Here is a 54,411-nt window from a genome sequence, read left to right as displayed (position 1 = left end):
GAACGAGACCCTGCCATGAGTGAAGAGATCCTGATCAACATCACGCCGATGGAGTCGCGCGTGGCGGTGGTCGAAAACGGTGTCCTGCAAGAGGTCCATGTCGAGCGTACGCAAAAGCGCGGGATCGTCGGCAACATCTATAAAGGCAAAGTCGTGCGGGTATTGCCGGGAATGCAGGCGGCCTTCGTCGATATCGGCCTGGACCGTGCCGCGTTCATTCATGCATCGGAAATTTCCCTGCGCGAAGGCCCGGCGGTCGAGAGCATCAGTGCGCTGGTGCACGAAGGCCAGAGTCTGGTGGTGCAAGTGACCAAGGACCCGATCGGTTCCAAAGGCGCACGCCTGACCACCCAGCTGTCGATCCCTTCGCGTTACCTGGTGTACATGCCGCGCACCGCTCACGTCGGCATTTCCCTGAAGATCGAAGACGAAGCCGAGCGCGAACGCCTCAAGCAAGTGGTCACCGATTGCGTGGCCAAGGAAGGGATCAAGGAGGCCGGCGGTTTCATCCTGCGCACGGCGGCCGAAGGTGCTGGCGCCGATGAAATCCTCATGGACATCCGCTACCTGCGCCGGCTCTGGGATCAGATCAGCGCCCAGATCAAAACCATCAGCGCGCCCAGCGTGATCTACGAAGACCTCGGTTTGGCGCTGCGCACCCTGCGTGACCTGGTGAGCCCGAAAATCGAGAAGATCCGCATCGACTCCCGGGAAACCTTCCAGAAAACCACGCAATTCGTCGCCGAACTGATGCCCGAGATTGCCGACCGCCTGGAGCATTACCCGGGCGAGCGACCGATTTTCGACCTGTATGGCGTCGAGGACGAAATCCAGAAGGCTCTCGAGCGCAAGGTCCCGCTCAAGTCCGGCGGTTATCTGGTGGTCGACCCGGCGGAAGCCATGAGCACCATTGACGTCAACACCGGGGCGTTCGTCGGTCATCGCAACCTCGAAGAAACCATCTTCAAGACCAACCTCGAGGCCGCGACGGCCATCGCCCGCCAATTGCGCCTGCGCAACCTCGGCGGAATCATCATCATCGACTTCATCGACATGGAAGATGAAGAACACCAGCGCCAGGTGTTGCGCACGCTCGAAAAGCAACTGGAGCGCGATCACGCCAAGACCAACATCATCGGTATCACCGAGTTGGGCCTGGTGCAGATGACCCGCAAGCGCACCCGCGAAAGCCTTGAACAAGTGTTGTGCGAGCCATGCAACGCCTGTCAGGGACGCGGCAAGCTCAAGACCCCGGAAACCGTTTGCTACGAAATCTTCCGCGAAATCCTGCGTGAGGCTCGCGCCTATCAGGCGGAAGGCTATCGTGTATTGGCGAACCAGAAAGTTGTCGACCGTCTGCTGGACGAAGAGTCGGGCAACGTTGCCGAACTGGAAGGGTTTATCGGGCGCACCATCCGGTTCCAGGTAGAAACCATGTATTCCCAGGAACAATACGACGTGGTGTTGCTCTGAGTCGCTGCGTTTTAACTTTTCCTGAACGGCTGGCCTCAGCTTTTTGCAAAACTTTTGCCATGGGGGCCACCTGACATGGACCGTCTTACACGCATTTTGGCCGCACTGACCCGCTGGGGTCTGGGCCTGTGCGCGTTGGTTTTGGTGTTGATGGCGCTCTACGTCAGCCTGGGCCGGGAGCTCACGCCGTTAGTCGCCGAGTACCGTGCCGACATCGAAACCAAAGCCAGCGATGCCTTGGGCATGCCGTTGCAGATCGGCGAGCTGGAAGGCAACTGGAGTGGTTTCGCGCCGATATTGATGGCCCGCGATGTGACCGTCGGCGAGGGTGCCAACGCCTTGCATCTGGATCAGGTGCGTGCGGTGCCGGACCTTTGGGGCAGTCTTCTGGCGCGACAGGTACGCATCGCTCATCTGGAACTCAGCGGCCTGAAGATCAACCTCAAGCAAGGTGAGGACGGTCAGTGGGCGCTGGAAGGTTTGCCGGTGCGCCAGGACCAGCCCACCGATCCGGAGCAACTGCTCAATCGGATGCAGATGCTTCAGCAACTGTCGGTGCTCGACAGCCAAGTGACCTTGCAGCCGTTTGGCGAGTCGCCGCTGACCCTGACTTATGTCGGCCTTAATCTGAAAACCGGGATGTCGCGGCAGCGGCTCGACGCACGGCTGACCCTGCCTGACGGGCAGCCGGTGGCCATGAGTCTGCGTACCCGCATTCGTGCCAGCCAATGGCAGGACGGTGAAGCCGAGGTCTACCTGAGCCTGCCGCAAAGCGACTGGTCGAAATGGTTGCCTGAACGTCTGACCCAACAGTGGAATTTTTCCGAGATCAAGGCCGGTGGCGAGCTGTGGGTGACCTGGGGCAAAGGCACCTTGCAAAGCGCTGCGGTGCGCTTGAACGCACCACAAGTCAAGGGTGCCTACGCCGAGCGCAAGCCGATCCAGATCAATAACCTGGCGCTCAATGGATACTTCCAGCGCAATGCCGAAGGCGCGTCAGTGACTCTCGATTCCCTGGCGATGAACCTTGGCGAGACCCGCTGGGAAACGCATTTGCAGCTCAAGCAAAGCGCCGCCACTGACAAGACCGAAGAACTGTGGCATCTGCAAGCCGACCGCGTCGACCTGACCCCGCTCACGCCGCTGCTCAATGCCCTTGCGCCGTTGCCAGAAGGTTTTGCAACGGTCGTCGAGCGGCTCAAAGTCACGGGTGGCCTGCGTAACGTGCTGGTCGACTTCCGCCCGAATGCCACCGACGACAGCAAGTTCGGCTTTGCCGCCAACCTCGACCAGGTAGGCTTCGATGCCTATCACGGTGCGCCGGCGGCGCGAAATGTCAGCGGCAGCATCAGTGGTGACCTGGGGCACGGCGAACTGCGTATGGACAGCAAGGATTTCATGCTGCACCTGGACCCGATTTTCGCCAAGCCATGGCAGTACATTCAGGCCAATGCACGGCTGACCTGGAAGCTCGATAAAGAAAGTTTCACCCTGATCGCGCCGTACCTGAAAGTGCTGGGCGAGGAAGGCAAGATCGCCGGCGACTTCCTGATTCGCCTGCATTTCGATCCCACCCAGGAAGACTACATGGACCTGCGGGTCGGCATGGTGGACGGTGACGGTCGCTACACCGCCAAGTACCTGCCGGCAGTCCTCAGCCCGGCGCTGGATGAATGGCTGCGCACGGCGATTCTCAAGGGCGCGGTGGACCAAGGGTTCTTCCAGTATCAAGGGTCGCTCAGTCACGGTGCCGCGGATGTGGATCGCAGCATCAGCCTGTACTTCAAGGTTCACGATGCCGAACTGGCCTTCCAGCCGGGCTGGCCCCACGTCAGCAAGGTCAGCGGTGATGTGTTTGTCGAAGACAGTGGTGTGCGGATTCTGGCCAGCAAGGGCCAGTTGCTCGACACGCAGGTCAGCGATATCTACGTCAACATTCCCCATGTACCGGCGGGGCAAAACGTTCATTTGTTCCTCGATGGCGGATTTGCCGGCGGTTTGGGCGATGGCCTGAAAATCCTCCAGGAAGCGCCGATAGGCACCGGGGCAACCTTTGCCGGCTGGGAAGGCGAGGGAGACCTGCAAGGCAAACTGAAGCTGGATATTCCGTTGGCAAAAGGCGAGGAGCCGAAGATCCTCGTCGACTTCAAGACGGCCAAGGCACGCTTGAAACTGGCCGAACCTGTGCTGGAACTGAACCAGCTCAAAGGTGATTTCCGTTTTGACAGCGCCAAAGGCCTGAGCGGGCACAACATCAGCGCACGGGCGTTCGACAAGCCGGTCACTGCACAGATTTTTGCCGATGGCAGCCCGGGCAGGCTCAATACCCGGGTGGCCGCATCAGGGCAAGTTGAGGTCAAGAAACTGACCGACTGGCTGAAGGTGACCCAGCCTCTGCCGGTGAGCGGTGTGATTCCGTATCAACTGCAACTGGCCCTGGACGGCGCAGACAGCCAATTGATGGTCAATTCCAACCTCAAGGGCGCGACCGTCGATTTGCCTGCACCGTTCGGCATGACCGCCGATGCCGGGCGCGACACGACGTTCCGCATGACCTTGCAGGGCGACGAGCGGCGCTATTGGGCCAACTACGGAGACCTGGCGAGTTTCACGTTTGTGGCCCCGGCCAGCAATTTCGCCGACGGTCGCGGGGACTTGTCCCTCGGTGGCGGCGAGGCCGTGTTGCCTGGCACCAAAGGCCTGCGGATAAGGGGCGTGCTGTCGGAGCTGGACGTTGGCCCGTGGAAGGATCTGGTGGATAAATACGCCGGGCAGGACCCCGGCGGCAGCGCCAAGCAATTGCTCAGCGGCGCGGATTTCAAGGTGGGTAAGCTCAGTGGTATCGGTACCACGCTCGATCAGGCGTCGATCCAGTTGGCGCGCAAGCCTTCCGCCTGGGCGCTGCAGCTCGACAGCCAGCAGATCAAGGGCAGTGCCAGCCTTCCCGATTCGAAGGCCACGCCAATCACGGTCATTCTGCAAGCCGTGCGCCTGCCTGCACCGGACCCGACCGTGCTGGCCGATGAAAACTCGCCGGATCCACTGGCGTCGGTGGACCCGACGAAAATCCCCGCGATGGACATCATCATCAATCAGCTATTCCAGGGCCAGGATCTCGTGGGGGGCTGGTCGCTGAAGATTCGTCCTACGCCCAAGGGCATCGTGTTCAACTCCCTGGACCTGGGCCTCAAGGGCATGCTGTTGGTGGGCAGCGGAGGTTGGGAAGGCGTGCCGGGTGCCAGCAACAGCTGGTACAAGGGCCGTATCAGCGGCAAGAACCTCGCCGATGTGCTCAAGGGCTGGGGTTTTGCGCCGAGCGTCACCAGCCAGGACTTCTATATGGATGTCGATGGCCGCTGGCCCGGCTCTCCAGCCTGGGTGGCGACCAAACGCTTCTCCGGCTCGCTCGATGCGACGCTCAATCAGGGCCAGTTCGTCGAAGTCGAAGGCAGTGCCCAGGCGTTGCGGGTATTTGGTTTGCTCAACTTCAACTCCATCGGCCGGCGCCTGCGCCTGGACTTCTCCGACCTGTTCGGCAAAGGTCTGAGTTATGACCGAGTCAAGGGGCTGCTGGTTGGGACCAATGGCGTGTATGTCACCCGTGAGCCGATCCGGTTGACCGGGCCTTCGAGCACCATCGAACTCGACGGCACCCTGAACATGGTGGCCGATCAGATCGATGCGAAACTGCTGGTGACCTTGCCAGTGACCAATAACTTGCCGATCGCCGCACTGATCGTCGGTGCACCCGCGGTCGGCGGGGCGCTATTCCTGATCGATAAGCTGATCGGTGACCGCGTTTCCCGTTTCGCCAGTGTGAAGTACAGCGTCCAGGGGTCGTGGAAAGAACCGAAAATCACCTTCGACAAGGCTTTTTGAGATCCTTTTGAAAAGGCGCTCGGCAAGCCTATGGAGTAGCATGGCCGCATACGATTCCAGGAGTGCGCCATGTCTGTAGCGGTGATTCAAATGGTCAGCCAGAGCGATGTGCTGGCCAATCTGGCCCAGGCCCGTCGCCTGCTCGAACAGGCGGCCACCGGCGGCGCGAAGCTCGCGGTATTGCCGGAAAACTTCGCCGCCATGGGCCGGCGCGACATTGCCGACATCGGGCGCGCCGAAGCACTGGGCGAAGGCCCGATCCTGCCCTGGTTGAAACAGACCGCACGCGACCTCAAGTTATGGATTGTGGCCGGCACATTGCCGTTGCCGCCGGTGGATCAGCCGACGGCCAAAGTGCATGCCTGTTCGTTGCTGGTCGATGACCAGGGCGAAACGGTGGCGCGCTACGACAAGCTGCACCTGTTCGATGTGGACGTGGCGGACAATCGTGGCCGTTATCGTGAATCCGATGACTATGCTTATGGCAGCGGGGTGGTCGTGGCAGACACGCCCGTCGGCCGGGTTGGCCTGACGGTCTGCTATGACCTGCGCTTTCCCGAGCTGTACAGCGAACTGCGCGCGGCCGGCGCGGAACTGATTACCGCCCCCTCGGCCTTCACGGCGGTGACCGGCGCGGCGCATTGGGATGTGCTGATTCGTGCGCGAGCCATAGAAACGCAATGTTACGTGCTCGCGGCTGCCCAGGGCGGGACGCACCCGGGACCGCGGGAAACCTTTGGACATGCCGCCATCGTCGACCCGTGGGGGCGTGTGCTGGCGCAACAGGATCAAGGCGAGGCCGTGCTGCTGGCCGAACGCGACAGCAGCGAACAGGCGTCCATCCGGGCGCGGATGCCGGTGTCCAGTCACCGGCGCTTTTTCTCGCAGGGCGCCCAGCGACCTGCATCAGAACGACGAATTTAAGGCGTAAAGCATATGAGCGAGTTGTTGTCCTCAGTCAGTGAACACCTCCTGGCGCCCGGTGGCGTCACGATCGAGAGCCTGCAAGGTGTGCTCGGCGATCTGGCCGGGCCGGGCATCGATGCGGCCGACCTGTATTTCCAGGGGCAGATCTCCGAGTCCTGGGCGCTGGAAGACGGCATCGTCAAGGAAGGCAGCTTCAACCTTGACCAAGGTGTGGGCGTGCGCGCGCAATCGGGCGAAAAAACCGGTTTTGCCTACAGCAATGCCATCACCCTGGAAGCACTGGGCGCGGCGGCGCGGGCCGCCCGTTCGATTTCCCGGGCCGGGCAGCACGGCACCGTACAGGCATTCACCAGCCAGGATGTCGCGCAGTTGTATGCGCCGGACAATCCCCTGGAAGTGCTGACCCGTGCCGAGAAAGTCGATTTGCTCAAGCGAATCGATGCCGCGACCCGCGCCCTCGACCCTCGCATCCAGCAAGTCACCGTGAGCATGGCCGGTGTCTGGGAACGGATTCTGGTGGCTTCCACCGACGGCGGTCTGGCGGCGGATGTGCGGCCGCTGGTGCGTTTCAACGTCAGCGTGATCGTCGAGCAGAACGGTCGCCGCGAGCGCGGCGGTCATGGCGGTGGCGGTCGGACCGATTACCGCTATTTCCTCGCCGAAGACCGCGCCATGGGCTATGCCCGTGAAGCGTTGCGCCAGGCGCTGGTCAACCTTGAAGCCATTCCGGCACCGGCCGGTACTTTGCCGGTGGTGCTCGGTTCCGGCTGGTCGGGCGTGCTGTTGCACGAAGCGGTCGGTCATGGTCTGGAAGGCGACTTCAACCGCAAGGGCAGTTCGGCCTACAGCGGGCGCATGGGCGAGATGGTTGCGTCGAAGCTTTGTACCATTGTCGATGACGGCACCCTGGCTGGTCGCCGTGGCTCGTTAAGCGTCGACGACGAAGGCACGCCGACCGAGTGCACCACGCTGATCGAAAACGGCGTACTCAAGGGCTACATGCAGGACAAGCTCAACGCGCGCCTGATGGGCGTGGCCCGCACCGGTAACGGTCGTCGCGAATCCTACGCGCACCTGCCGATGCCGCGCATGACCAACACCTACATGCTTGCCGGCGAAAGCGACCCGGCGGAAATCATCGCCTCGGTGAAGCGCGGCATCTACTGCGCCAACCTGGGTGGCGGTCAGGTGGACATCACCAGTGGCAAGTTCGTGTTCTCCACCAGCGAGGCCTACTTGATCGAGGACGGCAAGATCACCGCTCCGGTCAAGGGTGCGACCCTGATCGGCAACGGGCCGGAAGCCATGAGCAAGGTGTCGATGGTCGGTAATGATCTGTCGCTGGACAGCGGCGTGGGCACGTGCGGCAAGGATGGGCAGTCGGTGCCGGTGGGTGTCGGCCAGCCAACGCTGAAGATTGATGCGATCACCGTGGGTGGCACGGGTTCGTAAGAAGTGAGGCTGCGGGTGAGCTGCGAGGCAGCTCACCCGATTCGAGAGTTAACGCAGACCGCGTTGAGTCTCGTCCAGCTCACGGATGTACTTGAAGATTTTACGGCTGGAGGCAGGAGGCTTGTTTTGCGCAACCTCATGCTGGGCCTGACGGATCAGGGAGCGCAATTGCTGGCGGTCCGCGTCCGGGTAGTCGACGACGAATTTTTCCAGAACGGCATCGTCGCCGGCGATCAGACGATCGCGCCAGCGCTCCAGGTTATGGAAGCGTTCGTTGTATTGGCGAGTGGAGGCATCGAGTTGATCGAGCAGAACCAGAATGGCGGTAGTGTCCTGATCGCGCATCAGTTTGCCGATGAATTGAAGGTGCCGTTTACGCGCGATATTCGCGGTGTGCTTGGGCGCATCGGCCAGAGCCCGACGCATTCCGTCGGTCAAAGGCAGTTTTGCCAGCAAGTCGGGCTTGAGTGTTGTAAGGCGCTCGCCAAGGTCAACCAGAGCATGCAGCTCGCGTTTAACCTGGGATTTGCTTTTTTCTCCCGTATCGAGGGAGTCGTCGTAAGAATCAACCATGGTGGCCGTCCGCAAAGAAACGCCGCCATGATAACCAGTCGGGGGCCGCTTGTCCGGCCCGGTCGCTCGATGACCGTTACCGAAAGCAGAATTTGAGTGGAGAACAGCATGAGTGCAGTTGAAAGCGTCGGCCCACAAGCGTTGCCGGCACTGCAGGAGCAAGTCGAGCAGATCATCGCTGAAGCCAAACGCCAGGGCGCCAGTGCCTGTGAAGTGGCGGTGTCACTGGAGCAGGGTTTGTCGACCACGGTGCGCCAGCGTGAAGTCGAAACCGTTGAATTCAACCGTGATCAGGGTTTCGGCATCACCTTGTACGTCGGCCAGCGCAAAGGCTCGGCCAGCACCTCGGCCAGCGGTCCGGAAGCGATCCGCGAGACAGTTGCCGCAGCACTGGCCATCGCCAAGCACACCTCTGAAGACGAAGCCTCGGGCCTGGCGGATGCCGCGCTGATGGCGCGGGATATTCAGGATTTCGACCTGTTCCATCAATGGGACATTACTCCGGAACAAGCCATCGAACAGGCCCTGGCTTGCGAAGCCGCGGCGTTTGCCGCCGACAGCCGGATCAAGAACGCCGACGGTACCACCCTCAGCACCCATCAGGGCTGCCGCGTTTATGGCAACAGCCATGGGTTTATCGGCGGTTACGCATCGACTCGCCATAGCCTGAGCTGCGTGATGATCGCCGAAGCGGACGGCCAGATGCAGCGTGATTACTGGTACGACGTGAACCGCCAGGGCAATCTGCTGGCCGACCCGGTCAGCATCGGCCAGCGCGCTGCGCAACGGGCGGCGAGTCGTCTGGGCGCGCGTCCGGTGCCGACTTGCGAGGTGCCGGTGCTGTTTTCCGCCGAGTTGGCTGGAGGGCTGTTCGGCAGTTTCCTGTCGGCGATTTCCGGCGGCAGCCTGTATCGCAAGTCGTCGTTCCTTGAAGGCACTCTCGGTCAGAAGCTGTTTCCGGAGTGGCTGACCATCGACGAGCGTCCGCATCTGATGCGGGCATTGGGCAGCGCAGCGTTCGATGGTGATGGTTTGGCAACCTATGCCAAACCGTTCGTCGAAAAAGGTGAGTTGGTGTCGTACATCCTCGGCACCTACTCCGGTCGCAAGCTCGGCATGCCGAGCACCGCGAATGCGGGCGGCGTGCACAACCTGTTCGTCACCCATGGCGATGAAGACCAGGCCGCCTTGCTGCGCCGCATGGGTCGCGGTTTGCTGGTGACCGAGTTGATGGGCCAGGGCCTGAACATGGTGACCGGTGATTATTCCCGGGGCGCGGCGGGTTACTGGGTCGAGAACGGCGAAATCCAGTTCGCGGTGCAGGAAGTGACCATTGCCGGCAACATGCGCGACATGTTCAAGCAGATCGTTGCCGTGGGTAATGATCTTGAGTTGCGCAGCAACATTCGCACCGGTTCGGTGCTGATCGAGCGGATGACGGTGGCGGGTAGCTAAGCCTCGACCGCTTCACCAAAAGGCGCGCCACCCATTGGGTGGCGCGCCTTTTTTATTGGCTACAACTCAGATCCCCTGTGGGAGGTAACTTGCCCTTACAGCCTTGTTTTGTTTCTCATTATCATTTAATAATAAATCTCATTATCGAATGAGCCCCGGATCATGAGTTCTGCCTTGCACGAGCAGCCGTACCTCGAAAGCTGGCGCTGGATGAGTCGCCAGATCCGTTGTGCGATGAACCCCGACGAGCCTCGGCTGATCGACCACTACCTGGCCGAAGGCCGGTATCTGGCGTGTTGCACGGCAACCTCACCCTGGACCGTCGCCGAAACCTCCTTCCGTTTGTTGCTCGATACCGCTGCCGATGTCGCGCTGCCGTGGCACTGGCGCACTTACTGTCTCGACCAGGCCTGGCGCCCGCTGCGCGAACTGGAACGTCTTTCGTTGTGCAAATGTCGCCTCAAGCGCTGGCAGAGCTACACCTGGCAACTCGCGACCTGTGAGTTGCAGCCGTCGATTCCTTTAAATGAACTGGTGCAAGGATTTACAGATGACCAAGACACGTATTGAGCGCGACAGCATGGGCGAGCTTCAGGTCCCGGAAGACGCCCTCTACGGCGCACAGACCCAGCGTGCGGTGGATAACTTCCCGATCAGCGGCAAACCGATGCCGGTGCAGTTCATCCGCGCGTTGATCCTGGCCAAAGCGGCGGCGGCACGCGCCAACGTCGAGCTCAAGCAGATCAGCGAAGCCCAGGGCAAAGCCATCGTCGACGCGGCCCAAGGGCTGCTCGAAGGCGATTTCATGCAGCATTTTCCCGTGGATATCTTCCAGACCGGTTCCGGTACCAGCTCCAACATGAACGCCAACGAAGTGATCGCCACGCTGGCCAGTCGCTTGCTCGGCGAGGCGGTGAACCCCAACGATCACGTCAACTGCGGGCAAAGCAGCAACGACATCATCCCGACCACGATTCACGTCAGTGCCGCGCTGGCGTTGCATGAGCAGTTGCTGCCGGCGCTGACGCATCTGGTGCAGGTCATCGAGCACAAGGCCGGGAAAGTTCATCACCACGTCAAGACCGGGCGCACACACCTGATGGACGCCATGCCAGTGCGCATGAGTCAGGTGCTCAACGGTTGGGCGCAGCAGCTCAAGGCCAACATCCGCCATCTGCAGGACTTGCTGCCAAGCCTGCAATCCCTGGCCCAGGGCGGCACAGCGGTGGGTACGGGTGTCAACGCTCACCCCGAGTTCGCGGCGCGTTTCAGCCAGCAGCTAAGCAAATTGACCCAGGTTCAGTTCCAGCCAGGCAAGGACCTGTTCGCGCTGATCGGTTCCCAGGACACCGCCGTTGTCGTCTCCGGGCAGCTAAAAGCCACCGCCGTATCGCTTATGAAAATCGCCAACGACCTGCGCTGGATGAACTCCGGCCCGCTGGCCGGCCTTGGCGAGATCGAGCTGCAAGCCTTGCAGCCGGGTTCTTCGATCATGCCGGGCAAGGTCAACCCGGTCATTCCCGAGGCCACCGCGATGGTCGCGGCTCAGGTCATCGGCAACGACAGCGTGATCACCATCGCCGGTCAATCGGGCAACTTTGAATTGAACGTGATGCTGCCGATCATCGCCCAGAACCTGCTGAGCAGCATTGAGTTGCTGGCCAACTCCAGCCGCCTGCTGGCGGACAAGGCGATCGCCAGCTTCAAGGTCAACGAAGGCCGGATCAAGGAGGCGCTGTCACGCAACCCGATTCTGGTTACCGCGCTCAACCCGATCATCGGTTACCAGAAGGCTGCCGAGATCGCCAAGAAGGCCTATCAGCAAGGTCGGCCGGTGATTGACGTTGCGCTGGAACATACCGAGCTGTCGCGCAGCCAGCTGGAAGAATTGCTCAACCCGGAAAAACTCACCGCGGGCGGCGTGTAAGCCCCGTTACCGCTTTGGAGGCGCACCATGGAGCACTGGAAACGCACGATCGAAAGAGCCAATCGCTTTTTCATGCTGGGCGAATTGGTCGATGCCCGCGAGGCGTACCTGCAGGCATTGGCCCTGGCCCAGGTGCTGTTCGAGCGCTGGGCGGATGCCGACGAAGCGGTGGCGGCCTGCGTGATTTCCCATCACAACCTGGCGGATCTGCACTTGCGTCTGAACCAGCCGGAGGAGAGCGCCGAATACTTGTGTGCCATCCACCAACGGCTGTTGCAGACCATGCAGGACCCGCGGCTACCACAAGCATTGCGAGAAGCCGCGTTGCGCCAGAGCAGCAAGACCTACGTTGAGCTGCTGAATTTCATCAGTGAGCACGGTGAGTACCCGCGTACCCATCGACTGCTGCACATCGATGTCGCTTCGCCTGCGCCTCATCATCATGGAGTCCATTGAACATGGCTTTTACCTTGCCTGCCTTGCCGTACGCCTACGACGCCCTGGAACCGCACATCGATGCGCAGACCATGGAGATTCACTACACCAGGCATCACCAGACGTACATCAACAACCTCAACGCGGCCGTTGAAGGCACCGAGTATGCCGAGTGGCCCGTGGAGAAGCTGGTGTCTGCCGTCCAGCAACTGCCGGAAAACCTGCGGGTGGCGGTGATCAACCAGGGGGGCGGCCACGCCAATCATTCGTTGTTCTGGGAAGTCATGGCGCCCGGCGGTGGTGGCAAGCCCGAAGGCGCGCTGGCCAAGGCCATCGATGAACAACTGGGCGGTCTCGACAGCTTCAAGGAAGTCTTTACCAAGGCCGCGTTGACCCGTTTCGGCAGTGGCTGGGCCTGGCTGAGCGTAACTCCGCAAAAGACCCTGGTGGTGGAAAGCAGCGGCAACCAGGACAGCCCGTTGATGAACGGCAATACCCCGATTCTGGGCCTCGACGTCTGGGAGCACGCCTATTACCTGCGTTATCAGAACCGTCGTCCGGAATACATCAGCGCGTTCTACAACGTGATCAATTGGCCGCAAGTCGCTGCGCGCTATCAGGCCGCACTGGTTTAAGTCTTTTATAAAAACAATCCAAGGCAGGGCTATGGGCACTGAAACACTGGCGATCGGAAGTGGGCGGATATTCCGTTACGCATTTGGATCGTTATTACTGCTGGCGGGTATGAGCCTATTGGTTGCCCATGGGCTGGCATGGCTTGATCTTGAGCCGAAGTTGCTACGTGCACTGCAGGGCGGTGCGATCTGCGCCTTGGGTACCGCGCTGGGCGCGGTGCCGGTGTTGGTGATTCGGCGGATGCCGCAGATGCTCAGCGACACTTTGCTTGGCTTTGGCGCTGGCGTGATGCTCGCGGCGACGGCATTTTCGCTGATCGTTCCGGGCATCTCTGCCGCCGAAGGGCTTGGATTGTCACCCTGGGCTTCCAGTGGGTTGATCAGCTTCGGCATTATGCTCGGCGCGTTCGGGTTGTTCCTGGTGGATCGGAAGGTCTCCGGGGCCAGCCCGGACATGCTGGTCGGCACGCTGGAGCGACCGGTCATTGCTCCGCGGATCTGGTTGTTTGTGTTTGCGATCATCGCCCACAACATCCCGGAAGGCATGGCGGTCGGCGTTTCTGTCGGTGGCGGAATGCCTGGCGCCGACAGTCTCGCCATGGGCATAGCCTTGCAGGATGTGCCGGAGGGGTTGGTCATCGCTTTGGTCTTGGCCGGGGCAGGGATGTCCAGGGTCAAGGCGTTCCTGATCGGTGCTGCATCAGGGTTGGTAGAACCGGTGTTCGCGCTGTTGTGCGCCTGGCTGGTGAGCCTGGCCGAGCTGCTGTTGCCTTTGGGATTGGCACTGGCGGCGGGGGCGATGTTGCTGGTGGTGACCCACGAAGTCATTCCCGAGTCGCGCCGCAATGGTCATGACAAGCTTGCCAGCCTTGGGCTGCTGATGGGGTTTTGTTTGATGATGGTGATGGATACGGCGCTGGCTTGATTTGTGGCAAAGAGCCCTCGCCACAAAAGCTCACCCGTCGGAGTGTTATTCGCCTTCGTCGAAGAAGTTGTTGATCAACGCCACCAGCGCGTTCAGCGCTTCCTGTTCCTGCTCGCCTTCGGTGCTCAAGTGAATCGTGGTGCCTTTGCCGGCGGCCAGCATCATCATCGCCATGATGCTTTTGCCATCGACCATGGACTCTGGTGTACGACCGGCCCGGATCTGGCACGGGAACTGACCCGCCACCCCAACGAATTTTGCAGAAGCGCGAGCATGCAGGCCCAGCTTGTTGATGATTTCGATTTCCAGAGCAGGCATCGCGGTGTGAATCCTTTAGCTGAGGTCGCGGTGGCGAACCTGGACGTTCTTCAGTGATTTTTGCAGCGCCTGCCCCAGACGCTCGGTCAGGTAGACGGAACGGTGATGTCCGCCAGTGCAGCCAATGGCAATGGTGACATAGGCGCGGTTGCTGGCGGCAAAACGCGGCAGCCACTTTAGCAGGTATGTGGAAATGTCCTGGAACATCTCTTCGACATCCGGTTGTGCCGCCAGATAGTCGGCAACCGGTTGATCGAGCCCGGACTGCTCGCGCAATTCCGGTTTCCAGTAAGGGTTGGGCAGGCAGCGCACATCGAACACCAGGTCGGCGTCCACCGGCATGCCACGCTTGAAGCCGAAGGACTCCACCAGGAACGCTGTGCCCGGCTCGGGCTGATTCAGCAGTCGCAGTTTGATGGCGTCGCGCAGCTGGTACAGGTTCAGGCTGGTGGTGTTGATCTTGAGATCGGCGAGGTCGGCAATCGGCCCGAGCAGGTCGCTCTCGACGCTGATGGCTTCGGCCAGCGAGCGGTTGGCGTTGGTCAGGGGGTGACGTCGGCGGGTTTCCGAGAAGCGCTTGAGCAGGGTTTCTTCGTCGGCGTCCAGGTACAGCACATCGCACTGGATGTGGCGGGCACGGACTTCCTCGAGCAGGTCGGGGAAGCGTGACAGGTGGCTGGGCAGGTTGCGGGCGTCAATGGAAACGGCGACCAGCGGCTGTAACAGCTCGGTATGAACCAAGGCGCGTTCGGCCAGCTCCGGCAGCAGGCCGGCAGGCAGGTTGTCGATACAGTAGTAGCCGTTGTCCTCAAGAACGTTGAGGGCGGTACTTTTACCTGAGCCGGAACGGCCACTGACGATGATCAAGCGCATGATTACTGACCGTTTTGCTCGTCCAGGACAACCTGATACAGGGCTTCGTTGCTTGCAGCACTACGCAGCTTTTCGCGAACTTCCTTGCGGTCGAGCATGCTGGCGATCTGTCGCAGCAGCTCAAGGTGCGCATCGGTGGCGGCTTCCGGGACCAGCAGCACGAACAGCAGGTCAACCGGCGCACCATCGATGGCGTCGAAATCGATAGGGGCGTCCAGGTGCATCAATGCACTGATGGGCGAAACACAGCCCTTGAGACGGCAATGTGGAATGGCGATGCCATTGCCAAACCCGGTGGAGCCGAGTTTTTCACGGGCAATCAGTGCCTCGAAGACATCTTGCATCTCCAGGGCCGGCACTTCGCGGGCGATCAGATTGGCAATTTGTTCGAGGGCTTTCTTTTTACTGCCTCCCGGCACGTTCACCAGGGAACGGCCGGGGGTCAGGATACTTTCAAGTCGGATCATGGGTAGGGAGTGTTAACGACCGGTTGCGCCCTGGAGGAGGCTCTGGGTCTTTTCCTTATGCTTTTTGAGTTGTTTATCCAGCTTGTCGGTGAGTGCGTCGATCGCGGCGTACATATCGGTATGTTCCGCGTTTGCGACCACTTCATTCCCGGGAATATGCAGCGTGGCTTCGATTTTCTGCTTCAGTTTTTCGACGGTCATCGTGACCTGCACATTAGTGATCTTGTCGAAATGTCGCTCCAATCGTTCGAGTTTTTCGCCGATGTAGGTGCGAAGAGGTTCGGTCACTTCCAGTTGGTGTCCACTGATGTTGACTTGCATACAGCTTCTCCTTCGTTGCCAGTGCATAAAGCGGTAGATCAGATGATCTACCACTGGAACGCTGTGGCGTGGCTCTACATCAACCGCTTGCGTTCGCTCGAAGGCGCGATCCCGAGGGATTCGCGGTACTTGGCGACGGTGCGGCGAGCCACCTGAATGCCTTGTGCCTCCAGTAAACCAGCGATCTTGCTGTCACTCAACGGCTTTTTCTGATTTTCCGCGGCAACCAGTTTTTTGATGATCGCCCGGATCGCCGTGGACGAGCATTCGCCGCCTTCGGAGGTGCTTACGTGACTGGAGAAAAAGTACTTCAGTTCATAAATGCCCCGGGGGGTGTGCATGAACTTCTGGGTGGTCACCCGTGAAATCGTCGATTCATGCATGCCGACCGCTTCGGCGATGTCATGCAGGACCAGCGGCTTCATGGCTTCGTCGCCGTACTCCAGAAAGCCGCGTTGATGCTCGACGATCTGGGTGGCAACCTTCATCAGGGTTTCATTGCGGCTTTGCAGGCTCTTGATGAACCAGCGGGCCTCCTGCAACTGGTTGCGCATGAAAGTGTTGTCGGCGCTGGTGTCGGCGCGGCGGACGAAACCGGCGTACTGGGCGTTGACCCGCAGACGTGGCACCGACTCCTGATTGAGCTCCACCAGCCAGCGCTCGTTGTCCTTGCGCACGATAACGTCAGGAACGACGTACTCGGCTTCGGCGGACTCGATCTGCGAGCCCGGGCGTGGGTTGAGGCTCTGGACCAGTTCGATGACCTGGCGCAGTTCATCTTCCTTGAGCTTCATGCGGCGCATCAACTGGCTGTAGTCGCGGCTGCCAAGCAGATCGATGTAATCGGTGACCAGGCGCTTGGCCTCGGTCAGCCAAGGTGTCTTGGCAGGCAACTGACGCAATTGCAGCAACAGGCATTCACCCAGGTTGCGGGCGCCGATGCCGGCGGGCTCGAACTGCTGGATGCGGTGCAGGACGGCTTCGATTTCGTCCAGTTCGATGTCCAGTTCCGGGTCGAAGGCTTCGAGGATTTCCTCGAGGGTTTCGTCCAGGTAACCCTGATTGTTGATGCAGTCGATCAGGGTCACGGCAATCAGGCGATCGGTGTCGGACATCGGGGCCAGGTTCAGTTGCCATAGCAAGTGGCTCTGCAGGCTTTCGCCGGCCGAGGTGCGGGTGGTGAAGTCCCACTCGTCGTCGTCATTGCTGGGCAGGCTGCTGGCGCTGGTCTGGTAAACGTCCTCCCACGCGGTGTCGACGGGGAGTTCGTTAGGGATGCGCTCGTTCCAGTCGCCTTCATCGAGGTTATCAACCGTCGGGGCGCTTTCCTGGTAGGAGGGTTCCTGGGTGTCAGTGTTGGGCTTTTGTTCGGCGTTGTCGGCCAAGGGGTCGGAATTATCGAAGTCGTCGCCTTCTTCCTGGCGTTCGAGCATCGGATTGGACTCCAGGGCCTCCTGGATTTCCTGTTGCAGGTCCAGGGTCGACAATTGGAGCAGGCGGATGGCCTGTTGCAGCTGCGGTGTCATCGTCAGCTGCTGGCCCATTCTCAAGACTAGCGATGGTTTCATGGCAGGGGCTTAACACCTTATTCGCCGGCGCACATGCGCCATCCACTACAGGGCGCCGGGGCGCCAAACATAAGCAAATTATATGCCTGAAACTGAAGGGTTTGCCTAGAGCGCTGTAACAATAAAAGCTGCAAAGTTTTGTTGACAGGTTGCTCCGGCTGGCTCCTGAACATCTTTGAAGCGTCGGGTTTGCCTGGAGCGCTGTAACAATAAAAAAGAGTTGATTTTTTATCGAGACAAGCGCTCGTCGACTGCTCTGGCATCTCGGTGTCTTACAGGCGGAATTCGTGGCCCAGGTACACTTCCTTCACCAGGTCGTTGGCCAGGATGGTTTCAGCGTCGCCTTCAGCGATCAGTTGACCGTCATTGACGATATAGGCGGTTTCACAGATATCCAGGGTTTCACGAACGTTGTGGTCCGTGATCAGCACGCCAATGCCTTTGGCCTTGAGGTGGTGAATGATCTGCTTGATGTCGCCGACCGAAATCGGGTCCACGCCGGCGAAGGGTTCGTCGAGGAGGATGAATTTCGGGTTGGTGGCCAGGGCGCGGGCGATCTCCACACGACGGCGCTCACCACCGGACAGGCTCATGCCGAGGTTGTCGCGGATGTGGCTGATGTGAAATTCCTGCAGCAGGCTTTCCAGCTCTTTGCGACGACCGGCCTTGTCGAGTTCCTTGCGGGTCTCGAGGATGGCCATGATGTTGTCGGCCACCGACAGTTTGCGAAAGATCGATGCTTCCTGCGGCAAGTAGCCGATACCGGCCTTTGCGCGGCCATGCATCGGCTGGTGGCTGACGTCCAGGTCATCGATCAGGACGCGGCCCTGGTCGGCCTGTACCAGGCCGACAATCATGTAGAAGCAGGTGGTCTTGCCGGCGCCGTTCGGGCCAAGCAGGCCGACAATCTGACCGCTGTCGATGGACAGGCTGACGTCGCGCACGACCTGGCGGCTCTTGTAGCTCTTGGCCAGATGCTGAGCTTTCAGAGTTGCCATTACTGGGCCTTTTTCTCGTCGGTTTTCTTCTTCGGCTGGATCACCATGTCGATACGCGGGCGCGCCTCGGTGACCTTGCTGCCTGTGGCGCGACCGGCGCTGGCGAGCTTCTTGTCCGTGTCGTAGACAATTTTCTCGCCTTGGGTGACGTTGTTGTCCTTGTCGACAACTTTGGCCTTGTCGATCAGTACGACGCGATTTTGCGCGGCGTGATACTGGATCGTCACGCCCCAGCCCTGAACAGGCTTGGTATCGCCAGCTGTTTGCAATTGCTCGAAGTACGCCAGGTTGCCCACCGAGGTCACTACGTCGATGTCGCCAGCCGGGGTGCGGGTAATGGTAACGGTGTTGCCTGTCACCTTCATCGAGCCTTGAGTGATGATCACGTCACCCTTATAGGTAGCAATACCTTGCTTGTCGTCCAGTTGGGCATCGTCGGCCTGAATGCGGATAGGCTGCTGTTGATCTTCCGGCAGAGCCCAGGCGCTCACGCTTCCCAGTGCTGCGCCCAGACTGAGCAAAATCGGGAGGGTTTTAACGAGCCTCATACTGTCCTCTTACGTTCGATAGCAGGTGTATCCTGCTTTCTTTCAAATACGCCTTCATTCCCTTGCCAGTCGATACACCGCCAGCGCCGTCGATTCTAACGTCTTGCTCGGTCTGCGCATATTGCTGCTGCGGGAACACGGTCATGCGGGTGCTGGTGATCAGGGTTTTACGGTTTTTCTCGTCAAAGCGCGTGATGCGCACGTCATCGATCAGTTCGACCTGTGTGCCATCAGGGTTGACCTCGCCGCGCAGGCTCTGGACGTGCCACGGGAATTCAGTGCCGCGGAACACATTCAGGTCGGGGTTGGTCAGCAATGTCACCTCGGTCGCTTTCAGGTGCTCGACCTTGTCGGACACCAGATCATATTGCAGCTTGCCGTCCGGCAGGTACTGCACGCTGTGGGCGTTGATGGCGTAATAGTCGATCGCGCTTTCATCGACCTGCGTTACCGGCTTGTCGAGGAAGCGTTCCGGGCTGATGTTCCAGTAGCCAACCGCGGCGAATATCGCCGCGATGCAACTGAACATCAGGGTGTTGCGAAACTTTTTGCTCAGCATAGTGGGCTCACAGGTACGCTGCATTGGCCGCGTCGAGGCGGTCCTGGGCGCGCAGGATCAATTCGCAGAATTCGCGAGCGGCACCTTCGCCGCCACGGGCGAGGGTGATGCCGTGAGCGTGTTCACGCACGAAGCTGGCGGCATTGGCCACCGCCATGCCCAGGCCGACGCGGCGAATCACCGGCAGGTCCGGCAGGTCATCGCCGAGGTAGGCCACCTGTTCATAGCTCAGGTTGAGTTGGGCCAGTAGCTCATCGAGTACCACCAGTTTGTCTTCGCGTCCCTGATACAGATGCGGGATTCCGAGGTTCCTGGCTCGCCGTTCGACCACCGGGGTCTTGCGGCCACTGATGATGGCCGTCTGCACGCCGGCGGCCATCAGCATCTTGATGCCTTGGCCGTCGAGTGTGTTGAACGTCTTGAATTCGCTGCCGTCTTCGAGGAAGTACAGGCGCCCGTCGGTCAGCACGCCATCGACATCGAACACTGCCAGTTTGATCTGTTTGCCGCGTTGCAACAGGTCCGCACTCATTACATTACTCCTGCACGCAGCAAGTCGTGCATGTTCAAGGCACCGACCGGGCGGTCTTCGCTGTCGACCACGACCAGCGCGTTGATTTTATGGTCTTCCATGATTTTCAGCGCTTCGGCGGCGAGCATCTCGGCACGCGCGGTCTTGCCGTGTGCAGTCATGACCTGGTCGATGGTAGCGCTGTGGATGTCGATGCTACGGTCCAGCGTGCGGCGCAAGTCACCGTCGGTAAAGATCCCGGCCAGCTTTCCATCGGCTTCCAGGATCACGGTCATGCCCAGGCCTTTGCGGGTCATTTCCATTAGCGCGTCCTTGAGCAGGGTGCCACGCTGTACTTGCGGCAACTCTTGCCCGGCGTGCATGACATTTTCCACTTTCAGCAGCAGGCGTCGGCCCAGGGCGCCGCCGGGATGGGAAAAGGCGAAGTCTTCGGCGGTAAAGCCACGGGCTTCCAGCAGCGCGACGGCCAGGGCGTCGCCCATGACCAGGGCGGCGGTGGTCGACGAGGTGGGTGCCAGGTTCAACGGGCAGGCTTCGTGTTCGACGTGAACATTCAGGTTGACCTCGGCGGCCTTGGCCAGTGCGGAGTCAGGATTGCCGGTCACACTGATCAACTGAATGCCCAGGCGTTTGATCAGTGGCAGCAGGGTCACGATTTCATTGGTAGAGCCGGAGTTCGAGAGCGCCAGAATGATGTCGTCGCGGGTAATCATGCCCATGTCACCGTGGCTGGCTTCAGCCGGGTGCACAAAAAATGCCGTGGTGCCGGTGCTGGCCAGGGTCGCGGCAATCTTGTTGCCGATGTGCCCCGACTTGCCCATGCCGACCACGACCACGCGGCCTTTGCTGGCCAGAATCATCTCGCAAGCGCGTACGAAATCTGCGTCGATATGGGGTAGCAGGCCTTGCACGGCTTCTACCTCGAGGCGGATGGTGCGTTGTGCTGATTGAATCAGGTCGCTGGATTGGCTCATGTCAGAAATCGTATAGCCTGATGAAAAGGCGGCGATTATAGCGGTTATGATCGAATCCCTCACGCTAGTTCGTCGCGCATTGTCATCCTTGTTGCCGGAAACCTTCTAAACAGGGCTTTCAACCTGTCATACAGTTGAACATGTCCTGGCTTTGGCCTTGGGGACGCAGCCTTTGCAGTGATATAGTTCGCCGCCAGTTCGGCCTGCCCGGGAGGTATGTGCTTTCGTGAGAAAGTCAGGCGTCCGAGTGAGAGGCTGCATCGCAAGGAGTTTAGATGAGTGCCGATAACGCCTACGCGGTCGAGCTGAAGGGACTGTCCTTCAAGCGCGGTGCGCGCAGCATTTTCAACAATGTCGATATCCGTATCCCTCGCGGCAAGGTCACCGGCATCATGGGGCCTTCCGGGTGTGGCAAGACCACGCTTTTGCGTCTGATGGGCGCCCAGTTGCGGCCCACCAAGGGCGAAGTCTGGGTCAACGGTCAGAACTTGCCAAAACTGTCGCGCAGCGATCTGTTCGATGCGCGCAAGCATATGGGCGTACTGTTTCAGAGCGGTGCACTGTTTACCGACCTCGATGTCTTCGAGAACGTCGCTTTTCCGCTGCGGGTTCACACGCAACTGCCGGACGAAATGATCCGCGACATCGTCCTGCTCAAGCTGCAGGCCGTGGGCTTGCGGGGTGCCATCGAACTGATGCCCGACGAGCTTTCCGGCGGCATGAAGCGCCGTGTCGCGCTGGCCCGGGCGATCGCGCTCGATCCACAGATCCTCATGTACGACGAGCCCTTTGTCGGCCAGGACCCCATCGCAATGGGCGTTCTGGTGCGCCTGATTCGTTTGCTCAACGATGCGCTGGGCATCACCAGCATCGTGGTATCCCACGACCTGGCCGAGACCGCGAGCATTGCCGATTATATTTATGTGGTGGGCGATGGTCAGGTATTGGGGCAGGGCACGCCGGACGAGTTGATGAACTCGGATGAGCCGCGCATTCGTCAGTTCATGACTGGTGAACCCGACGGCCCGGTTCCGTACCACTTTCCAGCGACGGATTACCGCGCAGATCTTCTGGGGAAGCGCTGATGCGCAGAATTTCATTGGTAGAACGCGTTCGCCGCTTCGGCCAGGCCGGCATCGATGTGTTGGCGGTGTTCGGGCGTTCGAGCCTGTTCCTGTTCCATTCCTTGCTTGGCCGGGGCGGAATCGGTGGCGGTTTCGGGCTGCTGGTCAAGCAGTTGCATTCGGTGGGCGTGATGTCCCTGGTGATCATCGTGGTCTCCGGGGTATTCATCGGCATGGTGCTGGCGCTGCAAGGCTTCAACATTCTTTCCAGCTATGGTTCAGAACAGGCCGTCGGGCAGATGGTGGCGCTGACGCTGCTGCGTGAACTGGGGCCGGTGGTGACCGCCTTGCTGTTCGCCGGGCGCGCAGGTTCGGCGTTGACCGCCGAAATCGGCAACATGAAGTCCACCGAGCAGTTGTCCAGCCTGGAAATGATCGGGGTCGACCCGCTCAAGTACATCATCGCGCCACGCTTGTGGGCCGGTTTCATTTCCCTGCCGGTGCTGGCGATGATTTTCAGCGTGGTGGGTATCTGGGGCGGCTCGTGGGTGGCGGTCGACTGGCTGGGGGTCTATGAAGGCTCCTACTGGTCGAACATGCAGAACAGCGTGACCTTCGCGGACGATGTGCTCAACGGGATCATCAAAAGCATCGTCTTTGCCTTTGTCGTGACCTGGATCGCCGTATTCCAAGGCTATGACTGCGAACCCACTTCCGAGGGGATCAGTCGTGCCACTACCAAGACCGTTGTGTATGCCTCGTTGGCAGTACTCGGCCTGGACTTTATTCTGACCGCCTTGATGTTTGGAGATTTCTGATGCAAAACCGCACCCTGGAAATCGGTGTCGGCCTTTTCTTGCTGGCTGGCATCCTGGCTTTGCTCTTGTTGGCGTTGCGGGTCAGTGGCCTGTCCCCGACTCCGAGCACCGACACGTATAAACTTTACGCCTACTTCGACAATATCGCCGGTTTGACGGTCAGAGCAAAGGTGACCATGGCCGGTGTGACCATCGGCAAGGTCACGGCCATCGATCTGGATCGCGACAGTTTCACCGGTCGGGTGACCATGCAGCTGGAAAAACGCATCGATAATCTGCCGGCGGACTCTACTGCATCTATCCTGACCGCTGGCCTGTTGGGCGAGAAGTACATCGGTCTCAGCGTGGGCGGGGAAGACACCCTGCTCAAGGATGGTGGAACCATCCATGACACGCAGTCATCGTTGGTGCTCGAAGACCTGATCGGTAAATTCCTGCTCAATACCGTTAGCAAAGAAGCTAAATGAGGAACTGTTAAATGATCTCTACCTTGCGACGTGGCCTTTTGGTACTGCTCGCGGCGCTGCCGCTGGTAGCCAACGCCGTGGCGGCGCCTTCGGCGCACGATCTGGTACAGGACACCACTAATCGGATGCTGGCCGATCTGGCGGCCAATAAAGAAAAGTACAAGCAGGATCCGCAAGACTTTTATGCGGCGCTGAACACCATCGTCGGGCCGGTTGTGGATGCCGAGGGTATTTCCAAGAGCATCATGACGGTCAAATACTCGAAGAAAGCTACGCCTGCGCAGATGAAGACCTTCGAAGAAAACTTCAAGAAGGGTCTGTTCCAGTTCTATGGCAATGCCTTGCTGGAGTACAACAACCAGGGCATCACCGTTGATCCGGCCAAAGACGAATCGGGCGACCGTACCAGCGTTGGCATGACCGTCAAGGGCAGCAGCGGCGCGATCTATCCAGTGTCCTACACGCTGGAAAAGATCAACGGCGAGTGGAAACTGCGTAACGTCATCATCAACGGCATCAACATCGGCAAGCTGTTCCGCGATCAGTTCGCCGATGCGATGCAGCGCAATGGCAACGACCTGGACAAGACCATCAATGGTTGGGCCGGGGAAGTCGCCAAGGCCAAGGAAGCCACCGACAAGAAACCAGAGCAGTCAGCCCAATGAGTGAGTCGGCAGTCCAGATGGACGAAGCGGGCGAGTTGCGACTCAGTGGTGTGCTGGATTACCGCACCGGCCCTGGCCTGCGTGAGCAGGGCAAGGCGCTGATCAAGGCCTGCAAGGCTGCGGCGCTGGTGGTCGATTGCTCGGCGGTGACCAAGTCCAGCAGTGTCGGGTTGTCGTTGCTGCTGTGCTTCATCCGCGATGCGCAGGCCGCCGGCAAGGCCCTGAGCATCCGTGGGATGCCGGATGACATGCGTGAAATCGCTCAGGTCAGCGAGATGACCGAGCTGTTGGCGCACCCCTGACACGCATCTATAAAGAAGCCCCCCGTCCGAGTCCTGCTTGGCGGGGTTCGCAGGCGCGGGGCTTTTTTGTATGATGTCCGACCCGCGCGCACAGGGCGCCGATTGAGGTTGAGCATGCAGGCCAACGAAGTTAAGAGCTTTCTTGAAGGAAAGCTGCCCGGAACGAAAGTAGAAGTCGAGGGCGAAGGCTGCAATTTCCAGCTGAACGTGATTAGCGATGAACTGGCGGCGTTGAGCCCGGTGAAGCGTCAGCAGCAGGTCTATGCCCATTTGAACCCGTGGATCACCGATGGCAGCATCCATGCGGTCACTATGAAATTTTTCAGCAGCGCGGCCTGGGCCGAGCGCACCTGAGCCCAAGGGCGTCGAGATTCTTATGGATAAATTGATTATTACTGGCGGTGCTCGTCTTGATGGCGAAATCCGCATCTCAGGGGCAAAGAACTCTGCCCTGCCGATCCTGGCTGCCACCTTGCTGTGCGATGGCCCGGTGACCGTGGCCAACCTGCCGCACCTGCACGACATCACCACCATGATCGAGCTGTTCGGTCGCATGGGTATTGAGCCGGTGATCGACGAGAAACTCGCCGTCGAAATCGACCCGCGCACCATCAAGACTCTGGTCGCACCGTACGAACTGGTTAAAACCATGCGTGCGTCGATTCTGGTACTGGGCCCGATGGTTGCCCGTTTCGGTGAAGCCGAAGTCGCCTTGCCTGGCGGTTGCGCCATCGGTTCGCGTCCGGTTGACCTGCACATCCGTGGCCTGGAAGCCATGGGCGCAGTCATCGACGTCGAAGGCGGCTACATCAAGGCCAAGGCGCCTGAAGGCGGCCTGCGCGGTGCGCATTTCTTCTTCGATACCGTCAGTGTGACCGGTACCGAAAACATCATGATGGCCGCAGCGCTGGCCAAAGGCCGCAGCGTCCTGGCTAACGCCGCGCGCGAGCCTGAAGTGGTCGACCTGGCGAATTTCCTGAACGCCATGGGCGCCAAGGTTTCCGGCGCCGGCACCGACACCATCACCATCGATGGCGTCGAGCGTCTGCACACCACCACTTACAAGGTGATGCCGGACCGTATCGAAACCGGTACCTACCTGGTTGCCGCTGCCGTGACCGGCGGCCGAGTGAAGGTCAAGGACACCGATCCGACCATCCTCGAAGCCGTTCTGGAAAAGCTCCGTGAGTCCGGTGCCGAAATTACCTGCGGCGAAGACTGGATCGAGCTGAACATGCACGGTAAGCGTCCGAAAGCCGTCAACGTGCGGACCGCTCCGTACCCGGCGTTCCCGACTGACATGCAGGCGCAGTTCATCTCCCTCAACGCCATTGCCGAAGGCACCGGTGCTGTGATCGAGACGATCTTCGAAAACCGCTTCATGCACGTCTACGAGCTGCACCGCATGGGCGCCAAGATCCAGGTCGAAGGCAACACCGCCATCGTTACCGGCACCGAGAAACTCAAGGGCGCGCCAGTCATGGCCACCGACCTGCGTGCTTCGGCCAGCCTGGTGATCTCGGCGCTGATCGCCGAAGGCGACACCCTGATCGACCGCATCTACCACATAGACCGTGGCTACGAGTGCATCGAAGAAAAACTGCAGATGCTGGGCGCCAAGATCCGTCGCGTTCCGGGCTAGTACCTGCTGCATGGGCATAAGGACATGCCCGTTGATTTGTTGAAGTCGAGCCGTTTTCGGCTCGATGTGTGTCCGGCGCCATTTGCGACCGGGCATGAGTACCTTGATAAGGACTGACGTTTCCCATGTTGACCATCGCACTGTCCAAGGGCCGCATCCTTGACGACACCCTGCCGCTTCTGGCTGAAGCGGGCATCGTGCCGACCGAGAATCCGGACAAGAGCCGCAAGCTGATCATTCCCACGACCCAGGAAGATGTACGCCTGCTGATCGTGCGTGCCACCGATGTGCCGACCTATGTCGAACATGGTGCCGCCGACCTCGGTGTCGCCGGTAAAGATGTGCTGATGGAATATGGCGGCCAGGGCCTTTACGAGCCACTGGACCTGCAAATTGCCCAGTGCAAGTTGATGACGGCCGGCAAGGTCGGTGCGGTCGAGCCCAAGGGCCGCCTGCGCATCGCCACCAAGTTCGTCAACGTTGCCAAGCGTTATTACGCAGAACAGGGTCGTCAGGTCGACATCATCAAGCTGTACGGCTCGATGGAGCTGGCACCGCTGATCGGTCTGGCAGACAAGATCATCGACGTGGTCGACACCGGTAACACGCTGCGGGCCAACGGCCTGGAGCCACAGGATTTCATTGCTGCCATCAGCTCCCGGCTGATCGTCAACAAAGCTTCGATGAAGATGCAGCACGCCCGTATCCAGGCGTTGATCGACACCCTGCGCAAGGCAGTGGAGTCTCGACACCGCGGCTGATTCACCCGCGCGACGTTAAGTCGCGCCCGTCTATCCGCCTCATAGCCAGAATTCTCAGGTGCCCAAGCGGAAACGACTGCTAAGTTAGGGCGCCTGAGTTTTTGCCATTCCTATGAGGCTCTCGCTATGACCGCACCGACTGCAATTCGCCGACTCAACGCTGCTGACCCGGATTTCGCGCATCATCTGGATCATCTGCTGAGCTGGGAAAGTGTGTCTGACGACTCGGTCAATCAGCGGGTGCTGGACATCATCAAGGCCGTGCGTGAGCGTGGCGACGCGGCACTGGTGGACTTTACCCGGCAGTTCGACGGCCTGGACGTGAAGTCCATGGCCGACCTGATCCTGCCGCGCGAGCGTCTGGAGCTGGCGCTCACCCGCATCTCCGTGCCTCAGCGCGAAGCCCTGGAAGTCGCTGCCGCCCGTGTGCGCAGCTACCACGAAAAACAGAAGCAGGACTCCTGGAGCTACACCGAGGCCGACGGCACCGTGCTGGGCCAGAAAGTCACGCCGCTGGACCGCGCCGGTCTGTACGTACCGGGCGGCAAGGCGTCCTACCCGTCGTCGGTGTTGATGAACGCGATTCCGGCCAAGGTTGCCGGCGTCACCGAAGTGGTCATGGTGGTGCCGACCCCGCGCGGTGAAATCAACGAGCTGGTGCTGGCCGCTGCCTGCATCGCCGGTGTCGACCGCGTGTTCACCATCGGTGGCGCTCAAGCCGTTGCAGCATTGGCTTACGGCACCGAAAGCGTGCCGAAGGTCGATAAAGTGGTCGGCCCGGGCAACATCTATGTCGCCACCGCCAAGCGCCACGTGTTTGGCCAGGTCGGTATCGACATGATCGCCGGTCCCTCCGAGATCCTCGTGGTGTGCGACGGCCAGACCGATCCGGACTGGATCGCCATGGACCTGTTCTCCCAGGCCGAGCACGACGAAGACGCCCAGGCGATTCTGGTCAGCCCCGACGCCGAGTTCCTCGACAAGGTCGCCGCCAGCATCGCCAAGTTGATGCCGACCATGGAGCGCGCCGCGATCATCGAAACCTCGATCAATGGCCGTGGTGCACTGATCAAGGTTCGCGACATGGAGCAGGCTATTGAAGTCGCCAACCGCATCGCGCCGGAGCACCTCGAATTGTCCGTTGCCGATCCACAAGCCTGGCTGCCGCAAATCCGCCACGCCGGTGCGATCTTCATGGGGCGTCACACCTCCGAAGCCCTGGGCGACTATTGCGCAGGCCCGAACCACGTGTTGCCAACTTCCGGCACCGCCCGGTTCTCCTCGCCACTGGGTGTGTACGACTTCCAGAAACGCTCGTCGATCATTTTCTGTTCCGAACAGGGTGCTTCCGAGTTGGGCAAAACCGCTTCCGTGCTGGCCCGTGGCGAGTCGCTGACCGCTCACGCCCGTAGCGCCGAATACCGCATCGTTGACGACAAACAGGTGAAATGAACATGAGTAAATTCTGGAGCCCGTTCGTCAAGGATCTGGTGCCTTACGTGCCGGGCGAACAACCCAAGCTGACCAAACTGGTCAAGCTCAACACCAACGAAAACCCGTACGGCCCATCGCCAAAAGCCCTCGCGGCGATGCAAACCGAACTCAATGACAACCTGCGTTTGTACCCGGACCCGAACAGCGACCTGCTCAAGCAAGCGGTTGCCAGGTACTACGGCGTGCAAGGCAATCAGGTGTTCCTCGGCAACGGTTCCGATGAAGTGCTGGCGCACATCTTCCACGGTTTGTTGCAACACGATCAGCCGCTGCTGTTCCCGGACATCAGCTACAGCTTCTACCCGGTCTACTGCGGGTTGTACGGCATCAAGTTCGACGCGGTGCCGCTGGACGAGCAGTTCCAGATCAACCCGGCGGACTACGCCAAACCGAACGGCGGGATCATCTTCCCTAACCCGAATGCGCCGACCGGTTGCCTGTTGGCGCTGGAAGCGGTGGAGCAGATTCTCAAGGCCAGCCCGGATTCCGTGGTGGTGGTCGACGAGGCCTACATCGATTTCGGCGGCGAGACGGCAATCACCCTGGTGGACCGCTATCCGAACCTGCTGGTGACCCAGACCCTGTCCAAGTCCCGTTCCCTGGCCGGTCTGCGGGTAGGTCTGGCGGTCGGCCATCCCGACCTGATCGAGGCGTTGGAGCGGATCAAGAACAGCTTCAACTCTTATCCGCTGGATCGCATGGCGAATGTCGGCGCTGCCGCCGCGTTCGATGATCGCGAGTATTTCGACAAGACCTGCCGGTTGGTGATCGAGAATCGCGAGAAGGTCGTTGCACAGCTAGAGGAGAAGGGGTTTGAAGTGCTGCCATCGGCGGCGAACTTCATTTTCGCCCGTCATCCCCGGTACGATGCGGCGGGGCTTGCGGCGAAGCTGCGCGAGCAAGGCGTGATCGTCCGGCACTTCAAGCAGGAGCGGATTGCCCAGTTCCTGCGGATCTCCATCGGCACGCCAGAGCAGAATCAGGCGCTGATCGACGGCCTCGGCGACCTCTAAACCACCCTCAAAACCTGTGGGAGCGAGCCTGCTCGCGATAAGGCCATAACATTCAACCTCTTTGTTGACTGTTAAATCGCCATCGCGAGCAGGTTCGCTCCCACATTGGTTTTGGCTACAGCTTACTTTTCTTCTGTGTCCTTGACCGGAGCCGGTGGCGGACGCAGGCCGACTTCTGCCGTCAGCTTGAGCTCCTTGCCGTTGCGCATCACCTGGATCGCGACCTTGTCGGTCGGCTTGATCCGCGCCACCTGATTCATCGAGCGACGGCCATCACCGGCCGGTTCGCCATCGATGGCAAGAATCACATCACCCAGTTGCAGGCCGGCCTTCTGTGCCGGACCATCGCGGAAAATCCCCGCCACGACAATGCCAGGGCGCCCGGACAAGCCGAACGACTCGGCCAGTTCCTGGGTCAGCGGCTGCACTTCGATACCCAGCCAGCCACGAATCACCTGGCCGTGCTCGATGATCGACTTCATTACTTCCATCGCCAGCTTCACCGGGATCGCGAAACCAATGCCCTGGGAGCCCCCGGACTTGGAAAAGATCGCCGTGTTGATGCCGGTCAGGTTACCGATGGCATCCACCAGCGCACCGCCTGAGTTGCCCGGGTTGATCGCCGCATCGGTCTGGATGAAGTCTTCGTAGTTGTTCAGGCCCAGTTGATTGCGCCCGGTGGCGCTGATGATGCCCATGGTCACGGTCTGGCCGACGCCGAACGGGTTGCCGATGGCCAGCGCGACGTCGCCGATGCGGATGTTGTCGGAACGCCCCACGGTGATCGATGGCAGGTTTTTCAGGTCGATTTTCAGAACCGCGAGGTCAGTCTCCGGGTCGCTGCCGATCACCCGCGCCAGGGTTTCCCGGCCGTCCTTGAGCGCTACCACGATCTGGTCGGCGCCGCTGGTCACGTGGTTGTTGGTCAGGATGTAGCCTTCCGGGCTCATGATCACGCCGGAACCGAGGCTCGACTCCATGCGTTTCTGCTTGGGCGAGTTATCGCCGAAGAAGCGACGGAACTGCGGATCTTCGAACAACGGATGATTGGGTTTGTTGATGACTTTGGTGGTGTACAGGTTCACCACCGACGGCGCCGCGGTGGATACCGCTTCGGCATAAGACACCGGGCCCTGCTGCATGCTGGTGGTTTGCGGCGCTTGTTGCAGATTGACGTCGAGGCTCGGGAGCCCGACCCACTGCGGGTAACGCTGGATTATCAAAAGAGCGACAAGCACGCCGGCCAACAGCGGCCAGCCGGAAAAACGCAGCGCCTTGAGCATTAAGCAGTTCCTGAGAGAGTTGCAGGCGGTATGAGACCGCTCATAATGACGCGCATTATACGAGGCCGCACGCGCCTCTGAACGGGATATTTAGGAGTCTTTCATGGCCGTCGCCCTGAGCACCCTGGTCGAAGAAGCCGACCGTTACCTCAACAGCGCCAAAATCGCCGATTACTGCCCCAACGGCTTGCAAGTCGAAGGCCGTCCGCAAGTGATGCGCATTGTCAGTGGCGTCACCGCCAGCCAGGCCTTGCTCGATGCGGCCGTGGAGGCCAGTGCCGACCTGGTGCTGGTGCATCACGGCTACTTCTGGAAAGGCGAGAACCCGTGCATCACCGGCATGAAACAGCGCCGCTTGAAGACCCTGCTCAAGCACGATATCAGCCTGTTGTCCTATCACCTGCCACTGGACCTGCACCCGGACGTCGGCAATAACGTGCAGCTCGCGCGGCAACTCGACATCACCGTCGAAGGTCCGCTGGACCCGGACAACCTGAAGATTGTCGGCCTGGTCGGCTCGCTGAATGAGCCGATGATGCCCCGGGATTTTGCCCGCCGCGTCCAGGAGGTGATGGGGCGTGAGCCGCTGTTGGTCGAAGGCAGCGCCATGATCCGCCGCGTCGGCTGGTGCACCGGTGGTGGCCAGGGTTACATCGATCAGGCCATTCTGGCGGGCGTCGATCTGTACCTCAGCGGCGAGGCTTCCGAGCAAACCTTCCACAGTGCCCGGGAAAACGACATCAGCTTCATTGCCGCCGGTCACCATGCCACCGAGCGCTACGGCGTCCAGGCGCTGGGGGATTATCTGGCGCGGCGTTTTGCGCTGGAACACATCTTCATCGATTGCCCGAATCCGATCTGAGGTACACCATCGATCAAAATGTGGGAGCGGGCTTGCTCCGGGCGGCGTTCCGACGAAGGCGGTGGATCAGTCAGCATCACGTTTAATGACACATTGCCTTCGCGAGCAAGCCCGCTCCCACAAAGGGTCTGCGATGCCCAAACGGGCAGGCATATTCATATGCTCTTTCGATCTAGTTGGCGTCCTGATTAGAAGAGGTCGCTGTGCTAGGATCCCCGCTCGAACACGGCCCGCTGGCCGTTCATAAGAAAGCTTTCGTGAGTAGCCATGGTCGACAAACTGACGCATCTGAAACAGCTGGAGGCGGAAAGCATCCACATCATCCGCGAGGTGGCCGCCGAGTTCGACAACCCGGTGATGCTGTATTCCATCGGTAAAGACTCCGCCGTGATGCTGCATCTGGCACGCAAGGCGTTCTTCCCGGGCAAGCTGCCGTTTCCGGTGATGCACGTCGACACTCGCTGGAAATTCAAGGAGATGTACAGCTTCCGCGACAAGATGGTCGCCGAGCTGGGCCTCGACCTGATCACCCACGTCAACCCGGACGGCGTGGCGCAGGACATCAACCCGTTCACCCACGGCAGCGCCAAGCACACCGACATCATGAAGACCGAGGGCCTGAAGCAGGCACTCGACAAGTATGGTTTCGACGCAGCATTCGGCGGCGCTCGTCGCGATGAAGAGAAATCCCGCGCTAAAGAGCGTGTGTACTCGTTCCGCGACAGCAAGCACCGCTGGGATCCGAAAAACCAGCGTCCCGAGCTGTGGAACGTTTACAACGGCAAGGTCAACAAGGGCGAGTCGATCCGCGTCTTCCCGTTGTCGAACTGGACCGAGCTGGACATCTGGCAGTACATCTACCTTGAAGGCATCCCGATCGTTCCGTTGTACTTCGCCGCCGAGCGTGAAGTCATCGAGAAGAACGGCACGCTGATCATGATCGACGACGAGCGCATCCTCGAGCACCTGAGCGATGAAGACAAAGCGCGCATCGTCAAAAAGAAAGTGCGTTTCCGTACCCTTGGTTGCTACCCGTTGACGGGCGCGGTGGAGTCCGAGGCCGAAAGCCTCACGGACATCATTCAGGAAATGCTCCTGACGCGAACTTCCGAGCGCCAGGGCCGTGTCATCGACCACGATGGCGCAGGCTCGATGGAAGACAAAAAACGTCAAGGTTATTTCTAAGGGGCTGTCATGTCGCATCAATCTGATTTGATCAGCGAGGACATCCTCGCCTACCTGGGCCAGCACGAACGTAAAGAGCTGCTGCGCTTTTTGACCTGCGGTAACGTCGACGACGGCAAGAGCACCCTGATCGGGCGCCTGCTGCACGACTCCAAGATGATCTACGAAGATCACCTGGAAGCCATTACCCGCGACTCGAAAAAAGTCGGCACCACCGGCGAAGACATCGACCTGGCGCTGCTGGTCGACGGCCTGCAGGCCGAGCGTGAACAAGGCATCACCATCGATGTTGCGTACCGCTATTTCTCCACCGCCAAGCGCAAATTCATCATCGCCGACACCCCCGGCCATGAGCAGTACACCCGCAACATGGCCACCGGTGCCTCCACCTGTGACCTGGCGATCATCCTGGTCGACGCCCGTTACGGCGTGCAGACCCAGACCCGTCGCCACAGCTTCATCGCCTCGCTGCTGGGCATCAAGCACATCGTTGTGGCCATCAACAAGATGGACCTCAAGGACTTCGACCAGGGCGTGTTCGAGTCGATCAAGGCCGATTACCTGCAGTTCGCCGAAGGCTTGAAGATGAAGCCCACCACGATGCACTTCGTGCCGATGTCGGCTTTGAAGGGCGACAACGTGGTGAACAAGTCCGAGCGTTCGCCGTGGTACACCGGCCAGTCGCTGATGGAAATCCTCGAGACCGTGGAAGTGGCTGGCGATCGCAACTTCACCGACCTGCGTTTCCCGGTGCAGTACGTCAACCGTCCGAACCTGAACTTCCGTGGCTTCGCCGGTACGCTGGCCAGCGGCATCGTCAAGAAAGGCGACGAAGTCGTGGTGCTGCCGTCGGGCAAGAGCAGCCGCGTGAAATCCATCGTCACCTTCGAAGGTGAACTGGAGCACGCCGGTCCTGGTCAGGCGGTGACGCTGACCATGGAAGACGAAATCGATATCTCCCGTGGCGACCTGTTGGTTCACGCCGACAACGTGCCGCCGGTGACCGACAGCTTCGAAGCCATGCTGGTGTGGATGGCTGAAGAGCCGATGCTGCCGGGCAAGAAATACGATATCAAACGCGCCACCAGTTACGTGCCGGGCTCCATCGCCAGCATCGTCAACAAGGTCGACGTCAACACCTTGGAAGAAGGTCCGGCCAGCGCGTTGCAACTGAACGAAATCGGCAAGGTCAAGATCGCGCTCGATGCGCCGATTGCCCTCGACGGTTACGACAGCAACCGCACCACCGGCGCCTTCATCATCATCGACCGCTTGACCAACGGTACCGTTGGCGCGGGCATGATCGTCGCCCAGCCGTTGGCCCATGGCACCAGCACGCACCACGGCAAACTGGCCCACGTCGCCACCGAAGAGCGCGCACAGCGCTTCGGTCAGCAACCGGCCACCGTGTTGTTCAGCGGTCTGTCGGGCGCGGGCAAAAGCACCCTGGCGTATGCGGTTGAACGCAAGTTGTTCGACCTTGGCCGTGCGGTGTTCGTACTCGATGGCCAGAACCTGCGTCACGACCTGAACAAAGGTCTGCCACAGGATCGCGCCGGGCGTACCGAGAACTGGCGTCGTGCCGCGCACGTTGCGCGTCAGTTCAACGAAGCCGGTCTGCTGACCCTCGCTGCCTTCGTTGCCCCGAATGCCGAAGGGCGTGAACAGGCTCGTGAGCTGATCGGCAAGGAGCGTCTGCTGACGGTCTATGTCCAGGCTTCGCCGACAGTCTGCGCCGAGCGTGATCCGCAAGGTTTGTACGCAGCGGCCGGGGATAACATCCCGGGCGAGTCCTTCCCGTACGACGTGCCGCTGGATGCCGACCTGGTGATCGACACCCAGTCCGTGTCGCTGGAGGAAAGCGTCAAGCAAGTGCTGGGTCTGCTGCGTGAGCGTGGGGCGATCTAAGCGTTAGTTGCAAAATGAAAAACCCGCCGATGAGTGATCATCGGCGGGTTTTTTATTTGAGGTCGACTCGATCAAATGTGGGAGCGGGCTTGCTCGCGAATGCGGTGTGCCATTCAGCATTGAAGCTGGCTGATCCACCGCTTTCGCGAGCAAGCCCGCTCCCACAGGGGATTAGTGTTTGCCTGGAAATTCGCGGTGCATCTGGTCCAGCAACGCATCCTTGTCCTGCCACAACTGGTTGATCCAGCCCTGAAACTGCAGGCGGTATTCGCCGTCCTGGTCATAGTTCTTGCCAATGAACTGCGGCGGAATCTTCAGCTCTTCAAAGTGCACCACCACGTCCGCCACATTCCCGCACAGCAAATCCCAGAAACCCGGACGCCCGGCGGGGTAGTGGATGGTCACGTTGACCAGGGATTCAAGCTGCTCGCCCATCGCATCCAGCACAAAGGCAATGCCGCCTGCCTTGGCCTTGAGCAGGTACTTGAAGGGTGACTGCTGTTGCTTGTGCTTGCCCTCGGTGAAGCGCGTGCCTTCGACGAAGTTGAAAATGCCCACCGGGTTGTCGCGAAATTTCGCACAGGTCTTGCGGGTGGTTTCCAGGTCCTTGCCTTTCTTCTCCGGATGCTTTTCCAGATAGGCCTTGGAGTAGCGCTTCATGAACGGAAAGCCCAGCGCCCACCAGGCCAGACCGATCACCGGGACCCAGATCAGCTCCTGCTTGAGAAAGAACTTCAGCGGCTGAATGCGCCGGTTGAGCACGTATTGCAGCACCAGGATGTCGACCCAGCTCTGGTGGTTGCTGGTGATCAGGTACGAGTGCTGATAGTCGAGGCCTTGCAGGCCGCTGATGCGCCAGCGCGTGCGGCGTACCAGGTTCATCCAGCCTTTGTTGATGCTGATCCAGGCTTCGTGGGTATGGCTCATCAGCCAGCCCGAGAGGCGCTGGGTGAAGGCGAACGGCAATACCTTGACGAGCGCCACGCAGAACAGGAACGAGCAGAGCAAAATCGTGTTCAGCGCCAACAGCAGCGAGGCGATCACGCCTCGCAGCGGAGCAGGTAGGAAGTCCAGCATTTACACATCCATAGGTCGGTTGGCGGCTTGGATCGCGGTCAGGGCGATGGTGTAGACGATGTCATCGACCTGCGCGCCACGGGGCAAATCGTTCACCGGTTTGCGCAGGCCTTGCAGCATCGGCCCGAGGCTGACGCAGTCGGCGCTGCGCTGTACGGCCTTGTGCGTGGTATTGCCGGTGTTGAGGTCGGGGAACACGTACACCGTGGCCCGACCGGCCACCTGGCTGTTCGGCGCCAATTGCCGGGCCACGCTTTCGTTGGCGGCGGCGTCGTACTGCAAGGGGCCGTCGATCAGCAGCGAGTGCTGTTGTTCGTGGGCGAGCAGGGTGGCTTCGCGAACCTTCTCGACTTCTTCGCCGCTGTCCGACTCGCCGCTGGAGTAGCTGATCATTGCCACCCGTGGCGTGATGCCGAAGGCGGCGGCCGAATCAGCGCTTTGCAGGGCGATCTCTGCCAGTTCGCTGGCACTTGGATGCGGGTTCATTACGCAGTCGCCGTAGATCAGCACCTCTTCCGGGAACAGCATGAAGAACACCGACGACACCAGGGTGCAGCCCGGCGCGGTTTTAATCAGTTGCAGGGCAGGGCGGATGGTGTTGGCGGTGGTGTTGATCACGCCCGACACGAGACCGTCGACTTCATCCAGGGCCAGCATCATGGTGCCGATCACCACGGTGTCTTCCAGTTGTTGCTCGGCCATCGGCGCGTTGAGGCTTTTGCTTTTGCGCAGCGCGACCATCGGTTCGACATAGCGCTCGCGGATCAAGTCCGGATCGATGATTTCCAGTCCCGGCGGCAGCTCGATGCCTTGGGCGCGGGCGACGGCCTGCACGTCCTCGGGCTTGGCCAGCAACACACAGCGCGCGATGCCACGGGCCTGGCAGATCGCGGCGGCCTGCACGGTCAGCGGCTCGCTGCCTTCGGGCAGCACGATGCGCTTGTTGGCCGCCTGGGCGCGCTGGATCAGTTGATAACGGAAAACCGCTGGCGACAGGCGCATTTCCCGTGGCGTGCCGCAGCGCTGATGCAACCAGTTGGCATCGAGATGGCCGGCGATGAAATCGGTGATGATTTCGGCGCGCTCGCGGTCGTCGATGGGAATTTCCTTGTTCAGGCCATTGAGCAGGTTGGCGGTGTCATAGGAACCGGTACTCACCGACAGCACCGGCAACCCGGCCTGCAGGGCGCCGCGGCACAGGTCCATGATGCGTGGGTCGGGCAGGGTGTCGCTGGTCAGCAGCAGGCCGGCCAGCGGCACGCCGTTCAGGGCCGCGAGACTGACGGCGAGGATGATGTCGTCGCGGTCGCCGGGGGTCACCACCAGCACGCCGGGCTTGAGCAATTCCACGGTGTTGCGCATGGTGCGGGCGCAAATGATGATCTTGGTCATGCGTCGGGTTTCGTAGTCACCGGCGTTGAGTACCTGCGCGCCCATCAGGTCGGCAACGTCGCGGGTGCGCGGGGCGTTCAGTTCCGGCTGGAACGGAATGCAGCCGAGCAAGCGGAAGTCACCACTGCGCAGCAACGGCGAATGCTCCTTCAGGCGTGTGGCGAAGGCCTCCATGCTTTCCGCGGTCTTGACCTTGTTGAGGATCACACCAAGGACTTTCGGGTCCTTCGGGCCGCCGAACAGTTGCGCCTGCAACTCGACGCGACCTGAGAGTTCGGTCAGCACTTCGTTTTCCGGTGCCGAGACCAGGATCACCTCGGCGTCGAGGCTCTTGGCCAGGTGCAGGTTGACCCGCGCGGCGTAACTGGCGCTGCGGGTCGGCACCATGCCTTCGACGATCAGCACGTCCTTGCCGATGGCAGCCTGCTGATAAAGGGTGATGATTTCTTCGAGCAACTCATCGAGCTGACCGTCGCCGAGCATGCGCTCGACATGGGCCAGGCCCAAGGGCTGGGGCGGTTTCAAGCCATGGGTACGCGCCACCAGTTCAGTGGAACGTTCCGGGCCAGTGTCGCCCGGATGCGGCTGGGCAATCGGCTTGAAAAAACCGACCTTGAGCCCGGCCCGCTCAAGGGTACGCACCAGCCCGAGGCTGATGGAGGTCAGACCCACACCAAAATCGGTGGGCGCGATAAAAAAAGTTTGCATGCGGATTCTCTAAAGGTGCATTGCAAAGGTGATGACCTATAACTGGTCGTCTACCGAAATTCAGTCGCCAAGGTTATCGCTAACCGAGCCCTGTGCGCACCAACCGCAGGCAAAGGGTTGGCCTATTTTTTCCTGGCGCTGCGCAGGGTCCATGACCCAGGCACGTGATTGCCATGGCGGTTGGTGCCGCAGGTGTTGGGTGTGGCCGCAGGAAAGCTCGACCACCCAGTGTCCGTCCTCGTCCTGGTGGAAGCCTGTGATCGTCGAATCCCGTTTGTCCGGGTTGTGTTCGCTTTCGGTCGATTGCTTCGCTAAACTTGGCCTTTCAATCTTCTTATGCAAAAGGTCTCGCCCCATGCTGATCGCCGCCAATAAGGCTGTCTCCATCGACTATACCCTGACCAACGACGCTGGTGAGGTCATCGACAGCTCCGCCGGCGGCGCGCCGCTGGTCTACCTGCAAGGCGCAGGCAATATCATCCCGGGCCTGGAAAAGGCTCTGGAAGGCAAGACTGTCGGCGACGAGCTGACCGTAGCCGTTGAGCCGGAAGACGCTTACGGCGAATACGCTGCCGAACTGGTCAGCACCCTGAGCCGCAGCATGTTCGAAGGCGTCGATGAGCTGGAAGTGGGCATGCAGTTCCACGCTTCCGCTCCGGACGGCCAGATGCAGATCGTGACCATCCGTGATCTGGACGGCGACGACGTCACCGTTGACGGCAACCACCCGTTGGCCGGTCAGCGCCTGAATTTCCAGGTCAAGATCATCGACATCCGTGACGCCAGCCAGGAAGAAATCGCTCATGGCCACGTCCATGGCGAAGGTGGCCATCACCACTGATTTCTGCGCTAAGCTCAGATAACTGGAGAGGCGCCCTATGGGCGCCTCTTTAGTCTGCGGCTGTCCCTGACGACACCGCCAAGTGGCTGTTTCGAGAAGAACACGGGAATCTGGAGTACGCCATGAGTGCTTTTCACGACCTTAAATTGACAGCCCTGGATGGACAGGAGCTACCTCTGGCGCCTTTCAAGGGCCAAGTCGTACTGGTGGTCAACGTCGCCTCCAAATGCGGCTTGACCCCGCAGTACGCGGCGCTGGAAAACCTCTATCAGCAATACAAGGGCAAAGGCTTCAGCGTGCTGGGCTTGCCGTGCAACCAGTTTGCCGGGCAGGAACCGGGGACCGAACAAGAGATCAAGGACTTCTGCAGCCTCAACTATGGCGTGACCTTTCCGTTGTCCAGCAAACTGGAAGTCAACGGGCATGACCGTCATCAGTTGTACCGCTTGCTGGCGGGCGAGGGCGCGGAATTTCCCGGCGACATCACCTGGAACTTCGAGAAGTTCCTGCTGGGCAAGGACGGCCGTGTACTGGCTCGGTTCTCGCCGCGTACGGCGCCGGATGATCCGACCATCGTTCACGCGATTGAAAAAGCGCTGAGCTGATATCTCCCCCTGTAGGAGCGAGCCTGCTCGCGATGGTCGCCAACGATAACGCTGTAAGCCTGATACGGCGCGGCATTCTCTGGCTCATCGCGAGCAAGCTCGCTCCTACAGTATTTCGTACCTTTTAGTTCTTAATCACCAAAATCAATAATGCTGTTCAATGCGGTGGACTCTCCATATTATCGCCGTCATAAAATTACTTCCCGTGGAGCGTCCCATGCCCGTCAAAGCCCTGTTCAAACCGTTCCACCTCGGCACCCTCGAACTGCCGACCCGCGTCGTCATGGCGCCGATGACCCGCTCCTTTTCCCCGGGCGGCGTGCCTAATTCCAAAGTGATCGAATACTACCGTCGTCGCGCCGCTGCGGGCGTCGGCCTGATCATCACCGAAGGCACCACCGTCGGTCACAAGGCTTCCAACGGCTACCCGAACGTTCCGCATTTCTACGGTGAAGCGGCCCTGGCCGGCTGGAAGAAAGTCGTCGACGCCGTTCACGCCGAAGGCGGCAAGATCGTTCCGCAGTTGTGGCATGTGGGCAGCGTACGCCGGATCGGCACCGAACCGGACGCCAGCGTGCCGGGTTATGGTCCGTCGGAAAAAGTGAAGGAAGGTCAGATCGTGGTGCACGGCATGACCAGACAAGACATCCAGGACGTGATCGCCGCGTTCGCCCAGGCCGCCAAGGATGCCCAGAGCATCGGCATGGACGGCGTGGAAATCCACGGTGCCCACGGTTATCTGGTGGACCAGTTCTTCTGGGAAGGCAGCAACCAGCGTACCGACGAATACGGCGGCAGCCTGGCCAACCGTTCGCGCTTCGCCATTGAATTGATTCAGGCCGTGCGAGCCGCGGTCGGTGAAGGTTTCCCGATCATCTTCCGTTTCTCCCAGTGGAAGCAACAGGACTACACCGCGCGTCTGGTGCAAACCCCGGAAGCCTTGGGCGAGTTCCTCAAGCCGCTGGCCGACGCGGGCGTGGATATTTTCCACTGCTCGACCCGCCGCTTCTGGGAGCCGGAGTTCGACGGTTCCGAGCTGAACCTGGCCGGCTGGACCCGCCAACTCACCGGCAAACCGACCATCACCGTGGGCAGCGTCGGTCTGGATGGCGAGTTCCTGCAATTCATGGTCAACACCGACAAGGTCGCGCAACCGGCCAGCCTGGAAAAACTGCTGGAGCGCCTGAACAACGATGAGTTCGACCTGGTGGCGGTCGGCCGTGCCTTGCTGGTGGACCCGGACTGGGCGCAGAAAGTACGCGACGGCCGTGAGGAAGACATTCTGCCGTTCAGCCGTGAGGCGTTGATGACGCTGGTTTAAGCGGCGTCCGGACTGACGCTTTCGCGAGCAAGCCCGCTCCCACACCGGATTTGTGCATGACATGGATCCCTTGTGGGAGCGAGCTTGCTCGCGATGGCGGACTTCAAATCACCAAAAGATCAGGGAACAGTCGGTGCATTCGGCACCACCATCTCCCCGGCACATGCCCCACGCAACTGTCCCTCGAACTGCTCGATAATCGACGCCCAACCCTGGCGACTGGCATGCTGGCGCGCATTGAGCCGCACATTGCGCAACGCTTCCCTTTCCTCCAGCAGCCATGCCGCTGCATCGCAGAACGCCTCTTCATCCCCCGGCATCGCCAATACGCCGTTGTAGCCATGACGAATATGCTGGGCCGCTGCCGCCTGGTCGTAGGCGACCACGCCAAGCCCCGAAGCGAGTGCTTCAAGCACCACATTGCCGAAGGTTTCGGTCAGGCTCGGAAACAGAAACACGTCGCCCGAGGCATAGTGACACGCCAGGGCTTCACCCCGTTGGGTGCCGCAGAAAATCGCCTCGGGCATTTCGTTTTCCAGTTCCTGGCGCTGCGGGCCATCGCCGACCACGATCAGTTTCAGTGTGCGCTGGGGATAACTCGCCTTGAGGGTATTGAAGGTGCGCTTGAGCAAGCCGAGATTCTTTTCCGGGGCCAGGCGTCCGACATGAATGACGGCGATGTCTGCCTCGGCCAGTCCCCATTGCTCGCGCAGGGCATTCAAGCGTTTGGCCGGGTGAAACAATTCGCTGTCGACCCCACGGGATAGCAACGCCAGTCGTTCGAACTGACGTCGCTCCAGTTCCAGGCGTTGGCTGACGCTGGGCACCAGGGTCATGGTCGAGCGGTTGTGGAACCAGCGCAGGTAGTGAGTCAGCAGGCGCGTGAGCAAACCAAACCCGTACTGGTTGGAGTATTGCTGGAAATTGGTGTGGAAACCGCTGACCACGGAAATCCCCAGTCGTCGTGCCGCACGCAGCGCAGAGAGACCCAGTGGTCCTTCAGTGGCGATGTAGAGCACATCCGGGCGGTGACGCGTCCAGCGCCGCAGCAGTTTGTGCATCGACGACTGACCCCATTGCAGGCCGGGATAGCCCGGTAGTGGCCAGCCGCGGCACAGCAGCAATTCATCGTCGCTGCCCAACTGCTGATCGCAGCCCTGACGCGGCCGCACCAATTCCACTTGATGCCCGCGCGCGCGCAAACCGTCGCACAAGCGACCAAGGGTATTGGCCACGCCGTTGATTTCCGGTGGGAAGGTTTCGGTGATCAGGGTGATATGCAGAGCTGTCGTCATGACCCCAGTGTCGGCTGGGGCCATGTCGTCAGTGTGACGTCGGGATGATGGATTTGTGACTTAGCGCTGGGTCACCAGGTTTTCCGCGCCGCGTTCACGCACCCAGAACAGCGTCGCCCCGGCCACGGCCGCCGGCATCATCAGGATGTTGACCACCGGAATCAGCAGCACCAGATACACGCTGCCGCCGAAGCTCATGCTCTGCCAGCGCTTCTGGCGCAGCCAGGCGAGCATTTCGTTCCAGCCCAGCTTGTGGTTGTCCGCGGGGTAGTCGATGTACTGGATCGCCATCATCCACACCCCGAACAACAGCCACAGCGGCGCGGCGATGATGTTCACCACCGGGATGAACGAGAGGATGAACAGCCCGATTGCCCGGGGCAGAAAGTAGCCGAGCTTGCGCATCTCCCGGGCCAGGGTGCGCGGAATCATCGCGATCAGCTCGCCCCAACTGAAGGCCGGGAAGTCATCGGTGCCACGCACCACCACTTCGACTTTCTCCGCGAGGAAGCCGTTGAACGGCGCGGCAATGACGTTGGCGAGCATGGTGAAGGTGAAGAACACCATCAACACCACCAGCACTACGAACAATGGCCAGAGGATGTAGTTGAGAAAACTCAGCCAGTCGGGCAGGGAGGGCATCAAGGTGTCGACCCACAGGCTGAATTGATGGCCGGCCAGGTAGATCAATCCGACGAACAGCACCAGGTTGATTGCCAGCGGCAACAGCACAAACAAACGCAGGCTGGGGCTCAGCACCAGCTTGAGGCCTTCGCGCAGGTATTGCGGGCCGGACAGAACAGGGGCGGGCATAAGAGGCTCCAAGCAGAGGGAAAACGCGCCGACCTTACCGGCTTTGCTTCACAGGCGAAAGCGCGGTGGCGGTATCGACATTCACTGTAACAAAGACGTCGATATCGTCGGCCAGATGGCATAGAGACCACCTATGAGCTGGATTGTTAAACCGTATTTCCTTAATCTTCGCCCCCTCGATACGCTGCACCCAATCTTTTTACAGGACGGTCGGGTTCAAGCCTTCCCCAAGTGCTTTCAACCGTTCTTTTTTATTCCAGCCGGCAATCCGGCGTTCCGCGCCAGGTAATCCAGGCCGGTCAACAGGAGCAGGTCATGTCTGAAGTCCGTCATTCGCGAGTGATTATTCTCGGTTCCGGCCCTGCCGGTTACAGCGCTGCGGTCTATGCCGCCCGTGCCAACCTCAAGCCACTGCTGATCACCGGCATGCAGGCCGGCGGTCAACTGACCACCACCACCGAAGTCGACAACTGGCCGGGCGACGTCCACGGCCTGACCGGCCCGGCGCTGATGGAGCGGATGCGCGAGCACGCCGAGCGCTTTGAAACCGAGATCGTGTTCGATCACATCAATGCCGTCGACTTCGCTGCCAAGCCGTACACCCTGACCGGCGACAGCGCGACTTACACCTGTGACGCACTGATCATCGCCACTGGCGCCAGCGCTCGTTACCTGGGCCTGCCGTCCGAAGAAACGTTCATGGGCAAAGGCGTTTCGGCCTGCGCGACCTGCGACGGTTTCTTCTACCGCAACAAGCCTGTGGCTGTGGTCGGCGGCGGCAACACCGCTGTTGAAGAAGCCCTGTACCTGGCCAACATCGCCAGCAAGGTAACCTTGATCCACCGTCGCGAGACTTTCCGCGCCGAGAAGATCCTGATCGACAAGCTGAATGCCCGTGTTGCCGAAGGCAAGATCGAGCTGAAGCTGAACGCGACCCTGGACGAAGTGCTGGGCGACAACATGGGCGTGACCGGTGCCCGCCTGAAGAACAACGACGGCAGCTTCGACGAAGTGAAAGTCGACGGCGTGTTCATCGCCATCGGCCACACTCCGAATACCTCGCTGTTCGAAGGCCAGTTGACCCTGAAAGACGGTTACCTGGTTGTGCAGGGCGGCCGTGAAGGCAACGCCACTGCCACCAACCTCGAAGGTATCTTCGCCGCCGGTGACGTGGCTGATCACGTGTACCGTCAGGCCATCACCTCCGCTGGCGCCGGTTGCATGGCGGCACTGGATGCCGAGCGTTACCTCGACGATCTGCAGAACGCTTGATTCTGCTTTCGTTGAACTGAAAAAACCGGCTTCGGCCGGTTTTTTGTGCCCACGATTTACAACCCGATCACATTCCAATGTGGGAGCGGGCTTGCTCGCGAAGAGGGAGTGTCAGTCAATATTGATGTCGACTGACACTCCCTCTTCGCGAGCAAGCCCGCTCCCACAGGGATTTTTGCTCAGGTCAATTTCTTCAGGCCGGCTTCAAGGATATCCAGTCCTTCTTCCAGAACTGTCGCCTCGATGGTCAACGGCGCCAGCAAGCGAATGATGTGCCGCGACTTGCCACTGGGCATCAACAGCAAACCAGCATCCCGCGCCAGCGCCAGCAGCTGCGTCAACTGCGCGGCTGCGGGCGAGCCATCGGCGTTGATCAGCTCGATACCACGCATGGCGCCGACACCGGTCAGGCGTCCCAGGTATGGCGTCAGGTTGTTCGCACGCCAGGTTGCATGGCGGCCGACAATCGCTTCTTCCTGCTGTGTGCCCCAGGCATGCAGGTTGGCATCGGTCATTTCGTCGAGGGTTGCCAGTGCCGCTGCGCAGGCGATGGGGTTGCCGGAGTAAGTGCCACCGAGCCCGCCCTTGGGTAAGTTGTCCAGCAGCGACTTGCGCCCGACCACCGCACCCAGCGGCACGCCGCCGGCGATGCTTTTGCCGAGCAGGATCAGGTCCGGCTCGATGCCCAGCCGCGAGAACGCGAAGCGCTGGCCGGTTCGGCCGAAACCGGACTGGATTTCATCGGCGATCAGCACGATGCCCTTGTCGTCGCAGAACTTGCGCAGCACCTGGGCGAACTCGGCCTCCATGGCCAGGAAGCCCGCTTCGCCCTGCACCGGTTCGACGATAAAGCAGGCGACGTCTTCGACATCAATCTCGACGCTGAACAGGCGCTCCATGGCTTTGAGGGCCTCGGTACAGGTGACGCCGTTGTCCTGACTGGGGAAGGGCAGGTGAAACACCGGCCCTGGCAGCACGCCGACTTTCTGTTTGTAGGGCGCGACTTTGCCGTTGAGGTTGAGGGTGGCCAGCGTGCGGCCGTGGAAAGCGCCGTCGAAGGCGATGACGGCGGTACGGCCGGTGGCGCCACGGACGATCTTCAGGGCGTTTTCCGCCGCTTCCGCGCCGCTGTTGGTGAGCATGCCGCTGACCGGGTAACCCACCGGCATGAACGCACTGAGGCGATCCATCAGTTCGAGGTAAGGCACATGGGGTGCAGCGTTGAACGCGTAGTGGGTCAGTCGGGTGGCTTGTTCGCGAATGGCTTCGACGATGCGCGGATGGCAATGGCCGAGGTTGAGCACGCCGATGCCGCCGACAAAGTCGATGTAGCGCTTGCCATCGGTGTCCCAGACCTCGGCGTTTTTGCCGTGGCTGAGCGTGACAGGGTGAACGATGTTGATCGACTGGCTGATGGTTTCGCTGCGCATGAATGACCGGCTCGGAAGAAGGAGGACTTCTTTTTATCTAAGCCGTGAGCGGTGGTACGGGGCAAACGAAATAAAGTTGCCGGGTCAATCTTAAAAGTCGGGTTGTACTGTCGATCATCTGTAGGAGCGAGCCTGCTCGCGATGGTGGTGAACGATTACGCGTAAAACCAGATGCCCAGCGGTGCTCTTGGGTTTTTCGCGAGCAGTCGTGCGTCGACCGGCTGCTCCTACAATTTGAATCAGCGGCGGGTCAGCGGCTGTTGGGTGAAATTCACACCAGCCAGGCCATGGGCAATCAACGCGCGGATGTTGCCGTGGTCGCTGCCTTCAGGCGTCGCCAGCACCGAGCGGTAATGCTCGCCGAAAGCCAGCAACGCTTCTTCATCACTCAAACCTTCGAGCAGCGCCAGGCCCAGGGTCTTGCACGAGCCTTCGTTCTGCCCGGCCGCGTTTTCCACGCCACCGTTGTTGAAGGCCTGAGGCTGGTAGTCGTAACCGGCGGCGATGAAGGCCAGGGTGTCGGCGAAGGCGTGTTCGCCGCTTTTGAGGCTGGCGCGCAGGGTGTTCAAATCACTCATTGGGTTTTCCTTTGGCGAACGCCGCTTGCTGGTCGGCGTTGGCTTCTTGCTGATATTGGGCTTTCCATTCGGCGTACGGCATGCCGTAAACCACTTCACGGGCTTCGTCGAGGCTGACCTCGATCTGGCGGTCGTCGGCCGCGGCCTTGTACCACTTGGACAGGCAGTTGCGGCAAAAACCCGAGAGGTTCATCAGGTCGATGTTCTGCACATCCTTGCGGCTGTCCAGGTGGGCCACCAGCCGACGAAAGGCGGCGGCTTCGAGTTCCAGGCGTTGTTGATCGGTCATGGCGGTCTCTGCGAGTCAGCTTCAAGCGGCACGCTTGAAGCTGCAAGTTGGATGGCGGTGGCTGCAAGTTTACAGCTTGGCGCTTGTGGCTTGAAGCTAGCGGCTCGCTGCAAGCGTAATCGACACCGACTCGGCGAATCGCAGCGCGTGGGGCTTGTCGACCTCGACCTCGGCGTACAGCACCGATGCGTTAGCCATCACCAGGTCGAGAATTTCCTGGGTCAGGCGTTCGAGCAGCGCAAAGCGGTTGCCTTCCACATGGGCGATGATCGCCTTGGTAATGGTCCGGTAGTTCAACGCGTGATCGATGTCGTTGTCCCTTACCGCTTCCTGGGCTGCGTACAGAATGGTGAGGTTGATCAGTACATCCTGCTTGTTGAGGATTTCATCCTCGTTGATGCCGATGAAGGTACGCAGGCCCAGGTCTTTGACCCGGATGCGTGCCATGCCTGGCTGAAGTTGTGGCATTGCTACTTGCTCCGTCCAATCAATTGCAGGAACTCCTGGCGGGTGTTGCTCGACTCGCGGAAGGCGCCGAGCATCACCGAGGTGTTCATGGTCGAATTCTGTTTCTCGACGCCGCGCATCATCATGCACATGTGCTGCGCCTCGATGACCACTGCGACGCCTGCCGCGCCGGTCACCTGTTGCACCGCGTCGGCGATTTGCCGGGTGAGGTTTTCCTGGATCTGCAGGCGCCGGGCGAACATGTCCACCAGCCGCGCGATTTTCGACAGGCCCAGCACCTTGCCGGTTGGAATATAAGCGACATGCGCCTTGCCGATGAAGGGCAGGATGTGGTGTTCGCAAAGCGAGTACAGCTCGATGTTGTCGACGATGACCATTTCATCGTTGTCGGAGGCGAACAGCGCGCCATTGACGATCTCTTCGACACTTTGCTCATAACCATGGCAAAGGTACTGCATGGCTTTGGCTGCACGCGTCGGCGTATCGAGCAAACCCTCGCGGTCGGGGTTTTCACCGAGACCGATAAGGATCTCTCGATAATTCTGGGGCAGGGATAACGTCATGGAAAATCCTCGCGGGACACTTATTTGATGTGCCTTCCGCCATTGACGGTCAGGGTGGTGCCGGTGACATAAGGGTTGTCGAGCAGATAGCGCAGGCTCTGGTAGATCACTTCGCTGCCGGGCTCGATGCCCAGTGCGGATTTGGCCAGCACCTTGGCGCGGTAGGCCGCGTCGTCTTCAGGGTTGAACAGTAGCAGGGCCGGCGATATCCCGTTGACCTTGATGGCCGGTGCGTACCTGGCGGCGAAGGACAGGGTCAGGCTGTCGAGCCCGGCTTTGCTGGCGCAATAGCCGATGTGTTTGCTGCTGCCCTTGCGGGTCACGTCATCGCTGATGTGCACGATGTCGGCGGGGCTTGAGCGTTGCAGCAGTTCGGCGCAATGCAGGTTGATCAGGTAGGGCGCCAGCATGTGCACGCTGAACATGCGGGTGAATGCCGCGGCGTCGGTGTCCAGCGTTTCGGCCAGCCATTCGGAGGCGTTGTGGACAATCGCCCGCAAACAGTCAGTGTGGGATTTCAGTTCGCTGATGAAGGCGAGGATCCCGGTCTCGCTGGCGAAGTCCGCGAACACCGCGGTGGCCCCCAGGTCGCGCAGGGCTTGTACGCCGGGGCGCTCGCTGCGGTAGCTGAAAATCACCCGATGGCCATCTTCCAGCAATCGCCGGGCACAGTGCAGGCCGACACGCTGGCCGGCGCCGGTAATGAGAATAGGGGCTGCGGAAGAAGTCATGAACGGCTCGCATCGCGGTGAGAGCAAAACTATACCAGCGACGGGAGCGCTATACCTATTGTGCAAAAACGGGCCTGTGTGGGAGCGGGCTTGCTCGCGAAAGCGTGGTGTCAGACAGTACAAATATTGACTGATACATGGCCTTCGCGAGCAAGCCCGCTCCCACAGGGGGATCAGCGATTTTGGACGGTGGGTTCTGCGGGCAGCGGTCGCGTTGGCGCACTGATAAGCCAATTGGCCAGCAAACGGGTCGACAACGGAATGAACAGGTAAACCATCAGCGGCGTCAGGCACAGTGTGCTGATGAATACCCGCGGCAGCAGGCTCATGTCACTCATCAGCGGGCCCAGCACAAAGTTGAACAGCAGCGAGACCGGAAAGAACGCCAGCCAGATCGCCACGGCCTGTTTCCAGCGCGGCGGGCGTTGACCGACGGCACCGAACCAACCTTCGATACCGCTGACCCGATGTTCCGTCGGGTGGGCGAACAGGTCGCTGCCGCGTCCGAGCCAGGCGCTGCGCGAGGCCGAATGCTCCCAGACGTGCAGGGACTGTTCGTCGGCGAAGCGGAAAATGATCTGGAATTCGTCATCGCCGGGTGGCGGTGCGAGTACGCCGGAGCCGAGGTAGCCGGGAAAGTCGGTGGCCAGTTGTTCGCCTTCGCGCAGCCAGGCGATCAGGTCTTGATAGCGTCCATTGGCAACGCGGCGCGCAACCATCAGCGTGACGGGTGGGGTAGACATTGTGTATCTCCGTAAGGCATTTGCGTCGCTCCGGATAGGAGCTTCGCCAGGCACAGCGCCGGGGTGGTGGGCTGCGACTCGAAACAAGCAAGGATTATTCCTGATTCTGCCCGTGGCGTCTGTGACGTTTATCCGCTGATTCGCGGCATTGATTCTTTACGGAAACTTTACGGGGCAGGGGCGTTAGAATAACGCTCGGACGATACAGGGATGTTTCAACAGGATGCCCATATTTACTGACGTCGCTTCAGGCTCCACGCAGGCCGTCGCTCTCGAACAGGAAGAACTCTTTCCCATTCGGGAGGTGGCGCGACTGACAGGTGTCAACCCGGTCACGCTTCGAGCCTGGGAACGACGCCACGGCCTGATTGTTCCAACACGCACCGATAGCGGGCATCGACTGTATTCGATGTCCGATATTGAGCGTGTCCGTAGCATTCTCGGCTGGATCGAGCGCGGTGTTGCGGTCAGCAGGATCGGCAAGATCCTGGCCAGGACCGAGCCGCTCCAGGCGCTGTCCCACATCATCCCCAACAGCCTCGTGGAAGCCGATTACGCGCAGTGGCAGCAGCTGGTGCTTGCTGCGGTCAACGGGTTTGACGACATTCGGCTGGAGCAGGTCTACGGGCAAATCTTTTCCAGTTACTCACTGCCGGTGGTGTTCCAGGACATTCTGATCCCTGTCTGGAAGCAGTTGTTGCAACGCCTGGTCCAGTTCGGTGGAACCAGCGAGTGGCTGTTCCTGGATGGTTTTCTGCGTTCCCGGGTGGTGCAGCGTCTGTTGTTGCTGCGCGACAAACAGTCGCGTCGTGTGGTCATCTGTGCCCTGGTTGGCCAGTGCCGGGAGCTGGAACTGCTGGTCGCCGCCCTGTTCCTGAGTTCCGGGCCAGTGGCCGTTCGCGTGCTGAACATGGGCCAGCCGTTCGAGGAACTGGCGCTGACGTGTGAAAGGATCAAGCCCTTGGCGTTGGTGCTGTTTTCCAATCATGCGCCGACTGCCGAGTTGCCACGGCGCTTGAATCGCCTGGCCATGAGTCTGGAGTGTCGATTGTTGTTGGCCGGCGATGCTTGCGACCTGGCACAGGAGAGCCTGGCCGGGTCATCGATCGGTTGCCTGGGCAATGCAGGGGAGGTCATGAGCCAGCGTCTGAAGCAGTTCCTGGCGGGTAATCTGGATACTTGAAGTTCAGAGATGCAGCGCTGGATGAGTCAAACGATGCTGTTGCAGGATGAACTGGCGCAGACGCTCGGTTTCATCCGTATCGTTCTGGCTCAGCTGATAGGCAAAGAAACCCTGTTCGTTTTCTTTCTCGAAAGTGCCACGCAAGGCAATTCGCTCATAGCCTGATGGGCTGAACCACAAGGCGAAATGCTTCGGTGGCTTGGTCTTGTTGCGAACCTCCAGCAGAACCCCTTTGCACGACACTTCGTGTACCCACAGGGTGCCGGGTTGACCCTTGGCGTTTTCCAGCGCTACCGGTTCGTCCAGTACCAGGCGCCAAGGCCGGGCCATCGGCCCGTCTTCATAGATGCTCGGCACACCGAGGCGCAAATGCAGCGCATGAAACTCGTCTTCCACCAGGTGCAGGGGGAAGGTCATTTGCTGGTTTTCGAAACTGGCTTGAATGGTGACCTGCTCATGGGCCGCCAGACGGGTGAGCAGGTCACGGATTTGCGACCCACCGTTGACGAGCAGACTCGACGTCGCGTCCCGCACATTGAGTTGCGGGTTGTGTTGCATGGCCTGGATGAAATCCAGCTCATCCTGGGTCAGGAGCGCGTCGCGTTGCATGGCCAGCTCGAAAGATAGGGTTACAAAGTCATTGGTGATTGTAGTTACTGACCATTAATTCTGAATTTTGTTTTTACCGTTCGTCGCCTTGAGCGCGGCAAGCTCGGCCTGGAGTTCAGCCAACTGCCCCTCCAACTGGGTCACGCGCTGTTGCGCCTTGACCTGCACGGTGACGTCTTTCTGCACACCGACAAAATAGGTTTGCCCGTCCGCTGGATTTTTCACCGTGGAAAGGGACAGCTCGTTCCAGAACGGTGTGCCGTCCTTGCGGTAGTTGCGCAGTATTTCCCGGCAGCATCCTTCACCGTTCAAGGCGTCGCGAATCAGCGGCAGGGCTTCCTGGTCGCGATCCCCCGACTGCAGGAAGCGGCAATCCTGATAGAGGATTTCTTCGCTGGAGTACCCCGTCAGGCGTTCGAACGCGGGGTTGACGTAAATGAGGATTTTGTCCTGATCACCTTCCTTTTCGGCAATCACGATACCGTCGTTGGAGGCGTTGATTACCATTTGCAGCAGCTGTGCATTAATCATCGGAGTATCCTTTCCTGATTGATTGTCAATTGCATTCTAAAAGAATAATCACGACCGTGGTGTTAATATCCGGGTCTTTTACTCGGATTCAGGATCAGATTGATGAAAGTCGCCATCATTTCCGGCTCGGTGTACGGCACGGCCGAAGAAGTTGCCCGCCACGCCGCCAGCCTGTTGAAAGCCGCCGGTTTCGAAACCTGGCACAACCCGCGTGCGACCCTCGCCGATGTCCAGGTGTTTGGCCCCGAAGCCTTTCTGGCGGTGACGTCGACCACCGGCATGGGTGAGCTGCCGGACAACCTGCAACCGCTGTATTCGAGCATTCGTGAGCAATTGCCAGTGGCTTGGCGCGGTTTGCCAGGTGCAGTGATCGGATTGGGCGATGCGAGTTATGGCGATACTTTTTGTGGCGGCGGCGAGCAGATGCGCGAATTGTTCGGTGAACTGGGCATTCGCGAAGTACTGCCGATGCTGCGCCTGGACGCCAGCGAAACGGTGACCCCCGAGACGGACGCCGAGCCTTGGCTGGCGGACCTGATCAGCGCATTGCGCGCCTGATCGTTACCCCGGCATCCATGCCAGTCAAGGGGCTGACAGTGCGGTAAAAACTGCCTGTCAGACCCTTGCTCACGCCGGTCATTTGACATGGCTCCAGGGCAACAGGACGACTGACTCGCAGGGCCACCAAGCTGGCTGCGAATGCAACTACACGAACCTCAAGGGCTGACTAGACTCGGTAATCATTGGAAACACTCCATCATAAAAACACCGAGGCTCCTTGCCGTGACTGTCGCTCCCTTCCAATCGCCACACAGTGTCAAAGACCAGGTCAGTGCTGCCGAGTGGCAGACCCGCGTCGACCTGGCGGCCTGTTATCACCTGGTCGCCCAACATGGCTGGGATGACCTGATCTTCACCCATATCTCCGCCAAGGTGCCCGGCACCGAAGATTTCCTGATCAACCCGTTCGGGTTGATGTTTCACGAAATGACCGCGTCGAGCCTGGTCAAGGTGGATCAGGCCGGCAACAAGCTGATGGACAGTCCTTACGAGATCAATCCGGCGGGTTACACCATCCACAGCGCCGTGCATGAAGTCCGTCACGATGTCGTCTGCGTGCTCCACACCCACACGGCTTCGGGGGTTGCGGTGTCGGCACAGAAGCAGGGCGTTCTGCCGATCAGCCAACAGTCGTTGTTCGTGCTTTCCAGCCTGGCCTATCACGCCTACGAAGGCGTGGCGCTCAACCATGAAGAGAAAGTGCGGCTGCAGGCCGACCTCGGTGAAAACAATTTCCTGATGTTGCATAACCACGGTCTGCTGACCTGCGGCAGCACCATCGCCGATACGTTCCTGATGATGTTCACCTTTCAGCGTGCCTGCGATATTCAGGTCATGGCGCAAAACGGTGCCGCTGAACTGATCGCCATCGAACCGCAGATTCTGGCCGGCGCCAAAGCCATGATCGCGGGTGTCACCAGAAGTGCTCAAGGAATGGGCGGAGCGCTGGCCTGGCCGGCGCTGCTGCGTAAACTCGATAAACTGGACCCGGGTTATAAACTCTAATGGCACTCGCCGAGATCCCTCTGTGTGTCTGGCGCAAGCGCAGCCAGACATTCATTTTTCGTGACCAGAGCATCCGCTACTGGACAGCAGGGCAGGGTGAGCCGCTGTTGCTCATTCACGGCTTTCCGTCCGCCAGTTGGGACTGGCATTACCTGTGGCAGCCATTGGCCCAGCGCTTTCGCGTGATCGCTTGCGACATGCTGGGCTTTGGCGATTCGGCCAAACCGGCGAATCATGAATACAGCCTGCTGGAGCAAGCGGATCTGCAACAGGCACTGCTTGAACACCTGAATGTGGAGCAGCCAGTGCACCTGCTCGCCCACGATTACGGCGACAGCGTGGCTCAGGAACTGCTGGCCCGGCATTACGAATCGCGGTTGGAGCTGGCCAGTTGCGTGTTTCTCAACGGCGGGTTGTTTCCGGAAACCCACCACCCGCTACTGATGCAAAAACTCTTGCTCAGTCCTTTGGGCTGGATGATTGGTCGCGCCTTCAGTCGTGATGGCCTGGTGAGAAGCTTTCGGCAGATTTTCGGTCCGCAAACCCGTCCCAGTGAAAGCCAGATGGATGACTTCTGGAGCCTGGTCGAAAGCCAGCGCGGGCCACGGATCATGCACAAATTGATCGCCTACATCCCGGAGCGACGCGTCTGGCGCAACCGCTGGGTGAGCGCGATGCAACGCGGTGAAGTGCCGCTGCGAGTGATCGATGGAGGGGTCGATCCGGTCTCCGGCGTGCACATGGTCGAGCGTTACCGGGAGCTGATCCCGGAGGCGGACACGGTGGTGTTGCCCGACATTGGCCACTACCCGCAGATCGAGGCGCCCTGCGAGGTGCTCAAGCACTACCTGGCGTTTCGCGATCAACTGCTCTTGCCGCCGCGCAAGCTGGCGTGTTCCTGATTCGCAGCGTTGAATCTGTTCTGCTTCTGTGGGGTCGCGTCATCCTGTCCGACGCGATCATCATCCCCCAGCCTTATCGCCCACCATTCAGCCTCCCCCGTGTTCATTGTGACCCGCTGCGCCGTGCCTGAAACTCGGACTCACTGTCCCTTGGCCTGCTGGAGTCCCCCATGAATGAGTCTGTGCGCTTCGAAGATAAAGTCGTGATCATCACCGGAGCCGGTGGCGGCCTGGGACGGACGCATGCACTTCTGTTCGCCAAACAGGGCGCCAAAGTGCTGGTCAACGATCTTGGCGGCTCGGCCCAGGGCGAAGGCGCCAATGCCTCGGCCGCCGACCGCGTGGTTGCGGAGATCCGCGAGGCTGGCGGCATTGCCGAAGCCAACCACGACTCGGTCACTGACGGTGACAAACTGGTCCAGCACGCCCTGGACGTCTTCGGTCGCGTCGACGTGGTGGTCAACAACGCCGGGATCCTGCGTGACAAGACCTTCCACAAAATGGATGACGCCGACTGGGATCTGGTTTACCGCGTCCACGTCGAAGGTGCCTACAAAGTCACCCGCGCCGCCTGGCCGCACATGCGCGAGCAAAACTACGGCCGGGTGATTTTCACTGCGTCGACCTCGGGCATCTATGGCAACTTCGGCCAGTCCAACTACGGCATGGCCAAGCTCGGCCTCTATGGTCTGACCCGCACCCTGGCCATCGAAGGCCGCAAGAACAACATCCTGGTCAACGCCATCGCCCCCACTGGCGGCACGCGCATGACCGAAGGCTTGATCCCGCCGCAAGTCTTCGAACAGCTCAAGCCGGAACTGGTCAGTCCGCTGGTGGTGTACCTGGCCAGCGAGAACTGCGAGGAAACCGCTGGTCTGTTCGAAGTCGGCGGCGGCTGGATGGGCAAGGTCCGCTGGGAGCGCAGCCTCGGTGCCGGGTTCGATCCACGGACAGGTTTCTCCCCGGAAGACGTGGCGGCGCACTGGCAGCAGATTTGCGACTTCGAAGGCGCGGCGCATCCGAAAGACAACATCGAAGCGCTGAAGGAAATGATGGGGAATTTACATAAATATACGCTCTGATAGCGCCGGCAAGGTCGTATTGACTGACCTTGCCGGTTGTTGCATTTGTCGGCTGGAAGCCGTTTGCCAATGATCAGCGGGGAAAGTATTTGACTACCAGCGCCTTCAG

The 54,411-nt window shown here is 60.2% G+C and carries 59 protein-coding genes (1 of these 59 running past the window's edge); 32 read left to right on the top strand and 27 right to left on the bottom strand.

Translation table 11 applies throughout. The annotated features are described in order from the left end of the window. Positions 1-15: 15 nt before the first annotated feature. The 4 genes from rng to tldD all read left to right on the top strand — a co-directional run bounded on the left by rng (position 16) and on the right by tldD (position 7,731). Positions 16-1,473 (top strand): ribonuclease G, encoded by a 1,458-nt coding sequence (gene rng / locus KGB28_RS23570; RefSeq protein WP_007970246.1) that lies wholly within the window; start codon positions 16-18, stop codon positions 1,471-1,473. Positions 1,474-1,548: 75 nt separating this feature from the next. Further along, a complete protein-coding gene (locus KGB28_RS23565) occupies positions 1,549-5,352 on the top strand; it encodes a YhdP family protein (protein ID WP_223448098.1) in 3,804 nt (1,267 codons plus the stop codon). Between the two features lie 69 nt (positions 5,353-5,421). Continuing rightward, the gene (locus KGB28_RS23560; protein ID WP_150727440.1) at positions 5,422-6,276 is read left to right on the top strand and encodes a carbon-nitrogen hydrolase family protein; all 855 of its coding nucleotides are present in this window, start codon (positions 5,422-5,424) and stop codon (positions 6,274-6,276) included. A 12-nt stretch (positions 6,277-6,288) separates the two neighbouring features. Then, positions 6,289-7,731 carry a metalloprotease TldD gene (tldD, locus tag KGB28_RS23555; RefSeq protein WP_150727439.1) on the top strand — a complete coding sequence of 481 codons (1,443 nt, stop codon included), beginning with the start codon at positions 6,289-6,291 and terminating at the stop codon, positions 7,729-7,731. Between the two features lie 48 nt (positions 7,732-7,779). Here the strand turns inward: tldD and yjgA are convergent, their stop codons facing one another. Then, the gene (gene yjgA / locus KGB28_RS23550) at positions 7,780-8,304 is read right to left on the bottom strand and encodes a ribosome biogenesis factor YjgA (RefSeq protein WP_057716427.1); all 525 of its coding nucleotides are present in this window, start codon (positions 8,302-8,304) and stop codon (positions 7,780-7,782) included. A 108-nt stretch (positions 8,305-8,412) separates the two neighbouring features. Between yjgA and pmbA the strand changes: the two genes are divergently transcribed. From pmbA to KGB28_RS23520, 6 genes are all read left to right on the top strand, one after another. After that, positions 8,413-9,759: a metalloprotease PmbA gene (pmbA, locus tag KGB28_RS23545; RefSeq protein WP_150727438.1), complete on the top strand. Its 1,347-nt coding sequence runs from the start codon at positions 8,413-8,415 to the stop codon at positions 9,757-9,759. Positions 9,760-9,921: 162 nt separating this feature from the next. Next, positions 9,922-10,329 carry a FagA protein gene (locus tag KGB28_RS23540; RefSeq protein WP_223448097.1) on the top strand — a complete coding sequence of 136 codons (408 nt, stop codon included), beginning with the start codon at positions 9,922-9,924 and terminating at the stop codon, positions 10,327-10,329. Then, complete coding sequence (locus KGB28_RS23535; protein WP_223448096.1) at positions 10,310-11,686, top strand: class II fumarate hydratase; 1,377 nt, start codon at positions 10,310-10,312, stop codon at positions 11,684-11,686. Before KGB28_RS23540 ends, KGB28_RS23535 begins: the two co-directional genes overlap by 20 nt. 27 nt (positions 11,687-11,713) lie before the next feature. Further along, positions 11,714-12,142 carry a hypothetical protein gene (locus KGB28_RS23530; RefSeq protein WP_223448095.1) on the top strand — a complete coding sequence of 143 codons (429 nt, stop codon included), beginning with the start codon at positions 11,714-11,716 and terminating at the stop codon, positions 12,140-12,142. Between the two features lie 2 nt (positions 12,143-12,144). Beyond that, positions 12,145-12,756, top strand: a complete 612-nt coding sequence (locus KGB28_RS23525; RefSeq protein WP_223448094.1) for a superoxide dismutase — start codon at positions 12,145-12,147, stop codon at positions 12,754-12,756. A gap of 31 nt (positions 12,757-12,787) precedes the next feature. Continuing rightward, positions 12,788-13,681 (top strand): ZIP family metal transporter, encoded by an 894-nt coding sequence (locus tag KGB28_RS23520; protein ID WP_223448093.1) that lies wholly within the window; start codon positions 12,788-12,790, stop codon positions 13,679-13,681. 45 nt (positions 13,682-13,726) lie between these two features. Here the strand turns inward: KGB28_RS23520 and KGB28_RS23515 are convergent, their stop codons facing one another. The 10 genes from KGB28_RS23515 to KGB28_RS23470 form a co-directional block, all read right to left on the bottom strand. Then, entirely contained in the window at positions 13,727-13,999 is a 273-nt protein-coding gene (locus KGB28_RS23515) for an HPr family phosphocarrier protein (RefSeq protein WP_046040042.1), read from the bottom strand. A 15-nt stretch (positions 14,000-14,014) separates the two neighbouring features. Beyond that, complete coding sequence (rapZ, locus tag KGB28_RS23510; RefSeq protein ID WP_150727432.1) at positions 14,015-14,872, bottom strand: RNase adapter RapZ; 858 nt, start codon at positions 14,870-14,872, stop codon at positions 14,015-14,017. Between the two features lie 2 nt (positions 14,873-14,874). Then, the gene (ptsN, locus tag KGB28_RS23505) at positions 14,875-15,339 is read right to left on the bottom strand and encodes a PTS IIA-like nitrogen regulatory protein PtsN (RefSeq protein WP_008046148.1); all 465 of its coding nucleotides are present in this window, start codon (positions 15,337-15,339) and stop codon (positions 14,875-14,877) included. 12 nt (positions 15,340-15,351) lie between these two features. Next, a complete protein-coding gene (gene hpf, locus KGB28_RS23500) occupies positions 15,352-15,660 on the bottom strand; it encodes a ribosome hibernation-promoting factor, HPF/YfiA family (protein WP_007941242.1) in 309 nt (102 codons plus the stop codon). Positions 15,661-15,734: 74 nt separating this feature from the next. After that, positions 15,735-17,228: an RNA polymerase factor sigma-54 gene (locus KGB28_RS23495; RefSeq protein ID WP_223448092.1), complete on the bottom strand. Its 1,494-nt coding sequence runs from the start codon at positions 17,226-17,228 to the stop codon at positions 15,735-15,737. Between the two features lie 272 nt (positions 17,229-17,500). After that, on the bottom strand, positions 17,501-18,226 hold the full coding sequence (gene lptB / locus KGB28_RS23490) for an LPS export ABC transporter ATP-binding protein (protein ID WP_008054366.1): 726 nt from the start codon (positions 18,224-18,226) through the stop codon (positions 17,501-17,503). Beyond that, positions 18,226-18,774 (bottom strand): lipopolysaccharide transport periplasmic protein LptA, encoded by a 549-nt coding sequence (lptA, locus tag KGB28_RS23485; protein WP_150727430.1) that lies wholly within the window; start codon positions 18,772-18,774, stop codon positions 18,226-18,228. Before lptA ends, lptB begins: the two co-directional genes overlap by 1 nt. Next, positions 18,761-19,333 (bottom strand): LPS export ABC transporter periplasmic protein LptC, encoded by a 573-nt coding sequence (gene lptC / locus KGB28_RS23480; RefSeq protein ID WP_223448091.1) that lies wholly within the window; start codon positions 19,331-19,333, stop codon positions 18,761-18,763. The genes lptA and lptC overlap by 14 nt, the downstream gene beginning before the upstream one ends. A 7-nt stretch (positions 19,334-19,340) precedes the next feature. Further along, complete coding sequence (locus KGB28_RS23475) at positions 19,341-19,865, bottom strand: KdsC family phosphatase (protein WP_007970265.1); 525 nt, start codon at positions 19,863-19,865, stop codon at positions 19,341-19,343. Then, on the bottom strand, positions 19,865-20,839 hold the full coding sequence (locus KGB28_RS23470; protein ID WP_223448090.1) for a KpsF/GutQ family sugar-phosphate isomerase: 975 nt from the start codon (positions 20,837-20,839) through the stop codon (positions 19,865-19,867). The genes KGB28_RS23475 and KGB28_RS23470 overlap by 1 nt, the downstream gene beginning before the upstream one ends. A 275-nt stretch (positions 20,840-21,114) precedes the next feature. Between KGB28_RS23470 and KGB28_RS23465 the strand changes: the two genes are divergently transcribed. The 10 genes from KGB28_RS23465 (at position 21,115) to hisC (ending at position 29,065) form a co-directional block, all read left to right on the top strand. Next, complete coding sequence (locus KGB28_RS23465) at positions 21,115-21,924, top strand: ATP-binding cassette domain-containing protein (protein WP_007986707.1); 810 nt, start codon at positions 21,115-21,117, stop codon at positions 21,922-21,924. Continuing rightward, entirely contained in the window at positions 21,924-22,721 is a 798-nt protein-coding gene (gene mlaE / locus KGB28_RS23460; RefSeq protein WP_150727426.1) for a lipid asymmetry maintenance ABC transporter permease subunit MlaE, read from the top strand. The genes KGB28_RS23465 and mlaE overlap by 1 nt, the downstream gene beginning before the upstream one ends. Then, positions 22,721-23,188: an outer membrane lipid asymmetry maintenance protein MlaD gene (mlaD, locus tag KGB28_RS23455; RefSeq protein WP_150727425.1), complete on the top strand. Its 468-nt coding sequence runs from the start codon at positions 22,721-22,723 to the stop codon at positions 23,186-23,188. Before mlaE ends, mlaD begins: the two co-directional genes overlap by 1 nt. An 11-nt stretch (positions 23,189-23,199) precedes the next feature. Continuing rightward, positions 23,200-23,853 (top strand): phospholipid-binding protein MlaC, encoded by a 654-nt coding sequence (locus tag KGB28_RS23450; RefSeq protein ID WP_150727424.1) that lies wholly within the window; start codon positions 23,200-23,202, stop codon positions 23,851-23,853. Continuing rightward, the gene (locus tag KGB28_RS23445) at positions 23,850-24,155 is read left to right on the top strand and encodes a lipid asymmetry maintenance protein MlaB (RefSeq protein ID WP_223448089.1); all 306 of its coding nucleotides are present in this window, start codon (positions 23,850-23,852) and stop codon (positions 24,153-24,155) included. The genes KGB28_RS23450 and KGB28_RS23445 overlap by 4 nt, the downstream gene beginning before the upstream one ends. Positions 24,156-24,269: 114 nt before the next feature. After that, positions 24,270-24,509 (top strand): BolA family protein, encoded by a 240-nt coding sequence (locus KGB28_RS23440; protein WP_020796650.1) that lies wholly within the window; start codon positions 24,270-24,272, stop codon positions 24,507-24,509. Positions 24,510-24,531: 22 nt separating this feature from the next. Further along, positions 24,532-25,797: a UDP-N-acetylglucosamine 1-carboxyvinyltransferase gene (murA, locus tag KGB28_RS23435; protein WP_102702535.1), complete on the top strand. Its 1,266-nt coding sequence runs from the start codon at positions 24,532-24,534 to the stop codon at positions 25,795-25,797. 125 nt (positions 25,798-25,922) lie between these two features. Beyond that, positions 25,923-26,558, top strand: coding sequence for an ATP phosphoribosyltransferase (gene hisG / locus KGB28_RS23430; RefSeq protein ID WP_008018703.1), 636 nt, complete (start codon positions 25,923-25,925; stop codon positions 26,556-26,558). 126 nt (positions 26,559-26,684) lie between these two features. Further along, positions 26,685-28,010, top strand: a complete 1,326-nt coding sequence (gene hisD / locus KGB28_RS23425) for a histidinol dehydrogenase (protein WP_150758019.1) — start codon at positions 26,685-26,687, stop codon at positions 28,008-28,010. Positions 28,011-28,012: 2 nt separating this feature from the next. Continuing rightward, entirely contained in the window at positions 28,013-29,065 is a 1,053-nt protein-coding gene (gene hisC, locus KGB28_RS23420; RefSeq protein ID WP_223448088.1) for a histidinol-phosphate transaminase, read from the top strand. Positions 29,066-29,187: 122 nt separating this feature from the next. On the opposite strand, the gene algW is transcribed toward hisC, so the two are convergent. Continuing rightward, complete coding sequence (algW, locus tag KGB28_RS23415; RefSeq protein ID WP_150754384.1) at positions 29,188-30,348, bottom strand: Do family serine endopeptidase AlgW; 1,161 nt, start codon at positions 30,346-30,348, stop codon at positions 29,188-29,190. Positions 30,349-30,451: 103 nt separating this feature from the next. On the opposite strand from algW, the gene KGB28_RS23410 reads away from it, so the two are divergent. The 3 genes from KGB28_RS23410 to cysN all read left to right on the top strand — a co-directional run bounded on the left by KGB28_RS23410 (position 30,452) and on the right by cysN (position 34,303). Next, positions 30,452-31,210, top strand: a complete 759-nt coding sequence (locus tag KGB28_RS23410) for a Nif3-like dinuclear metal center hexameric protein (RefSeq protein WP_223448087.1) — start codon at positions 30,452-30,454, stop codon at positions 31,208-31,210. 267 nt (positions 31,211-31,477) lie between these two features. Then, positions 31,478-32,395, top strand: coding sequence for a sulfate adenylyltransferase subunit CysD (gene cysD, locus KGB28_RS23405; protein ID WP_008046199.1), 918 nt, complete (start codon positions 31,478-31,480; stop codon positions 32,393-32,395). A gap of 9 nt (positions 32,396-32,404) precedes the next feature. Continuing rightward, a complete protein-coding gene (gene cysN, locus KGB28_RS23400) occupies positions 32,405-34,303 on the top strand; it encodes a sulfate adenylyltransferase subunit CysN (RefSeq protein ID WP_223448086.1) in 1,899 nt (632 codons plus the stop codon). Between the two features lie 171 nt (positions 34,304-34,474). Here the strand turns inward: cysN and KGB28_RS23390 are convergent, their stop codons facing one another. The 3 genes from KGB28_RS23390 to KGB28_RS23380 are packed head-to-tail and all read right to left on the bottom strand — an operon-like array spanning position 34,475 to position 37,867. Next, positions 34,475-35,380, bottom strand: a complete 906-nt coding sequence (locus tag KGB28_RS23390; protein ID WP_223448085.1) for an acyltransferase — start codon at positions 35,378-35,380, stop codon at positions 34,475-34,477. Continuing rightward, complete coding sequence (gene pta, locus KGB28_RS23385) at positions 35,381-37,480, bottom strand: phosphate acetyltransferase (protein WP_223448084.1); 2,100 nt, start codon at positions 37,478-37,480, stop codon at positions 35,381-35,383. Between the two features lie 60 nt (positions 37,481-37,540). Beyond that, entirely contained in the window at positions 37,541-37,867 is a 327-nt protein-coding gene (locus tag KGB28_RS23380; RefSeq protein ID WP_223448083.1) for a DUF3565 domain-containing protein, read from the bottom strand. On the opposite strand from KGB28_RS23380, the gene KGB28_RS23375 reads away from it, so the two are divergent. From KGB28_RS23375 to KGB28_RS23365, 3 genes are all read left to right on the top strand, one after another. After that, entirely contained in the window at positions 37,836-38,321 is a 486-nt protein-coding gene (locus KGB28_RS23375; protein WP_008150718.1) for a peptidylprolyl isomerase, read from the top strand. The genes KGB28_RS23380 and KGB28_RS23375 overlap by 32 nt on opposite strands. A 122-nt stretch (positions 38,322-38,443) precedes the next feature. Beyond that, entirely contained in the window at positions 38,444-38,926 is a 483-nt protein-coding gene (locus tag KGB28_RS23370) for a glutathione peroxidase (RefSeq protein WP_008046206.1), read from the top strand. Between the two features lie 217 nt (positions 38,927-39,143). Next, positions 39,144-40,247, top strand: coding sequence for an NADH:flavin oxidoreductase (locus KGB28_RS23365; protein ID WP_223448082.1), 1,104 nt, complete (start codon positions 39,144-39,146; stop codon positions 40,245-40,247). 119 nt (positions 40,248-40,366) lie between these two features. Here KGB28_RS23365 and KGB28_RS23360 read toward each other — a convergent pair whose 3' ends face one another. Then, positions 40,367-41,566 carry a glycosyltransferase family 4 protein gene (locus KGB28_RS23360; protein WP_223448081.1) on the bottom strand — a complete coding sequence of 400 codons (1,200 nt, stop codon included), beginning with the start codon at positions 41,564-41,566 and terminating at the stop codon, positions 40,367-40,369. A gap of 36 nt (positions 41,567-41,602) precedes the next feature. Then, positions 41,603-42,355: a sulfate transporter CysZ gene (gene cysZ, locus KGB28_RS23355; protein WP_223448080.1), complete on the bottom strand. Its 753-nt coding sequence runs from the start codon at positions 42,353-42,355 to the stop codon at positions 41,603-41,605. 315 nt (positions 42,356-42,670) lie between these two features. On the opposite strand from cysZ, the gene trxB reads away from it, so the two are divergent. Then, the gene (gene trxB, locus KGB28_RS23350) at positions 42,671-43,627 is read left to right on the top strand and encodes a thioredoxin-disulfide reductase (protein ID WP_150727410.1); all 957 of its coding nucleotides are present in this window, start codon (positions 42,671-42,673) and stop codon (positions 43,625-43,627) included. A gap of 179 nt (positions 43,628-43,806) precedes the next feature. On the opposite strand, the gene KGB28_RS23345 is transcribed toward trxB, so the two are convergent. The 7 genes from KGB28_RS23345 to KGB28_RS23315 all read right to left on the bottom strand — a co-directional run bounded on the left by KGB28_RS23345 (position 43,807) and on the right by KGB28_RS23315 (position 48,429). Next, entirely contained in the window at positions 43,807-45,057 is a 1,251-nt protein-coding gene (locus KGB28_RS23345; RefSeq protein WP_223448079.1) for an aspartate aminotransferase family protein, read from the bottom strand. A 239-nt stretch (positions 45,058-45,296) separates the two neighbouring features. Further along, positions 45,297-45,635 (bottom strand): HopJ type III effector protein, encoded by a 339-nt coding sequence (locus tag KGB28_RS23340; RefSeq protein WP_223448078.1) that lies wholly within the window; start codon positions 45,633-45,635, stop codon positions 45,297-45,299. Further along, positions 45,628-45,924, bottom strand: coding sequence for a DUF1244 domain-containing protein (locus KGB28_RS23335; protein ID WP_223448077.1), 297 nt, complete (start codon positions 45,922-45,924; stop codon positions 45,628-45,630). The genes KGB28_RS23340 and KGB28_RS23335 overlap by 8 nt, the downstream gene beginning before the upstream one ends. A 96-nt stretch (positions 45,925-46,020) precedes the next feature. Beyond that, entirely contained in the window at positions 46,021-46,392 is a 372-nt protein-coding gene (gene folX, locus KGB28_RS23330; RefSeq protein WP_056728405.1) for a dihydroneopterin triphosphate 2'-epimerase, read from the bottom strand. 2 nt (positions 46,393-46,394) lie between these two features. Beyond that, entirely contained in the window at positions 46,395-46,955 is a 561-nt protein-coding gene (gene folE / locus KGB28_RS23325; RefSeq protein ID WP_008046221.1) for a GTP cyclohydrolase I FolE, read from the bottom strand. A 20-nt stretch (positions 46,956-46,975) separates the two neighbouring features. Beyond that, on the bottom strand, positions 46,976-47,686 hold the full coding sequence (folM, locus tag KGB28_RS23320; RefSeq protein ID WP_223448076.1) for a dihydromonapterin reductase: 711 nt from the start codon (positions 47,684-47,686) through the stop codon (positions 46,976-46,978). 173 nt (positions 47,687-47,859) lie between these two features. Then, entirely contained in the window at positions 47,860-48,429 is a 570-nt protein-coding gene (locus tag KGB28_RS23315; protein WP_223448075.1) for an antibiotic biosynthesis monooxygenase, read from the bottom strand. 223 nt (positions 48,430-48,652) lie between these two features. On the opposite strand from KGB28_RS23315, the gene KGB28_RS23310 reads away from it, so the two are divergent. Beyond that, positions 48,653-49,612: a MerR family transcriptional regulator gene (locus KGB28_RS23310; protein WP_223448074.1), complete on the top strand. Its 960-nt coding sequence runs from the start codon at positions 48,653-48,655 to the stop codon at positions 49,610-49,612. A gap of 3 nt (positions 49,613-49,615) precedes the next feature. On the opposite strand, the gene KGB28_RS23305 is transcribed toward KGB28_RS23310, so the two are convergent. After that, positions 49,616-50,221 carry a hypothetical protein gene (locus KGB28_RS23305; protein ID WP_150727404.1) on the bottom strand — a complete coding sequence of 202 codons (606 nt, stop codon included), beginning with the start codon at positions 50,219-50,221 and terminating at the stop codon, positions 49,616-49,618. Between the two features lie 54 nt (positions 50,222-50,275). Beyond that, entirely contained in the window at positions 50,276-50,752 is a 477-nt protein-coding gene (locus KGB28_RS23300) for a PAS domain-containing protein (protein ID WP_223448073.1), read from the bottom strand. A gap of 102 nt (positions 50,753-50,854) precedes the next feature. Here KGB28_RS23300 and KGB28_RS23295 point away from each other — a divergent pair, with 102 nt between their 5' ends. From KGB28_RS23295 to KGB28_RS23280, 4 genes are all read left to right on the top strand, one after another. Then, positions 50,855-51,310 (top strand): flavodoxin, encoded by a 456-nt coding sequence (locus KGB28_RS23295; RefSeq protein WP_223448072.1) that lies wholly within the window; start codon positions 50,855-50,857, stop codon positions 51,308-51,310. Between the two features lie 225 nt (positions 51,311-51,535). After that, entirely contained in the window at positions 51,536-52,318 is a 783-nt protein-coding gene (locus KGB28_RS23290) for a class II aldolase/adducin family protein (RefSeq protein WP_223448071.1), read from the top strand. Continuing rightward, positions 52,318-53,220 (top strand): alpha/beta fold hydrolase, encoded by a 903-nt coding sequence (locus KGB28_RS23285; protein WP_223448070.1) that lies wholly within the window; start codon positions 52,318-52,320, stop codon positions 53,218-53,220. Before KGB28_RS23290 ends, KGB28_RS23285 begins: the two co-directional genes overlap by 1 nt. A gap of 170 nt (positions 53,221-53,390) precedes the next feature. Further along, a complete protein-coding gene (locus KGB28_RS23280; protein ID WP_223448069.1) occupies positions 53,391-54,302 on the top strand; it encodes an SDR family oxidoreductase in 912 nt (303 codons plus the stop codon). A 73-nt stretch (positions 54,303-54,375) separates the two neighbouring features. Here the strand turns inward: KGB28_RS23280 and KGB28_RS23275 are convergent, their stop codons facing one another. After that, positions 54,376-54,411, bottom strand: the 3' end of a protein-coding gene (locus KGB28_RS23275; RefSeq protein ID WP_223448068.1) for an N-acetylmuramoyl-L-alanine amidase. Its footprint extends 735 nt past the window's final position; only the last 36 of its 771 coding nucleotides appear in the window; its start codon lies off the right edge, out of view; its stop codon occupies positions 54,376-54,378.

Origin of the sequence: Pseudomonas sp. BF-R-19, assembly GCF_019956445.1 — a bacterium.
GTDB lineage: Bacteria > Pseudomonadota > Gammaproteobacteria > Pseudomonadales > Pseudomonadaceae > Aquipseudomonas > Aquipseudomonas fluorescens_BH.
Note: the sequence above shows the minus strand (reverse complement) of the source record. Positions and strands in the feature narration are given on the sequence as shown.

What these genes read in the sequence shown, in the direction of transcription:
- rng (WP_007970246.1), top strand. Translation starts at nt 16, where the DNA reads ATGAGTGAAGAGATCCTGATCAACATCACGCCGATGGAGTCGCGCGTG.
- KGB28_RS23565 (WP_223448098.1), top strand. Translation starts at nt 1,549, where the DNA reads ATGGACCGTCTTACACGCATTTTGGCCGCACTGACCCGCTGGGGTCTG.
- KGB28_RS23560 (WP_150727440.1), top strand. Translation starts at nt 5,422, where the DNA reads ATGTCTGTAGCGGTGATTCAAATGGTCAGCCAGAGCGATGTGCTGGCC.
- tldD (WP_150727439.1), top strand. Translation starts at nt 6,289, where the DNA reads ATGAGCGAGTTGTTGTCCTCAGTCAGTGAACACCTCCTGGCGCCCGGT.
- yjgA (WP_057716427.1), bottom strand. Translation starts at nt 8,304, where the DNA reads ATGGTTGATTCTTACGACGACTCCCTCGATACGGGAGAAAAAAGCAAA.
- pmbA (WP_150727438.1), top strand. Translation starts at nt 8,413, where the DNA reads ATGAGTGCAGTTGAAAGCGTCGGCCCACAAGCGTTGCCGGCACTGCAG.
- KGB28_RS23540 (WP_223448097.1), top strand. Translation starts at nt 9,922, where the DNA reads ATGAGTTCTGCCTTGCACGAGCAGCCGTACCTCGAAAGCTGGCGCTGG.
- KGB28_RS23535 (WP_223448096.1), top strand. Translation starts at nt 10,310, where the DNA reads ATGACCAAGACACGTATTGAGCGCGACAGCATGGGCGAGCTTCAGGTC.
- KGB28_RS23530 (WP_223448095.1), top strand. Translation starts at nt 11,714, where the DNA reads ATGGAGCACTGGAAACGCACGATCGAAAGAGCCAATCGCTTTTTCATG.
- KGB28_RS23525 (WP_223448094.1), top strand. Translation starts at nt 12,145, where the DNA reads ATGGCTTTTACCTTGCCTGCCTTGCCGTACGCCTACGACGCCCTGGAA.
- KGB28_RS23520 (WP_223448093.1), top strand. Translation starts at nt 12,788, where the DNA reads ATGGGCACTGAAACACTGGCGATCGGAAGTGGGCGGATATTCCGTTAC.
- KGB28_RS23515 (WP_046040042.1), bottom strand. Translation starts at nt 13,999, where the DNA reads ATGCCTGCTCTGGAAATCGAAATCATCAACAAGCTGGGCCTGCATGCT.
- rapZ (WP_150727432.1), bottom strand. Translation starts at nt 14,872, where the DNA reads ATGCGCTTGATCATCGTCAGTGGCCGTTCCGGCTCAGGTAAAAGTACC.
- ptsN (WP_008046148.1), bottom strand. Translation starts at nt 15,339, where the DNA reads ATGATCCGACTTGAAAGTATCCTGACCCCCGGCCGTTCCCTGGTGAAC.
- hpf (WP_007941242.1), bottom strand. Translation starts at nt 15,660, where the DNA reads ATGCAAGTCAACATCAGTGGACACCAACTGGAAGTGACCGAACCTCTT.
- KGB28_RS23495 (WP_223448092.1), bottom strand. Translation starts at nt 17,228, where the DNA reads ATGAAACCATCGCTAGTCTTGAGAATGGGCCAGCAGCTGACGATGACA.
- lptB (WP_008054366.1), bottom strand. Translation starts at nt 18,226, where the DNA reads ATGGCAACTCTGAAAGCTCAGCATCTGGCCAAGAGCTACAAGAGCCGC.
- lptA (WP_150727430.1), bottom strand. Translation starts at nt 18,774, where the DNA reads ATGAGGCTCGTTAAAACCCTCCCGATTTTGCTCAGTCTGGGCGCAGCA.
- lptC (WP_223448091.1), bottom strand. Translation starts at nt 19,333, where the DNA reads ATGCTGAGCAAAAAGTTTCGCAACACCCTGATGTTCAGTTGCATCGCG.
- KGB28_RS23475 (WP_007970265.1), bottom strand. Translation starts at nt 19,865, where the DNA reads ATGAGTGCGGACCTGTTGCAACGCGGCAAACAGATCAAACTGGCAGTG.
- KGB28_RS23470 (WP_223448090.1), bottom strand. Translation starts at nt 20,839, where the DNA reads ATGAGCCAATCCAGCGACCTGATTCAATCAGCACAACGCACCATCCGC.
- KGB28_RS23465 (WP_007986707.1), top strand. Translation starts at nt 21,115, where the DNA reads ATGAGTGCCGATAACGCCTACGCGGTCGAGCTGAAGGGACTGTCCTTC.
- mlaE (WP_150727426.1), top strand. Translation starts at nt 21,924, where the DNA reads ATGCGCAGAATTTCATTGGTAGAACGCGTTCGCCGCTTCGGCCAGGCC.
- mlaD (WP_150727425.1), top strand. Translation starts at nt 22,721, where the DNA reads ATGCAAAACCGCACCCTGGAAATCGGTGTCGGCCTTTTCTTGCTGGCT.
- KGB28_RS23450 (WP_150727424.1), top strand. Translation starts at nt 23,200, where the DNA reads ATGATCTCTACCTTGCGACGTGGCCTTTTGGTACTGCTCGCGGCGCTG.
- KGB28_RS23445 (WP_223448089.1), top strand. Translation starts at nt 23,850, where the DNA reads ATGAGTGAGTCGGCAGTCCAGATGGACGAAGCGGGCGAGTTGCGACTC.
- KGB28_RS23440 (WP_020796650.1), top strand. Translation starts at nt 24,270, where the DNA reads ATGCAGGCCAACGAAGTTAAGAGCTTTCTTGAAGGAAAGCTGCCCGGA.
- murA (WP_102702535.1), top strand. Translation starts at nt 24,532, where the DNA reads ATGGATAAATTGATTATTACTGGCGGTGCTCGTCTTGATGGCGAAATC.
- hisG (WP_008018703.1), top strand. Translation starts at nt 25,923, where the DNA reads ATGTTGACCATCGCACTGTCCAAGGGCCGCATCCTTGACGACACCCTG.
- hisD (WP_150758019.1), top strand. Translation starts at nt 26,685, where the DNA reads ATGACCGCACCGACTGCAATTCGCCGACTCAACGCTGCTGACCCGGAT.
- hisC (WP_223448088.1), top strand. Translation starts at nt 28,013, where the DNA reads ATGAGTAAATTCTGGAGCCCGTTCGTCAAGGATCTGGTGCCTTACGTG.
- algW (WP_150754384.1), bottom strand. Translation starts at nt 30,348, where the DNA reads ATGCTCAAGGCGCTGCGTTTTTCCGGCTGGCCGCTGTTGGCCGGCGTG.
- KGB28_RS23410 (WP_223448087.1), top strand. Translation starts at nt 30,452, where the DNA reads ATGGCCGTCGCCCTGAGCACCCTGGTCGAAGAAGCCGACCGTTACCTC.
- cysD (WP_008046199.1), top strand. Translation starts at nt 31,478, where the DNA reads ATGGTCGACAAACTGACGCATCTGAAACAGCTGGAGGCGGAAAGCATC.
- cysN (WP_223448086.1), top strand. Translation starts at nt 32,405, where the DNA reads ATGTCGCATCAATCTGATTTGATCAGCGAGGACATCCTCGCCTACCTG.
- KGB28_RS23390 (WP_223448085.1), bottom strand. Translation starts at nt 35,380, where the DNA reads ATGCTGGACTTCCTACCTGCTCCGCTGCGAGGCGTGATCGCCTCGCTG.
- pta (WP_223448084.1), bottom strand. Translation starts at nt 37,480, where the DNA reads ATGCAAACTTTTTTTATCGCGCCCACCGATTTTGGTGTGGGTCTGACC.
- KGB28_RS23375 (WP_008150718.1), top strand. Translation starts at nt 37,836, where the DNA reads ATGCTGATCGCCGCCAATAAGGCTGTCTCCATCGACTATACCCTGACC.
- KGB28_RS23380 (WP_223448083.1), bottom strand. Translation starts at nt 37,867, where the DNA reads ATGGAGACAGCCTTATTGGCGGCGATCAGCATGGGGCGAGACCTTTTG.
- KGB28_RS23370 (WP_008046206.1), top strand. Translation starts at nt 38,444, where the DNA reads ATGAGTGCTTTTCACGACCTTAAATTGACAGCCCTGGATGGACAGGAG.
- KGB28_RS23365 (WP_223448082.1), top strand. Translation starts at nt 39,144, where the DNA reads ATGCCCGTCAAAGCCCTGTTCAAACCGTTCCACCTCGGCACCCTCGAA.
- KGB28_RS23360 (WP_223448081.1), bottom strand. Translation starts at nt 41,566, where the DNA reads ATGGCCCCAGCCGACACTGGGGTCATGACGACAGCTCTGCATATCACC.
- cysZ (WP_223448080.1), bottom strand. Translation starts at nt 42,355, where the DNA reads ATGCCCGCCCCTGTTCTGTCCGGCCCGCAATACCTGCGCGAAGGCCTC.
- trxB (WP_150727410.1), top strand. Translation starts at nt 42,671, where the DNA reads ATGTCTGAAGTCCGTCATTCGCGAGTGATTATTCTCGGTTCCGGCCCT.
- KGB28_RS23345 (WP_223448079.1), bottom strand. Translation starts at nt 45,057, where the DNA reads ATGCGCAGCGAAACCATCAGCCAGTCGATCAACATCGTTCACCCTGTC.
- KGB28_RS23340 (WP_223448078.1), bottom strand. Translation starts at nt 45,635, where the DNA reads ATGAGTGATTTGAACACCCTGCGCGCCAGCCTCAAAAGCGGCGAACAC.
- KGB28_RS23335 (WP_223448077.1), bottom strand. Translation starts at nt 45,924, where the DNA reads ATGACCGATCAACAACGCCTGGAACTCGAAGCCGCCGCCTTTCGTCGG.
- folX (WP_056728405.1), bottom strand. Translation starts at nt 46,392, where the DNA reads ATGCCACAACTTCAGCCAGGCATGGCACGCATCCGGGTCAAAGACCTG.
- folE (WP_008046221.1), bottom strand. Translation starts at nt 46,955, where the DNA reads ATGACGTTATCCCTGCCCCAGAATTATCGAGAGATCCTTATCGGTCTC.
- folM (WP_223448076.1), bottom strand. Translation starts at nt 47,686, where the DNA reads ATGACTTCTTCCGCAGCCCCTATTCTCATTACCGGCGCCGGCCAGCGT.
- KGB28_RS23315 (WP_223448075.1), bottom strand. Translation starts at nt 48,429, where the DNA reads ATGTCTACCCCACCCGTCACGCTGATGGTTGCGCGCCGCGTTGCCAAT.
- KGB28_RS23310 (WP_223448074.1), top strand. Translation starts at nt 48,653, where the DNA reads ATGCCCATATTTACTGACGTCGCTTCAGGCTCCACGCAGGCCGTCGCT.
- KGB28_RS23305 (WP_150727404.1), bottom strand. Translation starts at nt 50,221, where the DNA reads ATGCAACGCGACGCGCTCCTGACCCAGGATGAGCTGGATTTCATCCAG.
- KGB28_RS23300 (WP_223448073.1), bottom strand. Translation starts at nt 50,752, where the DNA reads ATGATTAATGCACAGCTGCTGCAAATGGTAATCAACGCCTCCAACGAC.
- KGB28_RS23295 (WP_223448072.1), top strand. Translation starts at nt 50,855, where the DNA reads ATGAAAGTCGCCATCATTTCCGGCTCGGTGTACGGCACGGCCGAAGAA.
- KGB28_RS23285 (WP_223448070.1), top strand. Translation starts at nt 52,318, where the DNA reads ATGGCACTCGCCGAGATCCCTCTGTGTGTCTGGCGCAAGCGCAGCCAG.
- KGB28_RS23280 (WP_223448069.1), top strand. Translation starts at nt 53,391, where the DNA reads ATGAATGAGTCTGTGCGCTTCGAAGATAAAGTCGTGATCATCACCGGA.